Source organism: Amniculibacterium aquaticum (assembly GCF_003852705.1).
Classification (GTDB): domain Bacteria; phylum Bacteroidota; class Bacteroidia; order Flavobacteriales; family Weeksellaceae; genus Amniculibacterium; species Amniculibacterium aquaticum.
The window spans coordinates 1-57,671 of record NZ_REFA01000006.1; the positions used below are offsets into that span (position 1 = coordinate 1).

Sequence of the window (57,671 nt, forward strand, 5' to 3'; positions counted from 1 at the left end):
ATGTATTTAGGTTGTCCTTCGGTTCTGTTTTCATCCACTGGAACAAATTTTAGGGTATTGTCTTTGCGGCTCATGCGGCCGGGATTGAAGAGATAATAGGATTTTTTCATCTTGTGATCTGTGATTTGGTGATCTGTGATCTGGTGATCTGTGATCTGGTGACTTAGTGATTTAGTGATTGGCGGGTTTTAGTTTGCTTCTGTAGGAAGACATGACTTTGAGGATTTCTTCTGATTCATTTCTCAATTCAAATAATTTTTCTTCTGCTGTAAAGCCACCATCAATAAGCATTTCTATCCAAAATAAAGTTTCGTCTGCTTCTTCTACAACAATACAGAGTTTTGCATATTTTTCTTTTTCTGATCTTGCCCTACAAACTGCTCTATAATTAGCCGCAACAGAGGTAACCGACCGGATTAATTGTTTTCTAATAATGCTCAAAGCATCACTGTAATTAATTTCGGAGACAATTGTAATAATATCTAAGGCAAGTTTTTTAGTTCTCGCTCGAAATAACTCATTAAATTCTTCTTGTTTCATAAGATATCTATTTGATTTTTATATTACATTCCACCCAATCACCCAATCACCCAATCACCCGATCACTCCATCACTCAATCACCCATCACCCATCACCCATCACCAGATCACCCATCATTCATTCACATAACAAAATTCGTAATAGCTACAGCTTTTGCAAATCTTGGCATTGATGACCGGTGGACAGGTTTCGTCTTCTTTTAATTTTTTTATTTCGAGAACGGTATTTTCCAAATATAGAATATCATCTTCAGTAAGTATCACTTCTTCTTTTTGTCGTAAAATAGGATATTCGATGACGCCTTTTTCAGCTTCAATTCCTTTCAGTTTCATCAGCCATAGATAAAATTTCACCTGCCAGATATGGGCTTGCTCTACTTTGTTGCTTCGTTTGGTTTCGTGGATAATTTTATTTTTCACATCAAAGAAATCAATTTTTCCTACGAGATTCAATCCTTCAAAATCGACACTCAATTCGATTTGCTCATAGCGTTCCGGTCTTTGTAGATAAGTTTCATCTTCAATTAATTTTCCATCAGCTACCAAGTCGGAGGTTTGCTCCATATTGATACCGTTGGCAAAGAGCCAAAGTTTTCGCTTACAAATGCGGTAGTAGTTGATATGGGTGCCGGTAATGTTCATGGTTTGTGGAATTTGTCTTCTTTCCAATTTTTAGGATTATTGATGATATAATTTTCTATCCTGATATATTCATCATGATTTCGGATGATATGATCATGAAATTTAGATTGCCAACCGAAATCCAATTCCGGATAATCGATATGAATTTGTTTGGTGCATGCCGATTTGTAGGAACGAATAATGGTAGAAACCGAACCTGGTTTTGGTGAAATATCAGACATGAATTGGTTAGGATTGGTAGATTCTGTGGGGTTGTTGCATTGGTTTGTGGAATCGTTGCATTGGTTTGTGGAATCGTTGTATTGCCCTGTGGAATCGTTGCATTGCAACGATTTTACAGAATCCACCAATAATATAATTCCATGCACATGATTGGGCATTACTACAAATTCACCCAAACGGACATGTGCAAAATGTTCGGGAATATCTGCCCAAAAATTATGAGCGATTATCCCATTTTCATTTAATTGCATTTCACCGTCCACAATTTCACCAAAATAATGTTCTCTATTTTTGGTACAAATGGTGATGAAATAGGCACCCGGATTTCTGTAATCCCAATTTTTCAATCGGAAGGATTCAATGCGGTATTTATTTTTGAATAGGGTCATGATTAGGAGGCATGTTTATTATTGTGGAATCGTTGCATGCATTTATTATTGTGGAATCGTTGCATGCAACGATTGTACTCATATTGCAACGATTCCTCAATTGAATAGGTTATAAAAATTGATTACAATTGTTTTTCAAAATCAAATGCCATAATTCTATCATACAATTCCTTTTCTGCCTTTTCTATGGCATCGGCAGTTTCTCCTTTGGTTTGGATGTAGCCACCTGCCTGTAAGGAAATATAGGTTTTAATGCCATTTAGATTTTCATCAATAATGGGTTGTGCTTTTCCAGAATCTTCCTCCGATAATTTTGCTCGAATGCTCCCAGCAATCAGATTGGCATTATCCCCGATAGCGATGGCTAAGGTATCCATCAAGCTAAAAGTTCTGGATTGGTTAGAAGTAATTTTCCAATTGATAATGGCTTTAGCTAAAGCATCTGCCCATTTCTCTCTTAATTCTTTTGGAGCAACCAAACAAGGACCGAAAACATTCTTAGATTCAATCCAACCATTAGCTTTTAATTTTTCTATGATTTCATCCGACATTTCAGGCTCAAATGAATTGAGGCTAACGCAAAATAATCTTCTTAAATCAATGGCAATGTCGGATACAAATAACCCGGATGCACGACTTTGATTCGGAATCCATTTTCTGCTCAAGCTTCTATCTTTACCTTCCAAAAAAGCAGTGATTTCTTCTTCGGATAATTGATTCCCTTTCTCGTCACGAACAATAACCACATTATTTGGACGATCGCTTCGGTCAAAAGAAGCATTATCATTGTCCAGTCCGGCAAGTAGTGGGTGTAAGCCTCTCATTGCAGAAATAGACAACGGACTTCTTCTTTTTAAAGTTCTGTCTTTCCCTTCTTTTGTAGCTTTCATCCAGCCTCCAAATAGTTGGTCGGGATAAGTTGGGTCACAGGTTCCATAAACTTCTCCTTCTTTCAATTCCTTTTGTTTTGTTACATCAAAAAGAAAAGTAGTTGGACTTGGAGCCTCGCCTAAATGTTCTGAAATGCTATCCACAATAGAGCGTTTCACTTGTTGTCCACTTGAAAAAGGAATTCTTCTATTGAATTGTGCGTCATAATAATATTTCTGTCCATCGGATACGCAGAAAACGGTATGCTCTGCTCTTTTTAATGTTCTGATATAAATTGTATTGGTCATTTTGAATAATTTTTAAAGTTGATAATTAAGATTGTTTTTCTGTAAAGGCATAATCGAATTTCAGTAAGGTGTTGAAATAACCAAATTCTTCATTGGTCATCAAGTGCACTTCATCCCGAAGTTTTTTCAATGCTTCCAAGTCGGATGGTTCCACGCCTGAAACCATTTCGGTAAGGGAATCAATAAATCCTTTTTTGGATTTACTTCCTAAAAGGTCGTTACTAATGAGGTTCCTTCTATCTGTCTTTGTAGAGCCTCCTCTATACCGGTGAAGTAGCTGAGCCAGTTCGCTGGTATAGTCTGTGATTTCTTCTTTGTTTTTTGTTATCATAGCGATTAACCAAGTTTTATATGATTGATAAATTAAATTGTCTTCTTCTTTTTTGAAGGATAAATTCTTATCCTCTGTCATGTATTTTTTTAAATTCTCCGGGCGAAGTGCTTGTAGCCCAATACTTCCCAACTCGCAAGCTCTTTTGATATGCATACCAAATAAGGCTTGAAAATCTTTGTTGTTAAATTCCTGTTCTGAATGAAATAGTTGTTTGAACACATCTTTTAATCTTTTACCTGCTTTAAGGTAAATAGGAATGAAACCAATGGTTTTGTTGGTTTGACCGAAGGAATAGATGTAAGTATTCAAGGTTTTATCCGGATAGAAATTTGAAAGACTGAAAAATAAATTTGACCAATTTACCGTATTCACTTCTGCCGCGGTTGTTTCTACTTTGAAAATCTTCTCCATTTCTAAAGTAGAAAAATCAAAGTTTGGATTATAGTCCTTCCCTAATTTATAGGTCAGCCATTGTCCGTTCCACGAGTTAATTTGGTTTCCCCTCAGTTTCTGCAAGGTGGGGTCATTTAAATACTTTCGGTAATATTTCCAACCCTCAAAAGTTTCTAATGTGATTTGGGCATCATTTATGAGCAAGCTGTAACCACCTGCTACACCAATTCCCAAACCCGAACCTATCCATGAATAATAAATATCTTCTTTTTCGGTTTCAATTTCTATATCTGATACTAGGCCTGAAGTACTGGCATATTCTTTACTCTCAGAAGCCGGATACCCTAAAGCAAAACTGGCATCAGCACTATCATTTTCCACTTTCTCAAAAAGATTTTCGAGTTTTTCTTTTCTTTCTAAAACCGAAATCGTTTCAACCTTTTGTCCTGTTTTCATTTGCACAAAAGGCGAATTCGTTACCCATTGCATATACTTTGGATGATTAAAAAATAATTCAAAATACACCTCCTCAAAGAATTCTTTTGCTGAATAATCTTTGCTATATTTCTTGTTGTAGGCCTTTAAAAATGTTTTTCCTATTACTGTCGTTATCATAAGAACCGATTTAAAACATTAAAATTTTCTTCTTTAATTTTTGATTGATCCAATCCCGTTTCAAAATCACAAGCCGCATCCGGAATGATAAACGGCTTATTCCCTTTTTGAGATTGATTCATCTTTGCAACTACCCAATAAGCCACCGGAATTTCAAGGAGCAATCGTGTTTCGAAATTGCCATTTTCATATTCTTCCACATCCGATTCCAAGATGCAACTCACACTATCAATTTCCAGTAGTTCAAATAATATTGCTTTACTACGGTGCATGAGTTTACCCATTGTAAATTGTCCGTTAGGTTTAAAAACACTATGCTCTTCAATCTTTAAAAATTCGATTTCGGTAAATACCTGGTCAATTTTGTTTTGCAAATCTCTTTCGTGTAAAGGCTTATTGTCTTCCAGCACTTCAAATGATTTTTGAAGAATAGACAGATTGTAGGGTCTGGCTTCTTTTTCGGTTTCAGGAGGTGCAATCACATACACATCCTTTAATTTCCCAATGGTGTTTGTATTTCGCTTTCTGTTAATGCGTCCAAATCGTTGAATCATTGCATCCAAAGGAGCTGTGGCTGTTATCATGACATCGAAACTAATATCCAAACTCACTTCCACAATTTGTGTCGAAACCACGATACAGGCTTCATTACTCGTATTGTACTCATTAGTAGCAACACCATTTTCGTCTAAGCCTAATAATTGTCTTTCTTTTAAATTCCGGTCGCCTCGCCTAAACTTGCTATGTAACAGCATTGATGTGGTTTCAGGATAGGCCTCTTGAATAAACTGAAATACCTCTTGAGATTTTTTAACCGTATTCATCACAATCAATATTTTCTGATTGTTCTGAACGGCATTGTCTATGATTGCTGAAGCCTCTTCAAATGAAGATATTTTATGAACGATGTGCCGGTCGAATTGATTCAATTCTTCTTCATTTAATTTAATTTCTAACACATCATCCCCCAAAAGCTGAACTATCTTGTTGTACAAAATGGTTGGCATGGTTGCTGTTCCAATATGAATCCGACAATCGAGCGTTTTCAAAACTTCAATGAGCTTCAAAATCAAAGCTTGAGAAACTCCTGAATAAGTATGTACCTCGTCCAAAATCACATCACAGCCTTTGATATCCAAAATCATGGCTTCGAAACCTTTCATTCCTAAGGCAATATTCGCCAATTGGTGAGGAGTTAATATTTCGATTGCTGAACCTATCAATCCTTGCAATGCTGTTTCTTCCTCCTTTTTTCTCTTTACAATAATAGAAGTGGAGTGGAGCACGCGAATATCTATATCCGGATTGTCTTTTTCTAAATCGTTGCCTACCCGCTTAAACATTGCATTAATAGAAGCCTGAAAAGGTAAAGTGTAAAAGACTCTTCCTTTACATCTTCTAAAAAGGTAGTCTGTTTTCCCTGCTCCAGTGCTGGCAACTACGATGGTATGTTTCTTATCTGAAATTGCATTTTTTAGCGATAGAGGATAAAGTTCATTCTGCCGATTATAAAAGTTAAGATTAGGTGTTTTGAATATTCTTTGGATTTCCTTTTCGGTTTTGTCAATTAATGAGGAGGCAAAATGGTCGGCTCCCATTAATAAGCCCCGCCATTCGGAATAGTTATTTTCTTTAACTGCTCTTTCACTATAGTCAATACAATATTCCAAATTCCGGATTGCCTCTTCCTTTGAAATCGGCTTTACTCCAATTTCCAATTCTTTCAGAATATCTAACGCTTTTGGATACCAATCTTCCCAATTACCTAAATGAAAATCCTGATAGTCATAAGCTTCCTCCAAATCTAAAAGACCTTTCTCCCCAATATCGTTTTTTACAGATTTATGATGAGCGACCACCATTTCAATCAAATAATTCCAATGTTCTTTTGGAAAAACCGAAAGAAAAAATAGAGATGCTATTTCATGACGGAATATTTTTTTACTGTTTGATTTGCCCTTTAATCTTTCCTGAAAATAAGGGTGTGCTTTTCCAATATCATGAAGGATGGCTCCGTTCCGTGCAATCTTCTCATTCATGCCAAGATAGCTTGCAAAAGCTACAACGACCTCACCCACCTGTTTCAAGTGAGCAGGCAAAGTTGTCCATTCTGGTCCTGATTTTGCAAATAGCTTTTCCATTTTAATAAGTTTTTACCGGAGTTCCAACAATCTTAATCCAACCAAACATAGGCTCATTATTCAGACGGTTATATCCAACTAAAAATGACTGTTCATTCTTTTCAAAAACAAGCTCGTAACCGGAAAAAACTTCGTCTTTATTAAACTCTTCAATAGAAGCCTCTTTTATCTCCTCAGGATATAGGATATCTTCATTTCTGCACAAACAGATATGTTGTGTTGCTGCTCTATCGGCATCTTCTTTATTGGAAAAAGCAAAGTGCAAAACTGGTTCTAAAAGAATTCCTCTTGTAAGCACAGCTGTCGGTCGCTCAAATAGAAACTGTTTTCCTTTTTTCGTAGAATTCCACCCTCTGGTTTGAATTACTTCTTGTTGTTGGCTGACTTGGGTATAAGAAAGTCGATGGCCTACAATTTTTTTAATCCCATTTTCATTTAATAATTCAGGAAATAATTTTTTCTCAATTCCCTCAACTATGGATGGTGTAAGAAATTGTTGTGAGAATGTTTCGCTATCGCGTACGGCTGTCCACGGTTTAATAAACCCAAACTGTCCGGTATATTTTACGACAAATAAATTTTCCATTTTGATGTTATTTTAAAGCTCCAAAACCAATACCGGTTGAATTTCCTAAGCCATTGTCCCATGCAAAAGCAATCTGTTCTGGTGTGCCATTGATGATGATTGGTACAAATGAGGTTCTATTTTTGATACCTTTATAGGTTACCAATTTTGTTTCTTTGAAATTTGTATTAGGATTAATTTTTATAGACAAACCTTCTGAATTTAAATGAGATTTTTCAAGCTTATGTTTCAGATTGTCCGTTAAAATTGTTTCAAAGTTTTTATCTTCCAAAGTTATATGACGAATTTTGTTTTCTACTTTCATTTTTAATAGAACAGGACTCGCCATCAGAAATTTTTCTGAAATTGAAAAAGCTGGAGTGTCTTTTATTTGAACATCAAAAACACTGACTCCACTAAACATTTCCGGATCTTTTAAAATATTTTTGACAATTTGCTTTACTAATCCCTCATTTATACTACTGATGAAGAAGTAAGCATCTCTCTTCAACTCAATACCACTTTTGTTGGCTACTGTATTTTGAATCCAGGAAAATGAAAATTGACCAGTTTTTCCGTGAATTTCATTGTTCGCTCCAATCCATTTATGAATGACTCCTGTTAACAATTCCTGATAATTAAAAGGAATTGGTTTGTTGTTTTTTGTGAGTTTTAAATATATTCTCATCTCTTTCTCTTTTTAATTCCTTCAAAGTTAATATTCATTACTGACAAAATATGTCAAAAATTTAAAGATTTAAATTTTTCTTTAATAAATGTTTTGAAAGTCTCTGGGGAAATGATTTTTATTTCATCGGAAAGTCCCATTACAAAGCGGCCAATACCATGGAAATTGGCAATTGAGGTTTTTAAATGATAAAGATTTTCTCTTTCCGAAATATCTTTCACGGCTAATGGAAATTCTTCACGCAACAAATTATAGGCTTTTAGACTGAGTTGTAGTTCAACGATAGCAACTGGCTTTTTTGCAGACATTTTAAAGGCGTCAGTAAACGGAATTTTATGTTCGGATTGATGTTGCCAATTTTCATTTAGGATTTCTACCTTTTCAATCCTAGAAATTTTAAACTGTTTTACCTGTTGGCTCTTTATTTCGTAACACCAAATGCCTTCATAATCTCCCATAAATTCAAAAGGTTCTACTATTCTGTCTTCTATATTACTGCTGTTGGAAGAGCGGTAGCCGAGTAGGTTAACTTTTGTTTTCTTCTGAATAGCTTCGTTTAAATCTTGAATAATTTTTAGTTGTTGTGTATTTTCTAATTTAGAAATCACATTAAAGTCATATAGAAAATTGAGTTTTTTTAATAATTTCTCCTTTACTGAGGAGCTGCTTTTTTGTGCTTCCAGAATTTGATGAATAAGAAAAATCTCTTCTTCCGAAAAGTGGAATAACTTTTTTAAGGTTTTTGTTTCTGGGTGATTAGGTATTAATCGATATCTACCTTGTTTTTTTTCCAATGCAAAACCGGCATTTTTTATTTTATTAAAATGGCGATAAACGGTTCGTTCATCGATAGAAAATTTTATGGCTATTTCTGGTACGCTATAATTCCGCGTTCCATTGAGTAACATCAGTAGTTTTAAAGTTTTTTCCATGGTTTTTCCTGGTTGATGTTAAAATTTTGACTAAATTAATAACAATTTGAAATTAAAAACCTTGAATATTAATATTATTTCAAAAAAAAATCCTTCAAAGTTTTTAAAACCTTGAAGGATTGAATAAAAATTAACAATTAATCTTAGTGATTGTGTTTCGGAGTGAAACCGTCTTCGGACATTTCGAGATGCTCATAATCGGCTTTCATTTCTTTTTCGTAATCTATTTTTTCTTTGTTTTTATTGAATCTGTAGATCAATCCATCGAAGATGGAATACACCACCGGTACAATAATAAGGGTTAAGAACAAGGACGAAACCAATCCACCGATAACTACCCAGGCCAATCCGTTGTTCATTTCGGCACCGGCTCCCTTTGCTAGTGCGATAGGAATCATCCCGAAAACCATGGCAATGGTGGTCATCAAAATAGGACGAAGTCTGGCGTGGTTGGCTTGCAATAAGGCTTTGTAGGTGCTTTCTCCGGCAGCTTTTCTCTGGTTGGCAAAGTCCACCAACATAATGGCGTTTTTACAAACCAAACCGATCAACATGATCATCCCCAAAATGGTAAATACATTGAGTGAATTGTTGGTTAATGCCAAGATGACCAAGACCCCGATGAGTGAAAGTGGAACCGAGAACAAGACCACAAACGGATATACAAAAGAGTCGTAAAGGGCTACCATAACCAAATATACCAAGATAATCGCTGCCATAAGGGCAATTCCTAAAGTACCGAAACCTTCGGACTGGTTTTCTTGATCACCTGACCAAACATAGCTAACTCCGGCAGGTTTTTTCAGTTTTGAAAATTTAGCCTCCCATTCTTTTGCTACAGTTCCTGTTGGCACACCAACGGTTTGAGCGTTGATGGTAATGGATGGTGACTTGTCCCTTCTCTCCAAGAAAGAAGGTCCTGAAGTTTCTGTAATGGTTGCGAATTGTTCCAATTTAATTTGCTCGCCTTTATCGTTGTTGAAGATGATGCTCTTCACATCGTTCACGCTGGATCTTCCCATTTGGTTCAGGCGGATGTTGATGTCGTATTCGTAATCTCCGGCACGGTATTTACCATCGGTGTTTCCGGAGAAAGCCGTTTGCATGGTCATCCCAACGGTTTGAAGGTTCAGTCCCAAAGAAGCCATTTTATCTCTATCGATGGATACATTGATCTCTGGGTTTCCGCCTTCTGAGGACAGTCGAATTTCGTTGGCTCCTTTTACCGTTTTCAACTGTTCCATAGCTTGAGCAGCAAATTCGTTGATGCTTTTCAAGTCGGGTCCGGTAACGACCAAAGAAAGAGGTGCACTTTCGGCTCCCATCAAGCCTACAGGTACGGTTTTAATTTTTGCTCCAACCAAATGTTGAGAAAGTTCTTTTTTAATCTGCGAAGCATAGACATACGAGTTTTCTGCTCTCATGGATTTGTCCACCAAGATCACATCAATTTCAGATTTGTAAGCAGTCGCATTGGTAGCACCCATTCCGTCGGATTCCTGACCCACTGTGGTAATCATTTTTACAACTTCTGGTTTTTTTGCCAGATAGGCTTCGGCTTTTCTTGTCATTTGATTGGTTACTTCTACAGAAGCATCCTTAGGCATTTCTATCTGAACCAAGAACTCACCTTTATCAATTTTGGCGAAAAACTCACCTCCGATAAATTTGGTTAAACCAAATGAAAGGAAGAATAACACCGCAACACCAACTACGGTGGCTATTTTTGTCCATTTCGATTTCAAACACCATTCTAACATTCCAGAAATCCAATGGGTAAATTTGTCCAATTGTTTTTCGAAACCAAGGATGAATCGTTCACCGGCATTTTTCCCGGTAAGATGCGTCAGTTTACCAAATCGTGATGACAACCACGGAACAATGGTAAATGAAGCGAGCAACGAAAGTAAAGTTGCAATAACAACGGTAACACAGAACTGTGAGATGATGTTAGACACCAAACCTGTACTCATAGCGATGGGTAAGAATACCACCACAATAACCAAAGTAATGGCGGTTACGGTAAAGCCAATTTCTGCAGCACCGTCGTAGGAAGCACGGATACGGCTTTTGCCCATTTCCATGTGTCTGTAGATGTTTTCCAATACCACAATGGCATCATCTACCAAGATCCCTACCACTAGGGAAAGTCCTAGCAAACTCATCAAGTTGAGGGTGTATCCCATCAGCGACATTCCAATGAAAGTTGCAACAAGGGAAGCTGGGATGGAGACCATTACGATGAATGCATTTCGGATGGAATGCAAGAACAACAACATAACAGCAGCTACCAAGAATACAGCGATGAACAAATCGTGCGTCACATTGTCTGCAGCGTGAAGGGTAAAGGTAGAAGTGTCGTTAACTACCGTTAGTTTTACATTTTGTTTGGCATAGTCTTGCTCCAGTTGTTTCATGGTTTTCTGGATCAGCTCACTTACTTCCACGGCATTGGCATCGGATTGTTTGATGACTTGGAAAATGATGGCCGGTTTCATATCAATCCTTGCGACTTTATCCACATCTTTTTGTGCATCTTCCACAAAAGCCACATCACTCAGTCTTACCTGAACGCCGTTTTTGTTGCTGATAACAAGATTGTTAAGTTCGTCCAAAGTTTTGTATTTCCCGGACAGACGGATGATGGTAGAAGTTTCTCTATTTTTAACACTTCCGGTAGGGAAATCCAAGTTGGAGGAAAGAATGGTTTGTTGCACCTGGCCCACAGAAAGTCCGTAGCCTTCCAATTTATTTTTATCCAGATTTACTTTGATCTGTCTTTCTTGTCCACCAATAAGGTTAACTTGCGCTACGCCTTTCACACGAGAAAGTACGGGTTGTATTTTTTTATCCAACAAGTCATAAAACTCCACGGCATTCATGTTAGAAGTTGCTCCGGCGGTAATAATCGGCATATCGCTGAGGGAGAATTTCTGTAATGACGGGGTTTTTACATCGTCTGGAAAATCAGCCAAGATGGCGTTGATCTTCCTTTGTGCATCGTTGAGGGCATAGTCTGTATCGGCTCCTGCATTCAGGGTTACCATGACCACAGAGAGGGACTCGTAGGATTTGGATTCTACTTTTTTTACATTTTCAAGAGATGACACGGCATCTTCAATTTTCTTGGTAACCGAAGTTTCTACTTCCGAAGGCGATGCTCCTGGATATACGGTAGAAATGGTCACAACATTGATCTCAAATTTTGGGATCAACTCATACCCCATGGAGGAGTATCCCAAGATACCACCCAAGGTAAGTATCGTAAAGAGTACGATAATCAGGGTAGGTCGTTTTATGGATATTTCTGCTAATTTCATTTTTTAGTTCTTGGTTGTCGGTTGATGGTTGTTGGTAGTTGGTTGATGGTTGTCGGTATTAAAGAAACAATCATCACCTCATCACATCTTCACTTCATTACCTTTTTACTTCCATCAAGTGTCCGTAATTTTATTTGATTACTGTTACTTTTGTACCGTTGGATAGGTTTATCTGACCGCTGGTTACTACTTTGTCGCCTTTTGCAATTCCGCTGATGATTTCTATTTTGTCACCAAAGATTTTTCCACTCACTACGCTTACCAATTTTACGGTATTGTCCGGTTGAACGACAAAAACTTTGTTGTTGCTGACTCCATCTACAAAAGCATCTTTCGGAAGAACCATCATGGCGTGTTGCGTGCCCGATTCTTTGGCAGAAAAAATGGCCGAACCGTACATCCCGGCTCTAAGCTCGTTGTTTGGATTATTGGAAACGGTGATTTCTACAGGGAAATTTAATGTGGCATCGGCCAAAGGAGCGATGAAGCTTACTTTACCAGAAAATTCTTTGTCCGGATAAACGCTAACTTTAATTTTGATGTCGTCACCGATTCTTAGGTTGGCCACTTCGGCTTCGTTTACATTCACTTGAAGTTTAAGTTTTGAAGTATTGACGATTTCGAAAAGTGGAGTTCCTGGAGAGACCACGGCACCCGGTTCTACGGTTTTTTTGTTGATGTATCCGGAGACCAAAGTCCTTACATTGGAGTCTCCAACGCGGATGTTGCTTTGTTCTACTGCGTTTTTAGCATTTTTTAGTTGCAATCTGGATTGGTCCAACTGTTGCTTGGTAACACCGCCTGTTTTGTATGCATTTTCGAATCTTTGGTTATCGACAATTGCATTTTGATACGCCGCATTGGCTGTGGAACGATCTACTTCTAAGGCGTCTTTTTTCACGGTGGCTAAGGTCTGTCCGGCTCTTACAAAATCGCCTTCTTTTACCAAAACGCGAGTAACTTTCCCGGACATTTCAGATGCCAACTGCATTTGTTGCAATGGAGCAAAAGTACCGTTGGATGCGTAATCTGAAGAAACATGCTGAAAATCTGCGGTAACGATGTTTACCGGAACATCGGCATTGGAGCTGGCGATAATTGCGGTTTGTCTTTCGGTTTCTTTTTGGTTTTTGTTGATGATGTACGCTCCTCCGCCAACGACACCGGCAGCGATAAGGAGGTAAAGAAATGTTTTTGCTATTTTCATTGTTTAATTATTTAAAATTCATTGTCATTAGAAAATAATCTAATGTTTGGATGTTGTTGACTACGAGTGGTTATGGGTGCAGCCCGACTTGAGCGGAGCTCTTTTTATTTTTTTTCTGAGCGTAGCGAAGGAAAAAAATAAAAAAGCGGGAGCGGAAGGCGGAAAAGCTGCCCAAAAAAATATTATTTTCTAAGATTTTCTAATTCGCCTTTGGCTTTGTACAGCTGTATTTCGGCAATTTTGAAATCCAACACGGCGGTACTGTAGTTGTTTTTGGCTTGTACAAGAGCATTTTCGGCTTCCAGAAGGTCGGTTAGAGGAGCCAATCCGTATTGGTAGTTGTTCTGTGTGTTTTTCAGAACCGTTTCTGCCAGTTGTACATTGGCTTCTTGACTTTTAATGGCTTCCCAGTTGTTTTCCATTTGAGTTTTCGCATTTTGATACTGAAGGTCCAGTCCCAATTTGGTTTCTTTGATGTCTTGTTCTAAAGATTTTAGTTCTAATTTTGCCTGATCTACCTTAGATTTTATTTGGAAACCGTTGAAAATAGGGATGTTAAGCTGAAGGCCTACACTGGCGTAGTCGGTCCAATAGACTCCTTGGCTTTTGCCCGGACCAATGGGGAACTTGTCACCAATGCCCTGCCAAGTGTAGTTGCCCACCAAGTTGAGGGTTGGATAATAGGCGGCTTCTGTCGCTTTGATGTTGTAGCCCAACAAGGTTTTTTGCTTGTCCAAAACTTGCAGTTCTGTTCTGTTTTCGGTATTTACGGTTGCAGCAAGAAGGGGTGCATCTACTGTCATATCGGCATCTACCAAATTAATAGGAGTTTCTATAGGCATTCCCATGTAGAATTTCAAGGCATTTTCGGACAAGTTAACCGCGTTTTTCAGTTGTATTTTTCCGGTTTCCAAATTGGTAAGGTTAACATTGGTTCTGTCCAGATCCACTTTTTTTGCCAAACCGTTGTCGTACAAACTTTTTATGATGTTTCTTACCTTTTGCATACTTTCAAAACTGCTTTCTATGGTTTTGAGTTTTTCTTTTTGGGTAAAAACCTGATAGTACGCTGTGGAAACATTTTCGATAAGCGTTTCGTCGGTAAGTTGTTTGTTGGCTTGGTAAAATTCTTTGGTGGTTTTTGCTGCTTTTAGCCCAATAAAAACCTGTTGGTTAAAAAGTGCTTGTTGAAGTTGTACCCCAATCTGTGCGCCCCATTTTCTTCCAAAAGGCACCATGATAACTTCGCCGGGTTGACCGAACATATCGCCGGGCAAGGCCGATTTTTGTAATATAGGATTGTAGTTGATACCGCCTCCGGCATTAAGTTTGGGCAAAGCACCTGCTTTGGATTCAGCAATAAGATAATCGGCATTGGTGATTTGCAAATTGGCTTTTTGTGCTGCCGCTTTGTTTTCTAAAGCGTAGTCGATAGCCTGTTTTAGGCTGACGGATTGCTGTGCTTGTGCAGAAAAAGCACCTGCAAAAATTGCTACAGCAACGATTGATTTTAATAATTTCATATAGGCGTTATGAATTTGTTTTAATTTTTGGGTTTACGATCTGGGGTTGTTCTTCGGTTTTATATAAAAATAGTATCGAGAATAACTTGCTTTCTTTCTTGGATAATTTGGTTGAACTCTTGATTGGTTAGATTAAGAGAGTCCATTAGCAAAGGCCTCATGCAACTGGGGAACGAAACCAGCGATGCTACATTAATCATGAATTGAATGGTGGAAATGGGTTTGATCCTTCCTTCTTCAATTTCAATTTTCAGTTCTTTGTCCAAGGCTGGATGCACCAAGTCAATATCGTTTTTATTTCTACCTTTTTTGCATTTGTTGTAGAGTTGAGTAACGATGTACACCTCTAAAAAAGGATACTTGATTGCTGAAGCCAGCTCGTCTTCTAACCACATTTCCAGTTTTTTCCGAAAAGATAAATCCATGAGAAGGATGGCATTGTGTTTATCATTATGCTCTTTGGTCGCTTCTTCAAAGACGATTTCGAAAAGATTTTCTACCGATCTAAAGTAGTAGTTAATAGAAGTCCTGTTAACCCCTGCAGCATCGGCAATCTCTTGGGTGGTAGCCTTGAAGCGGCCTTCGCCAAAGAAAAGTTGTATTGCAGCTTTCTTTATAAGTCCTTCAGTATCAATTTTATGTTCTTCTTTTGACATTTTTGTCTAACTTTTTCGTCTGCAAATTTAGTTCAACTTTTTTGTTTGACAAAATTGTCGAATGTTTTTTTTTCTGAATTCATTAAAAAAAAATCCTCAAGCTAAAATGCGAGAGGATGGACTAACAAAATTTATTTTTGGTAATGCTTGTTGATGAAAGCTAAAGAAGCTGCGATCAAATCATTCACCTTATCTCTAGGAGTTGTGGTAAAACCGTGATTGCCTTTTTCTACAGTGATGAATTGGTTTTCGACTTTTTCAGCATCTAATTTATTCTTCAGATTTTTAGATTGACGGTAAGGTACAATGTGATCTTTGTTTCCTTGCTGAATAAGAATGGGTGTTTTGGTGTTCTTGTTGATGTAATTTATAGGCGAATATTTTGCTAAAACTTCTTTAACCTTTGACTTATTTGTTTCGATATTTGTTAGCGTCATATCAGAAATCAGTTTGTTTCTCAAGTGGTACAACTTGGGTTTGAAGGTTTTAAACGCAAATCTTATCAAGCCACCAGCGTCCGTTTTGAAAAGTTGGTTAAGGTCTGTTGGTCCGAAAAGGTCTATGACATAATTAAAGTGGATGTTTTTGTTCTGAATGGTAGAATAAGCCAGCATTAATGCCAAATGAGAGCCTGCAGATTCGCCCATAATTCCAATATTATTAAGGTCTAGGTTGTATTTTGAAGCATTCGCATTTAACCAATTCAATGCGGTGTATGCATCGTCCAATTGCTCATTTAGGCTGACTTTAGAATTCAGAAGTCTGTAGTTGATGCTGATCATGGCATAGCCGGATTTCTGCAAACTGTCTCTCAGGCTTCGCATGTAATATTGTTTTTCAAAATTTTTATCGCCTTCTACCCAAGCTCCACCGTGAATGTGGAAAACCAAAGGAGTTTTGTCAAACTTTTTAACTTTTGGCAGAAACAAATCCAATTGAATAGAATCTCTTTCTGGTGAAATTTGGAAGGTGATGTTGCGCAGATCTGAGGTCTGATTTTCTTGTGCTTGAAAAGAAAAAAAATAAAATTGAAGAAATAAAGTAAGTAAAAGTCGTATGCCTATTTTCATACATCATGAATTTAATTTTTGTCAATTCAAAATTAATAAAAATCACGAAAGAAATTTTGTAAACGAAATAAAATCAATAGTACTTAGAGCCTGTTTAAATTTTATATCTAGAATTTTTGTATCGATATTTAGATGGGTTTTGGATTTTAAAATTGAAGTTTTAGCGGGCTAAAACAAAAATTTAAAATGCAAAATACGCTAAATAGAATACAAAAAGGCAGATAAGAAAGATTGGAAATAGCCAAATTATTATTTCTGTAAAATTTTAAATAGGCTCTAAATGATAAAACAATATATTTGCATAATCTCAACGATACAAATGAATGAACACCTACGATTGGAAAAAAAATAGTTTTGATAAAATTTTCAGTTTTCTACTGATTGTTTTTTTATTTCCCATCATGTTGCTTTCTTTTATAGCGGCATCCATAGATACATCTTCCTTTGGAATTTTTTTCCAGAAAAGAATTGGACAAGGTGGCTTACCCTTTGTGATTTTTAAACTGAAAACCATGCATCCTCAGACAAAAAATATATCCAAAACGGGTGCATTTCTAAGGAAATCTAAACTGGATGAACTGCCACAACTGTACAATATTTTTTTAGGAGAAATGAGTTTCGTAGGGCCGAGACCCGATGTATCGGGTTATTACGATGTTTTGACGGGTGAGGATAGAAAGGTATTGGCTCTTAAACCTGGACTTACATCAGAAGCAAGCCTGAAATACAGTAATGAAGAGTATTTGCTATCCCAGCAAGAAAATCCTCTGCAATACAACGATGAGGTGATATTTCCAGATAAAATCAAGATGAACCTCAACTATTTAGACCATCAATCCTTTGCTTTGGATATGAAAATTATTTTAAAAACCATTTTCAAGGTTTTTTCTTAGAGTCAATATCCTTAATTTTTATATTTTTGTTGAACACATAAAAAAACTATAATTCATGAAAACTCAGAAAATAGGAATTACCTTTTCGGCATTCGATCTTTTGCATGCGGGACACATTAAAATGTTAGAGGAAGCAAAAACCGTTTGCGACTACCTTATCGTAGGACTTCAATTGGATCCAACATTGGACAGACCCAATAAAAATAAACCCACACAATCCATTGTCGAAAGATACATCCAACTAAAAGCATGTAGAAGTGTGGACGAAATTATCCCGTACAACACCGAGGCCGATCTTATGGACATTCTAAAATCTTTTGTAATCGATGTTAGAATCATTGGTGACGATTATCGTGATGTCAACTTTACCGGTAAAGAATATTGCGAAGAAAAGGGGATAGAAATCTATTTCAACAAAAGAGACCACCGTTTCTCCACTTCCGATTTAAAAAGAGCCGTATTCGAATCCGAATTGAAGAAATTAGAATCCAACAAATAGAAATAGACTAAAACCAATCGATGAAACTTGTACCAACCCCACTGAAAGACTGTTATATAATAGAACCTACCATTTTTGAAGATGAAAGAGGCTATTTTTATGAAAAATTCAACGAAAAAAAATTTGAAGAACTCAGTGGATTGACCGGGAATTTCGTGCAAGATAATGTTTCAAAATCCAGTTACGGTGTTCTTAGAGGCATACATTTGCAAAAAGGAGATCATGCACAAGCCAAATTGGTGTCTTGCTTGGAGGGCAAAGTTTGGGATGTTGCCGTAGATCTAAGACCCGACTCTCCAACCTACAAACAATGGTTCGGAATAGAATTAACCGGCGAAAATAAAAAGCAATTGTACATTCCCAGAGGTTTTGGGCACGGTTTTTCGGTTTTGTCAGAAACGGCCGTATTCGCTTATAAATGTGATAATTATTACAACAAGGATTCGGAAGGTGGCGTGCGTTGGGATGACCCAATTTTACAGATTGATTGGAAATTGTTTGAAGACCAAATTCAACTTTCGGACAAAGATCAAATACAGCCTTTTTTAGAAGAAGGAAATTATTAAAATCAAATTCAGGAACTGAGAAATTCTCAGTTCTTTTTTTATTTGTAAATTTGCACCCGTTTTACCAAACCTATTTGATCTATTATGAGAACGAAATCCACAGGAAAAAAGAAAATCAACCTTGTAACATTGGGATGCTCCAAAAATGTTGTTGACTCCGAAGTTATTATGGGGCAACTGAAAGCCAGTGGCAAAGATGTTGTACACGAAGGGAAGGGCGATATTGTAGTCATCAATACCTGTGGTTTTATCGACAATGCCAAAGAAGAAAGTGTGAACACCATTTTGGAATACGTAGATCTTAAAAAAGAAGGTAAAGTAGAAAAAGTTTTTGTAACCGGTTGTCTTTCTGCTCGATACAAGCCGGATTTGGAGCAGGAAATTCCCGATGTGGATCAGTATTTTATGGGGCCAAGAGAATTGCCCATTCTTCTAAAACAATTGGGTGCCGATTACAAACACGAATTGGTGGGCGAAAGACTGACCACAACACCAAAACATTATGCCTATCTAAAGGTTTCCGAAGGTTGCGACCGTCCATGTACTTTTTGTGCCATCCCATTGATGCGTGGTGGACATATTTCTACACCCATAGAAAATTTAGTAACCGAAGCCAAAAAATTAGCCGCCAATGGCGTGAAAGAACTCATCCTGATTGCACAAGACCTCACCTATTACGGTTTGGATATTTATAAAAAAAGAGCTTTGGGCGATTTGTTGAAGGAATTGGTAAAAGTAGAAGGTATAGAATGGATTCGTTTGCACTATGCCTTTCCAACAGGGTTTCCGGAAGATGTTTTGGAAATCATTAAGACCGAACCCAAAGTGTGCAATTATTTGGACATTCCGCTTCAACACATCAACGATGATATTTTGAAGAGAATGAAAAGAGGAACTTCCCACGGCAAAACCGACAGTTTGTTGAAACAATTCCGTGAAAAAGTTCCAAATATGGCCATCAGAACTACGCTGATTGTTGGTTTCCCGGGCGAAACTGAAGAACAATTTGAAGAACTAAAAAATTGGGTTCGCGAGCAAAGATTCGACCGTTTGGGATGTTTTACCTATTCGCACGAAGAAAATACCGGAGCTTTCCAATACGAAGACGATGTACCTGAAGAAGTGAAAGAAAGAAGGGTGGAAGAAATTATGGAAATTCAACAGCAGATTTCTTACGAAATCAACCAAGAAAAAGTGGGTAAAACCTTCAAATGTCTTTTTGACAGAAAAGAAGGTAATTATTTTGTTGGTAGAACCGAATTCGACTCTCCCGATGTGGACAATACCGTTTTGGTCCCTGCCGAAAACACTTACATCTCTATGGGAGACTTTGTGAATGTGAAGATTAACTCCGCCGAAGACTTCGATCTGTACGGAGAAATCGTTTAGAAAAACACGAATAATTGAACCATATTGGCAATTCTCTTTGTTGAGAATTGCTTTTTTTATGCTTTTTTAAGAAATATTAACAAAAACCAATGCGGTTTTATCGTGTTAAAATTCTTAATTTTGCCAGCTGAAAAATGAAACTGACTAACCTACATATCAACAATAATAAAGGACTGATCTTGCGATTGCTTCTTGTTTTTTTGATGATGTTGGCCTATCTCAGTTCTTCCACTTCTACCCAGAAATTGGACAGGATTGTTGCTACAGTCTCACATTCCGACTATGTTTCCATTGATCTTTCACCGATAGAAGAACAGAACGACAATGCTCTACTTTCTTCAGGTAGAACCCTAAAAGTGGTGAAGAAGATCGTGTTTTCGGATAAACTTTTCGTTATTCTTGCTTCTTTGGTAGAGATTTTTCCACAGATCTTTTTCGATGCTTTCAATGTCAGCATCCAAGCAGGGATTTTTTCTCACCTCTATCTCTTTCATTTGTTTTAGAGTATTTTTTTCGATAAAATTTAAACAGGCTCAAAACCTAGATTCCTTTTTTCTTGGGTCTGTCGTAGGTATTTTTGATGTTAGGCGAATGCTTTTCATCCACCTCTAATCATTTTTTTGTAACTCGATAAACCATTAAATAATGCGTCAAATTAATTGGATCGTAGCATCAAGTGCAATGCTATTATCAATCTATTCTTGTAATAAGAAATCTGCTGAAAAAACGGAAGACATCAAATCGGTACCGGTAATTACGGTGCAAAAGAAAGATACTTTGGTCAGCAGCGAATATGTAGCTGAAGTTCAAGCTAAAAAAAATATTGAAATACATGCCAGAATTGCCGGTTTGTTGCAAAATGTTGCCGTACATGAAGGTCAGTTCGTAGAACAAGGTCAGTTACTGTTCAAAATTAACGATTCCGAATTGCAAATCGATTTGTTGAAAGCCAATGCCGGAACTAAGCAAGCCGAAGCCGATGTGAGCATTGCAAAAGTAGAAGTAAACCAAGCCGAAAGCCTGTATGCAAAGAAATTTATTGCTAAAAACGAATTGGAAATGGCCAAGGCTAAATTGTCCGCTGCAAGAGCAAAACAAGCTTATGCCGATGCCGAAAGAAAAGCCGTACTTCAAAAAATTAGCTTTACCAATGTTAGAGCTCCTTTTTCCGGGGTGATGAATAATATTCCGCTAAAAGAAGGAAGTTTGGTAGAAAGCGGAACTCTTTTAACCACCTTGTCTCAGCTCAATGAAGTGTATGCCTATTTCTCGATTCCAGAAGATATGTATTTTGAAATGCTGAAAGATGGAGAGTTGGATCCAACAACCCAAATCGAATTGATCCTTCCAAACGGACAGAAATACGATTTCCATGGAGTTATGAACAATGCCGAAGGCGAAATCGACCGATCTACAGGATCCATTCGTTACAAAGTTGCTTTCCCAAACCCGGATCGCTACATCAAGCACGGGACTTCGGGTAAGTTAATCATTTCAGAACATCAACCCAATGCCATTGTTATCCCTCAAAAAGCAACCTTCTCCATTCAAGATAAAGTCTATGTTTTCGTAGTAAATAAAAATAATGTGGTGAAAATGACCCATGTAAATGTGGCTGAAACTCTTAAAAATTCGTATTTGATTGATGGTGGACTAAATCCTGGAGATCGAATTGTTTTGGAAGGTACACAGTCCTTGAGAGACGGACAAAAAGTTAATATTCAAAAATAAAATTCCCCAATTATAAATAATTTATCATGGTTGAAATGTTTATTCGGCGAAAAGTTCTTTCGCTAGTTATATCAATTATCATCGTGTTGTTGGGAGTTTTTGCTTTGCTAAAATTGCCCATCACACAATTCCCAGATATCGTACCACCCTCTGTTACGGTAACTGCAAAATATACCGGTGCAAATGCCGAAGTATCGGCCAATGCTGTAGCTCTACCTTTAGAAAGAGCCATCAATGGAGTGCCAGGAATGACTTATATGTCCACCGTAACTTCCAACGATGGACTTACCATGATCCAGGTTTTCTTTGAAGTGGGCATCGATCCGGATGTTGCCGCAGTAAATGTTCAGAACAGGGTAACCACCATTTTGGACGAATTGCCGGAAGAGGTAATCCGTGCCGGAGTAACTACAGAAAAAGAGGTGAACTCCATGTTGATGTACCTGAACATTACCAGTAAAGACGATAGCCAAGACGAGCAGTTTATCTACAACTTTACCGACATCAACATCTTGCAAGAACTGAAAAGAATTGATGGTGTAGGTCGTGCTGAAATTATGGGACAAAAAGAATACTCCATGAGGGTATGGTTGGATCCACAAAAAATGACCGCTTACAAAGTTTCTGCCGACGATGTCATCAAAGCTTTACAAAAACAAAACATTGCCGCTGCCCCAGGAAAAGTAGGGGAGGCTTCAGGAAAAACCAACAGCCACTTGCAGTATGTTATCAAATATACCGGGAAATTCTTCCAACCCGAACAATATGAGGAAATCCCAATAAAAGCCGATGCTGAAGGAACCATACTAAAGTTGAGAGATCTTGCAAAGGTAGAATTTGGTGCCATGAACTACGGAATGGTTTCTAAAACCGACGGAAGACCCTCTGCATCCATCATGATGAAACAAAGACCGGGATCCAACGCATCTGAAGTAATTAAAAATGTAAAAGCCAAAATGGCTGAGCTTAAGGAAACCTCCTTCCCACCGGGTATGGAGTACAACTTGGCTTATGATGTTTCCCGATTTTTGGATGCTTCCATGTCAGCGGTGATCAAAACATTAATAGAAGCTTTTATCCTTGTGGGGATTGTGGTATTCTTGTTCTTGCAAGATTGGCGATCGACACTAATTCCGGTGTTGGCAGTTCCTGTGGCTTTGGTAGGGACATTTGCCTTCATGCAAACTTTAGATTTCTCCATCAACTTGCTTACGCTTTTCGCCTTGGTATTGGCCATTGGTATTGTTGTCGATAATGCAATTGTAGTGGTAGAAGCTGTCCATGTAAAAATGGAAGAAGGTATGCAACCTTTAGAAGCAACCATTTGTGCCACCAAAGAAATTGCCGGTGCTGTAGTAGCCATTACCATTGTGATGTCGGCAGTATTTATACCGGTTGCGTTTTTGAGCGGTCCGGTTGGGGTTTTCTACCGTCAGTTTTCACTGACTTTGGCCATCAGTATTGTGATTTCCGGGGTCAATGCATTAACGCTTACTCCTGCTTTGTGTGCCATTATCCTGAAACCTCACAGTCACGATAAAAAGAAAGGTTTGATGGACCGGTTTTTTGCATCCTTCAACCGAGGTTTCGATAAAATGACTGATGGATACACCAATATGCTTTCCAAATTTGCTACTAAAACGACAGTAACATTTGGGGTACTCTTGCTTTTTGTAGCTTTGTTAATGGCGACTTCCAGATTTTTACCAACAGGATTTATCCCAATGGAAGACCAAGGTATGGCTTATGTGAGTGTTACCACACCTCAAGGGGCAACGGTAGAGAGAACGGAAAAAGTTTTGGATCAAGTAGAAGCCGTTGCCAAAAAAATTAATGGGGTCGAAAATGTAACCACTCTGGCAGGATACAGTATTGTTACCGAAATTGCAGGTGCCTCATACGGTATGGCGATGATCAACCTTAAAGACTGGAGTGAAAGATCCGTTTCTGTAGAAGATTTTATTGCCGAACTCAAAGAGAAAACCAAAAATATTGCCGATGCCGAGATTGAAGTCTTTGCACCACCAACCGTTCCCGGATTTGGAAATACCAGCGGATTCGAACTTCGTTTGTTGGACAAAACAGGAGGTTCTTTGGAGCATACAGATAAAGTCGTGAAGGATTTTGTGAAAAAACTAAACGACTCTCCAGAATTGCAGAACAGTTTTACCAGTTTTGATGCCACCTTCCCGCAATACATGATCTCAATAGATTATGATATGGCTGCTAAAAAAGGTGTTTCTGTGGACAATGCCATGTCTACCTTGCAAACCCTTTTAGGATCGTATTATGCCACCAACTTTATCCGATTCAGTCAGATGTATAAAGTGATGGTGCAAGCCAGCCCCGAACACAGAGATACTCCAGAAAGTATATTGAATCTTTATGTAAAAAGCGAATCGGGCGAGATGGTTCCATTTTCCACATTTATTAAAATTGAAAAAGTGTACGGACCAGAAGTTTTGACCCGTTACAATATGTATTCGTCAGCGATGATTAATGGTGAGCCGGCACAAGGATACAGTTCGGGTGATGCCATTGCTGCGGTAGAAAAAATTGCGGAAGAAGAATTACCAAGAGGATTTTCCGTGGAATGGTCCGGGATGACCCGTGAAGAAATCCTTTCAGGTAACCAAACCATCTACATCTTTGCCGTTTGTTTGCTTTTCGTTTATTTATTATTGGCGGCACAATACGAAAGTTTCTTGTTGCCTCTGCCGGTACTTCTTTCTTTGCCAATGGGGATTTTCGGATCCTATATTGCCTTATTGGCAGTCGGGTTGGACAATAACATCTATGCGCAGGTTGCACTGGTCATGTTGATTGGATTGTTGGCAAAAAATGCCATTCTCATTGTAGAATTTGCCATACAAAGAAACAAAGAAGGTTACGACATTATTCCTGCAGCCATCGAAGGTGCTAGACAAAGACTTAGACCAATTTTGATGACTTCTTTTGCATTCATCGCCGGGTTGATTCCTTTGGTTGTTGCATCTGGAGCCGGAGCAACCGGTAACCGATCCATCGGAACCGCTGCTGCTGGAGGAATGCTCATAGGGACTGTTTTCGGATTGGTCGTAATCCCAGGATTGTATATTTTCTTTGCAAAACTTGAACAAAAAAAAGTAAAAAAAGATGAACAAATTTCATAAATATAGCCTTGTCGGAGTTGCCTTTTTAGCCTTGGCTTCTTGTGCCGTTCCTAAGGTAAACGATATTAAAAAACCAATGGAAATTCCCGTTGAGAACGCCAATCAACCAACTCCACAAACGGAAAGTATTTCCTTGAAAGAGTTTTTTGCCGATCCTGAACTTCAAATTTTATTTGATGAAGTGGTGGCCGCAAACCCCGATTTCCAAATTGCACAACAACGATTGGAAATTGCCAACAGCTTTCTTCAACGATCCAAAATGGCCTTGTTGCCCAGTTTGGAAGTAGGTGCTGTTGCAAGCATGGATCATTATGGTAAATATACGACGGAAAGCATTGGAAATAGAGAAACCAACGCCACACCCGGTTTGGATAGATCGGAGCAAATTAATGAAAACCTGAACCCCAATTATTGGTTGGGAGCTCGATCTTCATGGGAAATTGATGCTTGGGGAAAATTGAAAAGTCAAAAATTGGCCGCTCAAAAAAGATATTTGGCCTCAGAGGAAGGAATTCGTTTGATTCAGGTAGAATTGTTTACCAATGTTGCTCAACTCTATTATCAGTTGATCATGTTGGATAAAAAATTAGAAATCTACCAGAAAAACTTAAAGCTTCAACAAAAAGCCTACGAAATTGTAAAAGCGCAAAGAGAAGTTGGGAAAGTTACCGAATTGGCAGTTCAGCAGTTTAAAGCCCAAAACAACAACATCTTGGCCGAGTTGGAGTATATAAAAGCCGAAATTGTTTCTAATGAAAAAGCCATTGCAACGCTTACAGGCAAATACGGAACTGTAGTCCAAAGATCTTCCACTCTTTTGCCAACGCAGATTTCTATTTTAAACCAAGACATGGACATCAATAAAATCATCCATTCCAGACCGGATGTCGCTGCAAATTACTTGGTTTTGGAAGCGAGTCATGCAGATGCCAAAGCGGCTAGAGCTGCTTTTTATCCAAAAATTGATCTAAATGCATCGTTGGGTTTGAATTCATTTAACGCAGGGAAATTATTCAGTCCAAGTTCTTTGGCGGGTCAATTGTTGGGCGGTTTTATGGTACCTATTTTTAATAAAGGTCAGTTAAAACACGATTTTAATGTTGCAAGTAAGGAGCAAGAGATTGCTTTTTTAACCTATCAAAAAAGCATTACAACGGCTTTCAATGAATTGCAATCCGTACTGAAACAAATGAGGATTTTTGAAAAAGTTCTTACACTGAAATCCGAAGAAGTTCAGTCGTTGGATAAGGGGATTGTCATTTCCAACGATTTGTACATCACCGGTTATGCCAATTATTTGGAACTGATCAACTCTCAGAAATCAAAACTTCAAGCGGAATTGGATATGCTTCAATTCCAACATCAAAATACACAGAATAATATTTTATTATTCAAAGCTTTGGGAGGTAAATTGTAATTGGTATGCAATTATTTTCATCGGGGATTCACCATTTTGTGAATCCCTTTTTTTTACTTGAGAATCTTTAATATTATTGATTTCAACACCCGTTTTTAGACTAAATATTTATATTTTTACCACTTAATTTTTAAAATTTTATGGCTTCAGGAATTTTTGCAATTTTAGATGATATTGCAGCTTTGATGGACGATGTCGCATCGGCAAGTAAGATAGCAACAGGAAAAACCGCAGGTATCTTGGGCGACGATCTTGCTGTAAATGCAGAAAAAGCAACAGGTTTTGTTTCCTCCAGAGAACTGCCTGTTTTGTGGGCCATCACCAAAGGTTCTTTTCTTAACAAAGTGATCATTGTTCCCATCGCTCTTTTACTCAATGCTTTTTTACCCAAAGCCATTGTCATCATCCTTATTTTGGGTGGTGTTTACTTGGCTTACGAAGGCGTAGAAAAAATTGTGGAATATTTTTTCCATAAAAAACACGACGATCATGACAACCTGAAGGAAGTTTTGAAAGACGACAATGCCGATGAAAATTCTGAAAAAATAAAAATAAAATCGGCCATTACAACGGACTTTATTCTGTCTATTGAAATTGTTATCATCGCTTTGGGGAGCGTCTTGGGACAAGCTCTACCCATACAGATTATGACGGTTTCTGTCGTTTCTGTATTGGCTACCGTTGGGGTTTACGGAATTGTTGCCCTTATCGTTCGTATGGACGATGCAGGTTATAGCCTGATGAGAAAATCCAATGAAAAAGGATTACTAAACCAAGTTGGGAAACTATTGGTCCATGCACTTCCGGTGGTTATCAAAATCCTAGGTGTGGTGGGTACTGTTGCCTTGTTGTTGGTCTCTGGCGGTATTTTTGTTCATAATATCGATGCCTTGCATCATCTTTTTCCGCAAGTTCCTTCGATTGTGACGGAGTTTGTTGCAGGAAGTATTGTTGGTTTAGTAGCCGTCATTTTGATGTCTGGATTAAAACGAATTAAAAAAGCATTTTAAGAGTATTTTAAATTGGATCTAAACACCTCCTTAGAGTTTGTAAAAGGAATTGGCACAGAAAGGGCCAAACTTATGGCATCGGTTCTGGAACTAAGAACCGTGGTGGATTTGTTGAATTTTTACCCGCTCCGATATTTGGACAAATCCAAAGTACACACCGTGAGATCCATCTCGCAATCGGATCAATTAGAAATCCAACTGAAAGGGAAAATCAAAGATCTGAAAGAATTCGGGAACGGAAGAGCCAAACGATTGGTAGCAAAATTCACCGACGGTACAGGAACCATGGATTTGGTCTGGTTTCAGTATTCAAGATGGATGCTCGATCAAATTCCACAAAATACAGAAGTCTATATCTACGGTCGAGTTCAGGAGTTTAACGGTTTTTTTTCCATGCCGCATCCGGAAATTGAAAAGGAAGATGACGCTAAGCAAGAACGCTACCTGAAACCCATCTATCCCAGTTCGGAAAAATTAACAAAAAGAGGACTCAACCAAAAATTTTTTCAAAATTTATTGAAATTTATTTGTTCAGAAATTCCTCAGTTGATTGCTGAAAATCTTAATCCAGAAATCATTTCGGGACTCAAGTTGATGTCCCGACAAGCGGCCTTGCTCAATATTCATTTTCCAAAAGACCTAACCCATTTTCAACAAGCTGAAAGAAGAATAAAATTTGAAGAAGCCTTTTATTTTCAGCTGAGTTTTGGATTGAAAAAACAAAATCACAAAAGCCAAGCGGTTGGCAATCCAATGCCTATTGTTGGGGATTATTTTAATACTTTTTATCAACACAATTTACCTTTCGAACTGACCAATGCTCAGAAAAAAGTGGTCAAAGAAATCCGAACCGACCTGAAAAAACCCATACAGATGAACCGGCTTCTGCAAGGCGATGTGGGTTCTGGTAAAACCATGGTTGCTCTTTTGTCCATGCTTTTGGCTTTGGACAACGGTTTCCAATCGTGCATGATGGCACCCACAGAAATTTTGGCAACTCAGCATTTTCAAGGCATTCAGGAATTGTTAGAAAATACCGGAATAAAAGTGCGATTGCTGACCGGTTCTACTAAAAAATCGGAAAGAAAAATCATTCATGAAGAATTGCTTTCTGGCGAATTGCCCATTTTGGTAGGCACACATGCCGTTTTGGAAAAAGTGGTGGAATTTCGAAATTTAGGATTGGCGATTATTGATGAACAACATCGTTTTGGGGTTGCACAAAGAGCCAAATTGTGGGCGAAAAATAAAATTCCGCCACATGTTTTGGTAATGACAGCAACGCCCATACCCAGGACTTTGGCAATGAGTTTCTACAGCGATTTGGATGTCTCTGTAATCGACGAAATGCCGGTGGGTAGAAAGCCTATCATTACAGCACATCGAAGAGAAAAAGACAGGGCATCGGTGTATCAATTTGCTAAAGAAGAAATAGCAAAAGGAAGGCAGGTTTATTTTGTATATCCCTTAATCGAAGAATCCGAATCGTTGGATTATAAAAATTTAATGGAAGGATTTGAGCAAATTGCTCATGATTTTCAAGGGTTGAACATCACCATTCTTCATGGAAAACTAAAGCCCGAAGAAAAGGAAAATAACATGCAGTATTTTGCTTCTGGAAAAGCTCAAATAATGGTGGCCACCACCGTGATAGAGGTCGGAGTTAATGTTCCTAATGCTTCTGTCATGGTTATTGAAAGTTCGGAGAGATTTGGACTTTCGCAACTTCACCAACTTCGTGGAAGGGTAGGCCGAGGTGCCGAACAAAGCTACTGCATCCTGATGACCGGAGATAAAATGAGTAAAGAAGGGAGGTTGAGGATAAAAACCATGTGCCAAACCAATGACGGATTCAAAATTTCTGAAGTCGATATGCAACTTCGTGGTCCCGGTGATATTTTGGGTACGCAACAAAGCGGTGTAATTGATTTTAAAAAATTGGATTTGGTGAAGGATGGAAACATCATCAAAACTTCAAAAGATATGGTGGAAGATATTTTGACAAAAGATCCTTTATTGCTGTTTCCCAATCATCAGATCTTAAAAAATTATTATCTGCAACAGTATAGAAACAGACATCAGTGGAGTAAGATTTCCTAAAGTTTTTTTCGAACTAAAAGAAAAAGCCGTCCCCAAAAGAGACGGCTTTATAATTTACAAATTGATTCTTCAAATAGACTATTTGAAAGTATATCCCAAACCTAGTTGGAAAACATTGTTTCTAACAGCATCACCAGAATTGTTTTTTGCAATATCGGTAATACCTGCCGTATATCTTGCATTCATGTACAAGTTAGGAGTAAAGTTGTAAGCGGCCCCTAATCCAATTCCGAAATCGAAAGTATTGACAATGTCTTTCATGTCTTGAGATGCAGAAATACCGTTATATTTTGCTTTTGCTTTTGCAGAAGTCAAGAAACCAAATTGTGGACCGGCCTCAACTTTAAAATCTTCTGCCAATTCATACTGAAACATAATTGGAACATTGATGTATCCTAAGTTAAAGTGAACTTCAGCAGAGCTTGGCAAACCAAAACTTCCATTTTTTAATTCAGCACCTTGTGCGCTATAGATAACTTCTGGTTGAATGCTTAATTTTGCTGTCAATGGAGCGTTCAAAGTTAACCCAGCGTAATATCCAAATTGACTTTTAGTATCGTCTTCGGTTAAAGAAGATAAGTTACCTCCTGCTTTTACTCCGATTTTTTGTGCCATAGCCATAGTTCCGAAAACCATTGCTAATCCTAAAATTACTTTTTTCATGTTGTATTAAATGTTTAATTTCTTTATAGTTTTAGATATTTGTCAAAAGGTATGCCAAAATAATATTTTCATGTATTTTTTTATCGAGTACCGTTGTGGTATTCCATTAAGTAATCGTCCATAACATAACCTTCGCCGATGTCAAAAATGCCCTCGGAATAAACGGAAAAGCCTAATTTTTGGTAAAATTCTTTTGCGCGGTTGTACTTGTTCACATTTAAAATAATTCTGTGATTTCCATAATCCATAGATTTCTTTTTTAAAAAATCGATGCATTGTTTTCCGTAACCTTTTCCTTGGGTTTCTGGTAATAAATAAAGTCTGTGAAGTTTTGTGCAACCTTGTTCGTAATCAAATTCAAACCCGATGAATCCTAAGTTTTCATGATTTTCTTGGATCAAATAATAAAAATAATGGGGTTGATCTTGGATGTGAGAAAGAAGCTCACCCTCAGAATACATGGTCGATAGCATGTATTCGATTTGTGAGGTCGAAAGAATGTTGTTGTACGCCGATTTCCAAGATTTGTCGGCTAAATCCTGAAGGGTTTTAATGTCTTTTTTATCGGCTAAAATAAATTGTATCATCGTGCGAAAATATAAAAAAAACATCCACCAATTTTTGATGGATGCTGATTTGTATTATTTTTTGAAATTAAGATCCCGTATAAAATTTAAACAAACCCTAAATTCCGGACATTTCGGATTTAATTTTGTCTTTCAACTCCGGACTTGCCGCCACCAAAGGCAATCTCAAATAATTTTTAATGATGCCCATTTCTGCCAATACGGTTTTGATGCCGCAAGGGTTTCCTTCAGCAAAAATCAGTCGGGTAATTTCAACCAATTTATTGTGGATGGCATACGCCTCGTCCACTTTTCTGTCAAATGCCAACTGCACCATGGTCGAAAATTCTTTAGGATACGCTTGTGCAATTACAGAAATTACGCCGGCACCACCTGCCAAAGTTACAGGTAGGGTATATTCGTCATCACCAGAAACCAATTGGAAATTTTCAGGTTTGTTTCTTAGGATGTCGAAATATTGTAAAATATTGGGTGCCGCTTCTTTGATCATGAACAAGTTTGGAAATTCATGAGCCAATCTCAAAGTGGTTTTAGCATCGATATTCTGACCGGTTCTGGACGGAACATTGTAGATGATGATCTGCTTCCCGGTACTTGCCAAAACTTTGTAATGTTGATAAAGACCTTCTTGGTTGGGCTTGTTATAATAAGGAGAAACCGAAAGAATGGCTTGGAAATCACTAAGATCTGTAGATTCTATCTGTTTTTTTACTTCCATGGTGTTGTTACCACCGATGCCCAATACCAATGGCAACCTGCCGGCATTGGCTTTTACGATATGGTCGATGACTTGCTTTTTCTCTTCAGTAGAAAGTGTTGCCGCCTCTGCTGTGGTTCCTAAAACGACCAAAAACTGAGTCCCGTTTTCGATGTTGAAGTTAACCAGTTTGGTTAATGATTCGAAATCGATGCTTAAATCTTCATTGAAAGGGGTTACCAAAGCAACTCCAACGCCTTTTAATATACTCATGGATGATTTTTTTTTGAATTTCAAAGATATGAATTTATCATAAAAATAAATACCAAATAAAAGTGATTGGCATAAAAATATTCAAAATAAAGTTGTTTTTCAATTGAAAAAACAGTCTTGGGATTAAGAGCAATAAACCATAAAAAAGAGATAAAATAAACATAGACTTCATGATTAAAATTTATATTTGCATTATAATAGATTTTTTTATGCGAAAAAATACAGCCATACTTTTGTTCGCCTCTTTGGCAATGGTTTCTTGTCGGACTTCTGCGCCTTTGAAAGTATCAGAAGTAAAATACGAGAAAAATGCTCCGGTAACTTCAAAAATTAATGAAGATAAAGCCATAAATGCTGTTATTGCTCCGTACAAATCCAAACTAGAAGGAGTGATGAATACCAAAATTTCTCACACAGCAAAGGAACTTAACAAAACAGGAGACAATTCGCCCTTGGGGAATTTATTGGCAGATTATACCCTAGAAGGTGCTGAATCTTGGGGTTTGAAAAATGGAATCTCAAAGATAGATGCTGCTGTGGTCAATATCGGTGGCATCCGAAATATCATTCCGGCAGGAGATATCATCACCAAACAAATTTATGAAGTGATGCCTTTTGAGAATGAATTGGTTATTGTAAAACTGAAAGGGAGCGACCTACAAGGTTTGTACGACTATTATGCAAAAACCGAAAAAAACAATCCGGTTTCTAAGATTCAGATAGAAACGCTCAACCATCAATTGGTGAAGCAACTTATCGATGGCAAAGCAATAGATCCTCATAAAATATACACCATAGCCACTTCGGATTATTTGGCTTTAGGTGGGGACAACATGTCGTTTTTCTCAAAAGGTGAAATGATTTCTACGGGGCTGAAACTGAGGGAAGTTTATTTGGGAAAATTTAAAAACAATCCTGAGATTGTAGCACCCACCGACATCCGATTGGTATTCAAAAAATAAAAGCCATAAACATGAATAGAAAAGACTTTTTAAAAATAGTAGGCGGAAGTACATTGGCAGCAACTTTGGTACCTCAAGGTTTAATGGCAGAATCCTTTGTTGGAAACCGATTGTTAGCCCCAAAGAAATTAACCATTCTGCATACCAACGATCAACACAGCAGGATAGAACCTTTTGACGAGTCCTATACCCGAAATCCCAACCAAGGTGGTTTTGCAAGAAGGGCAACGCTGATCCAACAAATTCGAGAGCAAGAAAACAATGTTTTGCTTTTGGATTGCGGAGATATTTTCCAAGGAACACCGTACTTTAATTTTTTCGGTGGTGAGTTGGAGTTCAAACTGATGTCGATGATGAAGTACGATGCCGCAACCATGGGGAACCACGATTTCGACAACGGTTTAGAAGGTTTTGATAAAGCACTTCCCAATGCCAAATTTCCTTTTATCTGCTCCAATTACGACTTCAAAAACACCCTTTTGGATGGCAAAACCGAGCCGTATAAGATTTTTAATAAAAACGGAATAAAAGTAGGAGTTTTTGGCGTAGGCATTGAACTGGAAGGCTTGGTAGGAAAGAAAAGCTATGGCGAAACGGTGTACCATCACCCTGTAGATGTCGCACAGCACTATGCCGATATGTTAAGAAACGATAAAAAGTGCGATGTGGTTATCTGTTTGTCCCACATCGGTTACGACTATCGTGATAATCCGCAAAAAATATCGGATAAAATCTTGGCTCAAAAAACGGACAACATCGATCTGATCTTAGGAGGACATACCCATACTTTCCTGAAGGAACCCCAATCCATGATCAATAAAAATGGGAAAACGGTACTGGTTAATCAGGTCGGATGGGCAGGATTGATGCTCGGAAGATTGGATTTTTACTTTGATACACAAAAAAATATTCAGAAAATTTCTTGGAATAATTTAGAAATTAACGACCAAATTTTAGCATAATTCATCATGAGAAAGTCGTATTTACTTCTTGCGTTGGCCTTAGGAATTCAGCAGTTTTCGGCACAAACCATATCTTCAAAAAAATGGAACGATTTGTTTTCATACAACAATATTTTGTCCATCAAAGAAGACAAAGGAACCCTGATTGCCGCAACAGAAAATGGAATTTTTTATTACAATACTTCATCTGGAGAAATTCGTAAATTGTCAAAAGCCAACGGTTTGCACGAAGTGAAAATTACGGCATTCGATTATAACCCGACCACACAAATCGGGTTGGTAGGGTATGCCAACGGCTCTATGGATGTTATTGGTCCTGATGGAATTTCTTACATTGTCGATATCCCAATTGCAACGGGTTTTACGGGTAATAAGAGAATTAACCACATCAATATTTCTGGAAATCTTGCAGTGATTTCGGTTAATTATGGTGTGTCCATTTTCAAATTGGATAAAAAAGAATTTGCACAGTCTGCTTTTTTTGTAAACAACGGCATTTTTGAAGCCGCTAGAGAAGCCTCCATAAAAGACGACAAAGTCTATGTGGCAACAGCAACAGGACTGAAGTACCACGATATTAATGTTACTTTTCCGGTGTACAATACCTGGACAACTTTGTTAAATGGAGATTTTACACAAGCCGATTCCGAAAATTATGCTGTGGTATCTACTCCCAACACGGTTTATTTTGAATCTGGAGGCGTGTTCTCGCCCATCGCGCAAAATTTTGTGGAAATAAAAGATGTGGTAGCAACCGATCAAAATATTGTGGTAACCGACAAGCAACGCGTCTATGTATTCAGCAATACCGGACAGTACCAAAGCACTCCTGATTTTGGTGAAGATTGCAATACGGCTTCTTTTGTTGGTAATAAAATCTTTGGCGGAACGCCCAACTCTGGAGTAAAAGACGAGTCGAAAATGCAGTACAAACCAGACGGTCCATATAAAAATACATCGTATAAAATGTCCTTGTTGGGCAATCAGATTTGGGTTGCATCTGGTGGTTTGTCTTCCTACGCTGGTGCTATTGAAAGAAATTTAGGCTATTATCATTTTGATGGAAACCAATGGAATTATCCACAATATTTTGTCAATAATCCAAAGAAATTCAATGTTTTGGATGTCGTTGCCAATCCTCAAAATCCAACAGAAGTATATTTCACCAACTACATTTTTGCAGCCGGTGACAAAGGAATTTATAAGATGGAAGGCAATGTATTTAAGAAGCAATACAAAGGCGACGACTCCAATCAATATTACAATCGACCGGTAGGTATTGCCTTTGACGAAGACAATAAAATGTTTGTATCGGTAACCACCATAGAAAATTCTCCTGCAACAACCGGATATTATTATTACAACGCTGCAGCAGATGATTTTACTTTGGTTCCGTTAATAAAATCGGGCGGTGTGCTGAAACCTTTGGTCAAAGACGGTTACCTTTTTATGCCTTGCCCTTATTTTGGCGACGGCGGTTTGATTATTAACAAATATGGAAATAATCCGAGCATGGCAGGTCCCAATACCATCATTAAAACTGAAAATAATCTACCGGTAAACGGTACGGTTTCTGCCGCTTTGGACAACGATGAAGATTTGTGGATCGGAACTCGTGAAGGGTTAAGGATACTTTCTAACCCAACTTCGGCCATTTCGGATACCGGAATACAAACTCAACCGGTGGTCATCATGCAAAACGGAATTCCTGAAGAATCGTTCAGGAACAATACCATACTTCAAATTGCTGTAGATTCAGGAAATCACAAGTGGGTTTCTGTGGATGGAGGTGGTGTGTATTACCTGAGTGCCAATGGGGAGCAAACCTTGAAGCATTTTACCAAAGAAAATTCGCCGCTACCAACCAATTCGGTTACCGATATTCAAATCGATCATAAGACCGGCAAAGTCTATTTTGTTAGTTTGGACGGAATTGTGGTTTACCAAAGTGATGCGATCGATGTCAATTCCAATTTTGGAAATGTTTTGGTCTATCCAAATCCAGTGGTTTATGCCCAATATAAAGGAAATGTGACCTTCAGAGGATTGGCGATGAAAACCAACATCCGGATTGCGGATGTTGCAGGAAATCTGGTGCATCAAGGGATTGCTAGAGGCGGTTTTTATGAGTGGAATCTCAGTAACCAAAGAGGGAATAGGGTAGCTTCAGGAGTCTATTTTGTACTCATGACCAACGAAGACGGCACCGACAAAGCAACCGCTAAGATTGCGGTAGTTAACTAGAACGATGACCACACAAACGGGTTTTTTATTGTCGTATGTAAAATACGGCGACTACGATGCGGTGTTGAACTGTTTTACAAAAGAAAAAGGCTATCAAAGTTTTTTTATTAAAGGAATTTTCTCATCAAAAAACAAAAAGAGATCGTATCTAAGACCTCTCAACGAGTTGTGTTTTACCTTTGCTAAGCTCAACAAATCCGGGAAAATGGATTTGGTAAGTCAAATGGATTTGGTAGAAAATCCAGACTTTTATCAAAATGTAAAATGCAATACCATCGTTTTTTTTATTGCTGAATTTCTCAATAGAAACCTGAAAAACGAAGCCGCTTCTGAGGTTTTGTATCAGGAAATTCTATGTTTTTTAAATGCTTTAGAACACGAAAATTATTGCAGCCACCATCTTTTTATGTTTCAGTTTCTTCGATTCTTAGGATTTGTTCCACTTTTGGATGAAGGACTGTTTCTAGATCCCGAAAAAGGAAGTTTTGTATCGCAATCCACTCATCATCTTTTTGATGAAGGAGTTTCTGCCGTTTGGAAAGAATTAATTTCCACAGAAGATCCCTATGGCTTTGTCATTCCATCACGGTTTAGAAGAGCTTTTTTAGAGAGCTTGTTGGTGTATTTCCAAATTCATGTCAGCGAATTTCGTGAGCCACAGTCGCTAGAAATTGTTCAGCAACTTTTTGAATAAGGTGTGCGAAATTAAATTTTCACTCGATAGATATCCGTTGCGTTTCTTTTGATGTTCGGGACAAAAAATCCGCCTTCTTCCGGAATAACCTCTTTGAGGTCGAAACGGCTACAATCCTTTGGTAACCCTGTAAATACCAGGGTGAACCAATAGTCTTTCATGGGATGAACTTCTGTCCAATTTGGGAAAATAGAAATGTTTTCTGCATGTACCAATTGACATTCGTGGCCGCTTTCTTTATCGATAAGCACAGTTGTAGGCCAAATTCTAATCATATTTCCCCAAAATGGACTTGCCGGAAACATACAGTGGACAATCACTTGTCTTTCCTCAATCACTTTAGGATCTATAGATCCCTGTATTTCTTTTGCAATAGACGGTTGGTCAATGTTTTCCATAATAATATCCAAATTCTTTTTGGATGTAAATTGATCTTGCAAACTTATAAAATTTTAACCTAAATTCTTTGATTATTTGAGACTTAGTGGTACGAGATCAGAAGTGGAGAGGAATAAATTTGCGACATATTTTAAAATCCCCTAACTTTGCCCAAACCAAAATCTAATGAGTAAAAAGAACACGAAATACATCTTTGTAACAGGAGGTGTAACTTCATCTTTAGGAAAAGGAATCGTTTCGGCATCGCTGGGATTGCTCCTAAAATCCAGAGGCTTCAATGTCACCATTCAAAAATTAGATCCCTATATCAATATCGACCCGGGAACCTTAAATCCTTATGAACATGGCGAATGCTATGTGACAGAAGATGGTGCAGAAACCGACTTGGACTTGGGACATTATGAAAGATTTTTGGACTCACCCACTTCTCAAAACAACAATGTAACCACCGGTAGAATATACCAAACGGTTATTGAAAAAGAAAGAAAAGGTGACTTCTTAGGCAAAACCGTTCAGGTTATCCCACATATTACCAATGAAATTAAAAGAAGAATTAAACTTCTTTCTAAGCAAAACTACGACATCATCATTACAGAAATCGGTGGTACCGTTGGCGACATCGAGTCCTTGCCGTATATTGAGAGTGTTAGACAGCTAAAATGGGAACTGGGAGAGAATAACTCCATGGTGATCCATCTTACACTTTTGCCTTATTTGGCAGCAAGTGGAGAACTGAAAACCAAACCTTCTCAACATTCGGTTAGACAGTTGATGGAAAGCGGAATTCAAGCCGATGTTTTGGTTTGTCGTACCGAGCATAAAATTACCAAAGACATCAAGGGAAAATTGGCTCAGTTCTGCAATGTTCCTGTTGAAAATGTTATTGAAAGTATTGATTTGGATACCATTTATGAAGTGCCAACCTATTTGCAAAAGCAAAATTTTGATGAAGTGGTACTGAAAGAATTGGGTCTAAAATCGGATCAAACTTCTGATCTTAAAGATTGGAAAAACTTCTTGAAAAGACATAAAAACCCTAAAAAATCTGTAGAAATAGCATTGGTAGGGAAGTATGTAAGCCTTCAGGATTCGTATAAATCCATTGCAGAAGCATTCATCCATGCAGGTGCCGAGTTGGAAACCGAAGTCAAAGTACGATGGGTGTACAGCGGTGAAATTACCGATGAAAATGTAGCTGAAACTTTTGCAGGAATCGACGGTATGCTCATTGCACCTGGTTTTGGAGATCGAGGTATTGAGGGTAAAATTCTTTCTGCAAAATTCGCAAGGGAAAACAAAATCCCTATGTTAGGAATTTGTCTGGGAATGCAAATCATCACCATAGAATTTGCAAGAAATGTTCTAAATTTAGCCAAAGCCAATTCTGTAGAGTTTGATACCACCACTCCAGATCCTGTAATCTCTTTGATGGAAGATCAGAAAAATATCGAAGAAAAAGGAGGTACCATGAGATTGGGCGCTTGGAAATGTTCCCTAAAACCAAATACCAAACTTCATGAGATCTACGGAACGAAAAACATCTCTGAAAGACACCGACACCGATACGAGTTCAACTCCGAATATCAGTCGGATTTTGAGAAAAACGGAATGGTCGCTTCTGGCTTCAATCCGGATACCCAATTGGTGGAAACGGTAGAATTGAAAGACCATCCTTTCTATGTCGGAGTACAATACCACCCGGAATATAAAAGTACGGTAGAAACTCCACATCCATTGTTTGTGGCCTTTGTAAAAGCGTGCACCAAGTAGTATAAGCTTGAAAAATTATAGAATCCATCTCATTTTTTTTGAGGTGGATTTTTTTTATTCAAAACAATAAAAAATCCAAGGAGATTTTTCCTTGGATGCTATTTTGATGACGGTTGTTGTATTATTTTACATCATAAAAATTAGGATGTTGAGGCTTGATGTCCTCTATGGTTCCTAAAACTTTATCCGTAAGCGATTGTTGGTATTGAGCCAGTTTTTCTGAAACCGATGCATCGGCAACACCTAAGATTTTTGCAGACAAAATCCCTGCATTGGTAGCGCCGTTCAGTGCAACTGTAGCAACCGGAATTCCCGAAGGCATTTGCAAAATGGACAAAACAGAATCCCATCCATCAATAGAATTGGAGGATAAAATGGGAACACCAATCACAGGCAAAGTGGTACAACTTGCGACCATTCCAGGTAAATGAGCGGCACCTCCTGCTCCGGCAATAATAACTTCTATCCCTCTTTCCTTAGCGGTTTTGGCATAGTCTATCATGCGCTCCGGAGTTCTGTGGGCAGAGACTACCGTAAGTTCGTACGGAATTTCTAAATTTTTTAGGAAATCAGTAGCTTGTTGCATGATGGGCAAATCGCTCTGGCTTCCCATGATTATTCCTACTCGTGGTTTCATATTTTATTCGATTTTATTCTTTAAATTTTTATTCGGCAATTACTTTTACCATTCTTTTAATTTTCACCAATTCGTCCATCAACTCCTCCCTAGTATTGGCCAAAACATTGATGTGGCCCATTTTTCTGCCGGGTTTGGTGTCCAGTTTTCCATAAAGATGCACAAAGGCTTTTGGCATTTTCAGCACTTCGTCTAGACCTTGATAGACAACTTTTCCACTGTGTCCCTCTTCGCCTACCAAATTCAACATTCCAGAAAAAGAATGGATGTCGGTAGATGCCAAAGGTAGATTTTTTAGTGTTCTGTAAAATTGTTCGAATTGCGAATTGAGATTTCCTTCTTGCGTTTGGTGTCCAGAATTGTGCAATCTTGGAGCGGTTTCGTTTACCCAAACTTTACCTTCTTTGTCCAACAACAATTCTATGGCAAAAATTCCTGGAGATTTTGCAGCATCTATAAATTGCTGAGCAATGGTCTGAATTTGATCGTGTACCGAATCGGAAATTTGAGCCGGACAAATGTTGAAATCCAATAAATTAAGGACGGGATCGGCAACCATTTCAGTAACCGGAAATACTTTTACCTCTCCATTTTCATTTTGTGAAACGATGATGGACAACTCCTTTTCAATATCTACCAAAGCTTCCAATACCGATGGTACATCCCACATTTTGGCCAAATCTTCTTCGGTACGAATAATCTGAACGCCTTTTCCATCGTATCCTCCCGTGTTCATTTTTTGTACGAAAGGCAATGGGAAATTGACTTCGGATTTGTTGTGGATGATTTGGAAATCAGGACTTGGTATGCCTTTGTTTTGATAAAATTGTTTTTGTAAAATTTTCTGCTGAATGATGCTGATGATTTTAGGATTCGGAATTACTTTTACCCCTTCGGATTCCAAATCAAACAATGCATCGGTATTGATGTGTTCAATCTCAATAGAAACCACCTCTTTGTCTTTTCCGAATTGGTACACGGCATCATAATCGTTGAAATCTCCCTGTGTAAATCGAGAAATATGTGCGCAAGAACAATCTTTGGAAGGATCTAAGACATAAATTTCGTCATCGTATTTCAATGCACTTTGTATAAACATTCTGCCCAATTGGCCACCTCCTAAAATTCCGATTTTCATTTTTTACTTGTATTAAAAGTCTATTTTTATTGATAAATTTTCTGAATTAATCTCAGATTTTTTTGCGTTGCAAAATTACATGAAAAATATAAGACTTCCATGTTTTGAACTTATTTAAATGGATACAAACAGGTTTTTAAAACACTTTTCTATATTTTTGTGGATTACAATTCTTAAATCAAAAATTAATAAATAGATGAAATGTAACTGTGAAATTTTTATGTTTTCAAAGTTAAAAATAGGTTTCGCAACAACAATCATCATGTTGATGAACAGCTGTGTCGCGTTGCAAAAAACGGCAAAGCAAGAGTTGTCGGATGGGTATTATTATAAAAAATCTGAAAATGGGAGAAAGTTTGTTTATGTTGATGTTAATCAAGAAGATATCAATATTTATGAAGATCCAAACCTAAAGTTAGATACACTTCATGTTCCTAAAGTGTACAATTCATTAACCAATCGTGCCAACACTTCTTCTTTTTCTTTGGTTCAAAACAGTTTTGATGTAGATTTTTTGACCTTTCCGCTTAAATATCGCTTCTCAAATAAAAATGTACCGGCTCAGCTCAATGCCAATTTGAATGGGGCATTGTATCTGGGGTATCGAACAGATGTGTATAGGATTTCTTATCCCAAAAGTCCATTGCAGTTTTCAGAAAGAACCTCCAATCATTTTGGATATTCCGTTGGATTTTTTTCTGGATTAGGAAATACTTTTGTTTCGCCAACAACAACCAAAGAACAATTGTCGCAAGAATACGATGGTATTGTTTGGTCTAAAGGAATTGCAGGGATTGTTGCCGTAAATAATTTTTCAATTGGTTTGGCTTTGGGTTTTGATGAATTGATGGATCGTAACAAAAACATTTGGATCTACAACAACAAGCCTTGGCTTGGTTTGGTTTTTGGACTGAACTTAAACTGATTGTTGCACCATCAAATTGGTCACATCAATAAAAAAAAACTTCTGCTAAATTTTAACAGAAGTTTTTTGTTTTTATTTTACTTTCGCATTCGGATCCGGTACGAAAACCCTTTGTGCCAACTCTTGGTCGAATAGATACAATGCCGAAGGATTGTCTTGTACCATTTTTATTTTACTAACCATTTGAGATGCGTTGGCTTCTTCTTCAACTTGTTCGTTTACAAACCATTGTAGGAAAGATACCGTAGCGTAATCGCTCTCTTCATTGGCCAATTTCATAATATTGAAGATGCTTTTGGTTACCAACTTTTCGTGCTCCAAAGCTCTTTCAAAAATTTCTATAGCATTTTTGAACTCGTGAGGCGGTTGTTCTACAGATTGTAGAATGATGTCGCCACCAACATCGTTCAGATAATCAAACATTTTATCGGCATGCATCATTTCTTCTTTGTGTTGTACACGGAAGTAATTGGCAATACCGTCCAAGTCGTTTTTGTAAAACCATGCCGACATGGACAGGTAATAATATGCTGCAAAATGTTCTTTTGCTATTTGCTCGTTAATCGCTTGTGCTATTCTTTCGCTAATCATTTCTAAATCTTTTTTCAAAATTACAAATTATCTCTTGGTTTCCCAAACGGAATGCTTTTGAAAGTCATGATTTTTTTATATTTGAATAAAATTTAAGGATGTCTTTTTTAGAAAATTCAACCCATATTCTTCAAAAAAAAAATATTGGAATTACCGCCGTCAGGATTTTGGTTTTACAAGAGTTTTTGAAAACCAAACAATCCCTTTCGTTATCCGATTTGGAGGACAAACTGGATCCTTCTGATAGAAGTACTTTGTACAGAACTCTCAAAACTTTCGAGAGAAAAGGCATCATCCACGGCGTACAAGAAAACAACACCACTCAATATTTATTGTGTCAGGATGATTGTTCGGAAAATCGCCACCACGACACACATTTGCATTTTTATTGTTTGGTTTGTAAGAAAACCACATGCCTCAACGAGATTTCTTTTCCGAACATTCATTTACCAAAAGACTATTTACTGAAAGAATTGAAGCTGGTGGCACAAGGCATTTGTCCAGACTGTCAAACTTTGCCATAGGGTTGCACGAAAAGACTTGTTAATTTTGTCTAAAATATTTACAATGTCCAAATCCTGTTGTACCCCTGATAGCCACCAACATACGCATTCTGAAAATCACGATCAGCACAACCACAGCCATGGAAATCATGAAGGTGGAAATTTTAACTTGTTTTTTCCGGCTCTTATTTCTGCATCAATCTTAGGGTTGGCTCTCGTTATGGATCACTTCATCAAGCCGGATTGGTTGGTTGGAGGGTATCGCTTTGTGATTTATTTTATCGCCTATCTTCCTGTGGGTTTTCCTGTTTTGAAGGAAGCATTTATTTCTATCCAAAAGGGCGATGTTTTTTCTGAATTTTTCCTGATGTCCCTGGCTACTATAGGTGCTTTTTCAATTGGCGAATTTCCGGAAGGGGTCGCCGTGATGCTGTTTTACTCCGTTGGAGAAGCTTTTCAGGATATGGCGGTTACCAAAGCCCAGTCCAATATAAAATCGTTGTTGGACCAAAGACCGGATGTGGTAACGATAAAAGAAGGGCACCAAACTAAAACTATTCCGGCTGCGGAAGCTGTTTTGGGTCACATCATTCAGCTAAAACCTGGAGAAAAATTGGCGTTGGACGGAGAACTTCTTTCAGAAAAAGGGACTTTTAATACGGCAGCTCTAACCGGCGAAAGTAAACCCGACACCAAACTGAAAGGCGAAACGGTCTTGGCAGGGATGATCAATATGAATTCCGTTACCGAAGTGGTGGTCACTACAAAATTTCAGGATTCTAAACTGTCAAAAATTTTGGACTTGGTACAAAATGCCAGTTCACAAAAAGCTCCAACGGAACTGTTCATCAGGAAATTTGCAAAAATTTATACCCCAATTGTTGTGGCTTTGGCTTTGGCAATTGTCGTTGTACCGTATTTTTTTGTTGATGAGTATCTGTTTAAAGATTGGCTCTACCGAGCTCTGATTTTCTTGGTTATTTCTTGTCCGTGTGCCCTGGTTATTTCCATACCGCTTGGGTATTTTGGTGGTATAGGAGCGGGAAGCAGGCACGGTATTTTGTTCAAGGGAAGTAATTATTTGGACAGCATTGCAGAAATAAACCATGTGGTGATGGACAAAACAGGAACCATGACCGAAGGTGTTTTTAAAGTGAAGGATGTTGTTATTGATGAAAAATTTGATAGGGAAAAAATCCTGAACGATCTCAATTTTATCGAAAGTAAATCCACACACCCCATCGCAACAGCCATTCATGAATTTGTTGGTGAAGTTGTACCCAACCCTAATTTTAACGCAATTGAGGAGATTTCCGGTCATGGATTGGTGGGGACAATAGATGCCAAGATTTTTATGGCCGGTAATTTTAAATTGTTGGATAGATACCACATTCAGTATCCTGAAAATTTAACACAAATTGCAGAAACCACCATTGTTATGGCTTTGGATGGTGACTTTGTTGGCTACATCACCATTGCCGATAAAATAAAATCCGAAGCGGCGCAAACCATTGGACAGCTCAATCATCTTGGGGTGAAAACGACCATGCTCAGCGGAGATAAAGAAGAAGTGGTGAAATCTGTTGCTGAAAATTTAACGATTCTTAATTATTTTGGAAATCTACTCCCAGAAGATAAAGTCGAAAAAGTGAAATCTATTTTGGCGAAAAAAGAAAGCGTTGCTTTTGTAGGTGATGGGGTCAACGATGCACCGGTAATCGCCATTTCCGATGTTGGAATTGCAATGGGCGGCTTGGGAAGTGATGCAGCTATAGAAACGGCCGATGTGGTGATACAAGACGACAATCCTATAAAAATTCCATTGGCAATAAGAATAGGTAAAGAAACCAAAAAAATTGTAAAACAGAACATCGCTCTTGCCTTTGGGGTAAAAGCCGTAGTGCTTGTCTTAGGAGCAGGAGGGATTGCTACCATGTGGGAAGCCGTTTTTGCCGATGTTGGCGTGGCTTTATTGGCCATTCTGAATGCCGTAAGGATACAAAGGATGAGGTTTAACAATTAAAAATCAACCGATATTTTGAAATATAAAATATTGAGTATTTTGAGTTTAAATTAATTTTATTGCGTTTGACTTGAAAATTTAAAATTCCAAAATCGTTCTAAATTAAATTATGTATTTTTAGCCCAAATTTAAAATTCATGGTAAAAAATACGATTCTAATAGCTGCGTTGTTCCTGGGGACGGCTTTTTCCTATGCCCAACAATACGGCGGAATGTGGATTCCAACGGAAATCAATGAAAAGGAAATGAAAGATTTGGGAATGAAAATTTCTGCAAAACAAATCTTCGACACTCAAAAACCGAGTATTAAAGATGCTGTGGTGCAATTCAACGGTGGTTGTACTGCCGAAATTATTTCACCAAAAGGTCTTCTTTTAACCAATCACCACTGCGGTTATGGACAGATTCAAGCGCATTCTACCGTTGAAAAAGATTATCTGAGCCAAGGTTTCTGGGCGAAAAACATGGGCGAAGAACTCCCAAATCCTGGAGTTACCGTAGATTTTATTGTGGATATCAAAGAAGTTACCGCACAAGTTTTGGCAGGGACTCAAGGTTTATCAGATGCCGAAGCCAAAGACCTTATCAAAAAGAATTTGGAAGCCACTCAAAAAGCGATTGCAACAGAGTCGTATCAAAAAGTCATCATCAAACCGATGTATTATGGCAATAAATATTATGCCTATGTCATCGAAACTTTCAAGGACATCCGTTTGGTTGGTGCACCGCCTCAAAGCATTGGTAAATTTGGTTCGGATACCGACAACTGGGTTTGGCCGAGACATACCGGAGATTTCTCTATGTTTAGAATTTATGCCGATAAAAATAACAAACCCGCAGAGTACAGCAAAGACAATATTCCGTTCACACCAAAATATTATTTGCCGGTTTCCATCAAGGATAAAAAAGAAAACGATTTCACTTTTGTCTATGGATTTCCAGGTCGTACCACGGAATATTTACCGTCCATCGCGATTGATAAAATCATGACCGAGACCGACCCTGCAAGGATTGCCGTAAGAGAAGTTGCCCTAAAAACTTTGGACGAAAAAATGCGTACCGATGCAGCTACTCGTATCAAATATGCTTCAAAATACGCTTCTGTAGCCAACTATTGGAAAAAATGGATTGGCGAAGTCGAAGGTTTGAAAAAATCCAACGCTGTGGAAAAGAAAAGAGCCTACGAAAGCCAATTGTCTTTGAAGAACCCAGAAATCAAAAAGACACTTTCGGAAATGTACCGTTTGTACAACGAGCAAGCTCCGTATGCACTGAACAATGCGTACTACGGCGAATTGGTTAGGAATGCCGAAACGCTAAGCCTTGCCAACCGTTTTCTAAATTATATGAACGCTGCCGAACAAGGCAAGTTGGATGACAAATCCATCAATGCTTTCAAAGCGCAACTTTCTAACTTCTACAAAGATTATAGCGGTGAGTTGGATGCCCAAGTTACAGCAAAATTATTGGCGTTGTACGCACAGAAAACGCCTAAAAACTTTTTGCCAGAAGGCTATAAAGAAGGTTTTGGAGATGAAACTAAAAACTTGAAAGTGATTGAAGAATGGTCCAAGAATTCTTTCATTACCGGAAGAGCAGGCTTGAATAATGCGAATGTAACGACCAACATCAACAAAGTTTTTGAAAATAAAAATTTACTGATGGAAACTTTGGCAAAAGATCCTTTTATGTTGTTGATGGCCGAACTGAGAAAGGCCTATGTGAGCAATGCCGACACCAAATTCAATGCTTTGCAACAAGAGATCGATGTGCTTCAGAAAAAATACATGGCACAATTGATGGAAACCGACAAGGACAGAAAGTTCTTCCCGGATGCCAACTCCACACTTAGGGTAACTTACGGTCAGGTAAAAGGCTCAGAACCTCGCGACGCCGTTCGTTATAACTACCAAACCCATGTAGCAGGAATTATGGAAAAATACATTCCTGGAGATTATGAGTTTGATGTTCCTAAAAAGTTGATCGACCTTTACAATGCCAAAGATTATGGCATTTATAAAGATAAAACGGGCGATGTTCCGGTAGGTTTTACCGCAACCAACCATACAACGGGTGGCAATTCCGGAAGTCCGGCTTTGGATGCTTACGGAAATTTAATTGGTCTTAACTTCGACAGACAATGGGAAGGCACCATGAGCGACATCAACTACGACCCGAAATTGTGCAGAAACATCATGGTCGATACCAAATACATTTTGTTCATCATTGATAAATTTGCCAACTCCAAATGGTTGATCGATGAAATGAAAATCGTGAAATAATAATTTGACTTAATCGAAAAGCCGTCCGAAATGGATGGCTTTTTTTGTTGGATGAAGATTAAAAATCGTCAATGCACTTAAAAATATTGTGATATTTGACATTAAATAGTATTTTTGGCCAATTGCATAAAAAATCGAATGAAATTTTATCGATTGCTAACGAATTTTAAAATAATAAATTAAAACATATGAAATCTAAACATCCTAAAGGCTTGCCTTATCTTTTTCTTACAGAAATGTGGGAACGATTCGGGTATTATCTAATGTTGGGGATATTTGTCCTTTACATGATCGACCCAAAAGATACAGGAGGCTTGGCCATTCCGGACAAAAGTGCCGATGATATTTTCGGAACTTTCATTGCGCTAACCTACCTCACCCCGTTTTTGGGAGGTTTTTTGGCCGATAGAATTTTGGGTTATGTAAAAGCCATCTACATCGGTGGAGCATTAATGGGAGCCGGATACATCGGCCTTGGCGTGTTTCAAGAACAAACCATGTTTTTTGTTTCCATGGCACTCATCATCATCGGAAATGGATTTTTCAAACCGAGTATTTCCACACTTTTAGGGAATTTGTATTCGGAAGAACCGTACAAAGACAACAAGGATTCCGGATACAATATTTTCTATATGGGAATTAATATTGGTGCTTTTGTGTGCAATATTATTGCTGCCTTTATGCGTAACAAATTTGGCTGGGGCGAAGCCTTTATCACAGCAGGTGTTGGGATGTATGTGGGACTCATTGTCTTTTCTTTCGGGTTGAAGCATGTACAACAAGCCAATGTCCTTAAGCCAAAACAAGAGGGCGATGTCGGTATTGCGGGCATCCTATCCAAAGTATTTTTACCGGCAATATTGGTCGGTGCTTTGGGATGGATTATTCCGGGAAATATTTTCGGAAGCGACTCCACCGATGCCTTTATTTTTGCCTGTCTTCCGGTTGTGGTTTTTTATGTTTCTCTTTATGTTAAAGCCAATCAGGAAGATAAAAAACCTATTGGCGCTTTATTGGCCATTTTTGCTGTGGGCATCATGTTCTGGGCGGTTTTCAAACAAAACGGAACGGCATTGACACGATGGGCCAATTATTACACCGACCGATCTGCACCAAAAGCTTTGGAGAAACCTTTGGAAAGCATTTTTTTGGTTGAAACCAAAGAATATAAGGACGATAAGGTTACGGTTTATGATGATCAATTCCGAGCTCAGAAAAATGATCAAGGTGAAAGTGAAAAAACGATGGGCAAAGATGTTTATTTTAAAAACATTGGTTCTGAGCAGAAAGCCGAATTGGAAGGTCAACCCGATCCTAAAGTTTATCTGTACAATACAGAACTCTTCCAATCCATCAATCCATTTTGGGTAATTGCTCTTACCCCGGTTGTTGTAGGATTTTTCATGATGATGAGACGGAAAGGGAAGGAGCCTTCTACTGCAAGTAAAATTATTTTGGGAATTCTGATTTCCGCATTTTCCTGCCTAGTTATGGTCGCTGCTGTATATGCGGGTGACAATGGCGCTACAAAAGTGTCGGCATGGTGGTTGGTGGGTACCTATGGTGTGATTACCATTGGCGAACTTTGCCTCTCTCCGATGGGATTGTCTTTGGTCTCCAAGCTTTCGCCACCAAGGATTACTGCACTGATGATGGGAGGGAATTTCTTAGCCATTTCCATCGGGAACAAATTGTCCGGCATCCTGGCCAGTATGTGGTACGATTATGAAGACAAAGCCAATTTCTTTTGGGTCAATTTTGGTTTACTCCTGTTGGCCTTTGTCATCGGATTGTCTATTCTTAAAAATCTGAATAAAATAATGAAAGAAAAAGGAGTGAGTTAATCACTTCTTTTTTTTTATGATAATTATTAGGTCGTTTCGGAAAATAAACTATATTTGCGAGTCTTAACAAAAATTTAACAATCAAATTCAATATGGATACAGTACAACAAAAAGGACATCCAAAAGGACTATACCTTTTGTTCTTCACCGAAATGTGGGAGCGTTTTTCTTATTACGGAATGAGAGCCATCCTGATCCTCTACCTTACAAAAAAATTAATGGAAGGTGGACTGGGAATGGACGAAAGTAAAGCAATGTTGCTTTATGGATATTTTACCGGCTTGGTATATTTTACTCCGCTAATCGGTGGTTGGCTTGCTGATAAATTTTTGGGAAAAAGACTTTCCATTACCATCGGTGGTATTACCATGATGATCGGACAGTTCGTTTTGTTTGGGATGAATAACATGACTGGACTTTATATAGGATTGTTGCTGCTCATTATTGGTAACGGTTTCTTCAAACCCAATATTTCTACCCTTGTTGGTGGACTTTACAAAGACGGTGATAGCAGGAGAGACTCTGCATTTTCCATTTTCTACATGGGGATCAACTTAGGTGCTCTAATCGCTCCTTTCGTAATTGGGTATTTTACCGATAATTTATTTAAAACCACCAATGCCGATGGGACTGTGGCTTTCGGATACCGTTATGGTTTCTTGGCTGCAGGTGTAGGGATGTTGTTGGGGCAAATTATCTTCAACACTTTTGCACAAAAATATTTAGGTGATTTGGGTAAAAAACCTGTAGGCATCGCACATGATGAAGAAGCTGAAGCCAACAAATCTGTAAACCCGGATACCGGTGAGGTCTTAACTCAAGCTCAAGAAAAACAAAGAATTTCAGTAATTTTCATTTTATTCTTGTTCGCGGTATTCTTCTGGGCCGGGTTCGAACAGGCTGGATCTTCATTGTCACTTTACACGGACAAATTCATCAACAGAAATGTTTTTGGATTCGAGATTCCAACTTCATGGTTCCAATCGGTGAACCCAATTTTTATTGTGACTTTAGCTCCTTTGTTCGCCATGTTCTGGAGTTCTAAATTGGGTAGCAAACTTTCAACTCCAGTAAAAATGGGTGTTGGAATGGTTATTTTGGGTATAGGTTTCTGGTTTATGCTAGGAGCAGTTGCCGAAAGAAATGCAAACGGAAATATTGATGATATTGCCAACAAAGCCGGAATTATGTGGTTGATAATGACTTACCTGTTGCATACCATCGGGGAACTTTGTCTTTCACCTGTTGGTCTTTCGGTAGTAACCAAACTTTCTCCACCGAAATTGGCTTCAATCCTAATGGCCGTTTGGATGCTTTCTTCTTCTGTGGCCAACTTCATCGGAGGTTTTGTAGCTTCAGTTGTAGAAACCATGGGAGCAGGACAAGTATTTACTTACATTTCAGGATTTGTAATTGTGTGCGGTTTACTTCTAATCTTGCTTAATAAATTTATTTCTAAAATGATGCATGGAGTTCGATAATTCCAAATCAAAATAATAAATGAAAACCTCTGCATTGTCGGAGGTTTTTTTTATTTTCGTATGCTGTTTGGTAAATAAAGCAGTGAATTAATTAAACAAAATAAGAGTATGGCAACAACCTTGGACGAAATTCAAAATTTTAAAGGGAAATATCCAAAGCAAATTTGGTCGCTTTTCTTTTCAGAAATGTGGGAAAGATTCTGTTTCTACGGGATGCGTGGGATGTTGGTTTTCTTTATGATTTCTCAGCTTAACTTTCACGAAAAAGAGGCCAATTTACAGTACGGAGCGACCCAAGCGTTTGTGTACGCCTTTACCTTCATCGGTGGGCTATTTGCCGATAAAATTTTAGGCTTTAGAAAATCTCTTTTTTGGGGTGGCTTGTTGATGATTGTGGGTTCTTTGATTTTGGCTACGGATCCGCACCGGTTTTTTTTCTTGGGAATTGCTTTTACGGTTGTGGGTACAGGATTTTTCAAGCCCAATATTTCTTCCATGGTGGGACAGTTGTACAAACCCAACGATTCCCGTGCTGATGCCGGTTTTTCATTGTTTTACGCAGGAATCAATTTGGGGGCTTTGCTCGGCGGTTATATCTGTATCGCCATTGGAAAAGGGCAATTGTTCAGCGATTTAATTTCTGAATCGTCCCGTTGGAATGTTGCATTCGGTTTAGCCGCAATCGTAATGGTAATCTCGTTGATTAATTTTGTTTTCACCCAAAAATCCCTCGGAACGATAGGGCTTCAACCCGGACATCCTCTTTCGGAAGACCAGTCCAAAACCATTTCAAAATGGAAAGAATACGGAGTTTATGCCCTTTCTTTAATCTTTGTACCCATCATACAAATTATGGTGGCAAAGACCGAGTTTACAGATTATTTTATGTACACGATTGGTCCATTAACCTTAATTTATCTATTTTATGAGATGACCAAAGTAAGTTCTGCCGAAAGGAAAAAACTTTTTGCTGCGCTTATTTTCATTTTGTTTTCCATTTTATTTTGGGGAATTTACGAGCAAAGTGGAGGTTCTCTCAGTATTTTTGCCGCAAAAAACCTCAACAACGACCTTTTAGGATTGGATCCCAACGGAGTTAACAATTCCGGAGGTGCTTTTTTCATTATTTTCCTTGCTCCTCTTATCGGTTTGCTGTGGATTTGGCTCAACAAAAGAAAATTCGAACCCAATACCATCATCAAGTTTGGGCTAGGATTTATCTTTTTAGGATTGGGGTATTACACTTTGTTTGCAACAAAATTCTTTGCCAATGCAGCGGGCATTACATCACTCAATTTTTTTACTTTGGCTTTGTTGATCATTACTTTGGGCGAACTTTGCCTTTCACCCATCGGGTTGTCCATCATGACCAAACTTTCCACAAAAAATCTTCAAGGCATGATGATGGGAATGTGGTTTTTGGCATCGGCTTACGGACAGTATGTAGCGGGAATCATCGGTGCCAATATGGCTACCGCCAAGGAAGGAGCTTCCAATTTGGATGTCCTTATCACTTATGCCGAAGGCTACAAGCAGCTGGCAATATATGCCGTTGTTGCTGGGGTTGTGTTAATTGTCATCTCTCCGATGATAAAAAAATTAATGCAAGAAGTAAAGTAGTGTTGTGTAGCAAGTAAAAAGTAGAAAGTATTTTTGGATCAAGATTAATAGAATATTTAGAATTTGAATTAAAATTAAAATAAAAAATATGTCAGAAAATAATAAATCATTTTTACAAACCGTTAAAACCCTGAACAAAACATTCTGGACAGCCAGTTTTATGGAACTTATGGAACGCTGGGCATGGTACGGGATTTATACATTGTTCGGTTTGTATCTCGTAGGTTCTACCGATACCGGTGGTTTGGGCTTCAACCATATTCAAAAGGGAAGCATCATGGGGAATATTGTCGCCATTTTGTATCTATTGCCTTTGTTTTTTGGTGAAATTGCCGATCGTATCGGTTATAAAAAATCTCTGATTGTAGCCTATGTCATCATGATATTGGGATATTATTTTTTGGGAGAAGCCAAGACTTTTTCTAGTGTTTATGTTTTATTTTTATTGGTAGCTGTAGGTGCTGCACTCTTCAAGCCTGTGGCATCGGCAATTGTAGCTAGATCTACGGACGAAACCACCGGTACCATTGGTTTTGGCGTTTTTTATATGATGGTGAACATTGGTGGGTTTATAGGTCCGTCCATGTCATCGGTGCTGAGAACAACTTACGGATGGAAAATTATTTTTATACAAGCAGCTGCAGTCATTACCATTAATCTTTTGGTGGTTTTATTCTTTTTCAAAGAGCCTAAAGTAGAAAAACCCAAAGAGTCTTTGGGCGTTGCTCTAAAAAAATCCATTGTTAATATTTTTGAAGCATTAAAAGATACCCGATTGAGTATTTTGTTGTTGCTGATGATTGGTTTTTGGACCATGTTCAATCAATTGTTCAACACGCTGCCAAATTTTATTGAAGATTGGGTAGATTCTAGAACCATCAGTACTTGGCTCAATGAAAATCTTCCTTTTTTAGGGAGTGGACTTACCCAAGATGGTTTGGTAAAGCCGGAATGGTTTACCAACATTGACTCGTTGATGATTATTTTCTTTCAAATTTTCATTTCCTTTTATGTGACTAAAATGCGACATATTTCTGCCGTAATTCGTGGTGCTGTTATTGCAACCATCGGTGTTGGACTTACTTTTTATACCCACTCCGTTTGGTTCACCATCATAGGAACCATGATTTTTGCAATTGGTGAAATGATGTCCAGCCCTACGGTTTCGTCCTTCATCGCCCTGATTACTCCAAAAGGAAAAGAAGGCCTCTACCAAGGGACTTATTTCTTACCGGTTGCTGCCAGTTATGCCGTTACCAGTTTTATTTCTGGAGACCTCTACCAATCGTGGTCGGATAAATTGAGCCTTTTGCAAAGAGAAATGGGCAAAAGAAATCTGGAAATGCCGGCAGTGGTAAGCCGAGAACAATTTATCGAAAACGGTTCTAAAGCTCTTGATATGCCCATTACCGATTTTGAAAATAAATTCAACCTGAAATCAGAAACCGTAGATTGGAATGGAGTAGGGAAGTCTTTCAACCAATTGGCCCAACAAAAAAATGTGGATGTTAGCCAAATTCATCTCCCTTTTTCTAAAAATGAATATTATGCTTTGGCCGAACAAAAATTGGGGATGAACCATTGGGAAATGACCAATATGTTGTGGGAAAACTATCAGCCCAATAAAATTTGGATGGTTATTGTCGGGATAGGAATGTTTTCCATCATCAGCCTTTCTTTGTACGACAGACTCATCATTCGACCGAGAGAAAGACGATTGCAACAAGATAATTAGAATTTCTTGGTACTGATTTTGATAAGCACAGGGGAGTACTTCAACTTATAATTTTTTATTGTATGAAAAAAATACTTTTTCTACCGATTTTTTTATTCTCTTTTTTGGCTTTTTCGCAAGTTAAATGGATGAATATGAACGAAGCTTTGAAACTTCAAAAAGAAAATAACAAGAAAATACTGATCGATTTTTATGCTACTTGGTGCGGTCCCTGCAAGATTATGGATAAAAAAACATACAACCACCCTGTGATCTCCAAGTACATCAACGAAAATTATTTACCGGTAAAATTTGATACCGAAGGCAAAGAAAATATCGAGTATCTGGGACAGTCCTTTGGAAATCCCAATGCCCAATTGCAAAATTCGAGAAACAAAGTGCACGAATTTGCAGAATATATGAATGTAGTTTCGGTTCCGGCTTTGGTTTTTTTAGATGAAAAAGCCCAACCCATAACGATTCTGAATGGATTGCTCACCGCAAAAGATTTGGAACCCTATTTGGAAATGTTTAATAAAGACGATTATAAAAAAATAAAATCCAAAGAACAGTGGGAGAATTATCAGAAAAAATTCAAATCGAAACTGAAGGACTAAATTAAATTTTTTAAGATTATATTTGGAGTTGTAAAGTGCAACTCCATTTTTTTATGTTACTAAATCGTCTGGATTATAAAACCTTTTTAAGAATCAACTTTCTTATTTTGGTTTTGAAAATTGTTTTCACATTGTTTTTTCAGAATAATTTTTCTGGATATGAAGATTGGAGCATCGCAAGAAACTTGGTGAACTTTGGTGAGTATTCAGAGATTAGAACCGTGGGACCTTCTGCAATGAAATTGCCCATTTATCCGTTGTTTTTGAGTTTTTTTCAGTATTTATTTGGTAGTTATGCTGCTAAATTAGCGGTTGTTGTACAACACATGCTGTTTTTTTTAGTCCCCATTGGGATTGTGAAGATTTTAGAAATTTACAAACTTTCAAAGATCGGACTTATAGCTGGTTTTTTATTTCTATTTTCACCTGCCTATTTGTATTATTCAACCGTTTTAGAGGCTACAACCCTCTTTATATTTCTATGTGTTTTTTGGTTTTGGACTTGGAGCGGGTTTTATATTAATCATTTCTCAAAAACTGGACATTTTGTTTTTTTTGGTTCGCTAACGGCCTTACTTTTTCTAACTCAAGTTGTTGTGGTACCCATTGCATTGGTTCTCATTCTCTATTTAATTTTTAAAAGTAAATTTAATTTTAAGCAAGCTTTTGTCTTCGGAATTACACTTTTTTTCTGTTATTCGCCTTGGATTATAAGAAATTATGTTACTATGCATCAGTTTATACCGAGTAAAAATCCGTATTATCAGAATATTTTTGTTGGTTTTACAGAATCGAATGCAGTTATTTCTGAGCTGAAAATTTTTTCTTTAAAGAAAGAAGAGCAATTGTTTAAATATCGAGCTCAGGTCAGCGAAAAAAGAATGGAAGAAATTTACAAACAAGAGTTGGAGAAAAATGTTCCTACAGAATTATACCTGAAAAAAGCCTTTCAAAACACTGCCCTTTTGTGGTATGTTCCGCCGAGATATTTTTATGATAAGGATGTTAAAATAATAGTATTCAGAAAGATGTATGTTTTATTTCTCAATGCAATCTCATTGTTGTCAATGTTGATTATTTTTAAAAATAACAAAAAACTATTTGCATTTTTTACTCTTATTTTTATAGGTTTTACCATTCCTTATACGATTGGACATGCCAGTAACATTAGGTTTAAGCTGGATTTCGAATGGATACAATTAATTTTAATAGCTTTTTTCATAAACCATTTAATGTCCATTTATCACAAAAGGAAACCGAATAAGTTTTAACAAATTCGTGATTTCCTTTTTAAATTGTATTTTAGCCAAGTAAATTTGAAATATGAAAAAAATAATCTTAACTGCCGGGCTTTTGTCTATGGGACTTTTTGCTCAAGCTCAACAAAAAAACAATGTCGACTCTACCTTTCTAAAAAATTGGATGCACAGCGATCTGGAAGAAACCGGAGTGTACGGCGTGAATACCCTAAAAGCTAAAAAATTCTTAGAAGAAAAGAAAAGAAAAGCCAATCCTTTGGTGGTAGGTGTTTTGGATAGTGGTGTAGAATACTTTCACGAGGATCTGAAAAACAACATGTGGATCAATCCAAAAGAGAAAAAAGGGAACAATAAGGACGACGACAAAAACGGTTTTGTTGATGACCTGCACGGATGGAATTTCCTAACCGATAAAAATGGTAAAAACTACGCTCCGGACAGTTATGAACTGACCAGACAATACAAAAAATTGAATGATTTCTTTTCTGCAAACACCTCAGCTTCTGACCCTGCAAAGTACAAGGAATATCTGAAATTGAAGAAAGATTACTATACAACCATCTATAAATATGAGTTGAATACAGAACTTTCCAAAACCAGAATCAATTATATGACTCCAAGATTAGAGGCCTTGGATAAAGCTTTTGGAAATCAAACTTTAACAAAATCTTTGGTTGATAATTTTACTTCGGACAATGCAATGGCTTTGGAAGGTTTATTTATTTTTAAAGAAATGAAACCTGCCGATTGGGAAAATAAAAAAATAACCGATGTTACCGAAGCATACAAAAAGAAAATGAATGCCGCTTTGGATAATGCCCAAACCAGCTTGAAGTATGCGTATAACCTGAATTATAACCCTCAAGATGGTATCGGTAAAATCTACGGAAACAACGATGTGAAAGGTCTTTCTGACGATCACGGAACCCATGTCGCTGGGATTATTGCTGCTGAATGGGGCAACAACAAAGGCATGATGGGAACCGGAGGCGGAAACAACATCAAAATTATGGGAGTAAGAGTGGTTCCGGATGGTGACGAAAGAGATACCGATATTGCCAACGGAATTCGTTATGCCGTGGACAATGGTGCTAAAATCCTAAACATGTCTTTCGGAAAATCGTACGATGACAATCATAAAATTGTTGTTGATGCCTTCAAATATGCCGAATCTAAAAATGTTTTGATTGTAAAAGCAGCTGGAAACGATAATATGGATGTCGATGTCAATGTCAAGTATCCTTTAACTTTAATCAACGACAAACAGTACAGCCCTACCACGATTACTGTGGGTGCTAACACTCGTTTTAGCGATAATCTGAGAGCAAGATTTTCCAATTGGGGTAAAAAATCGGTAGATGTTTTTGGTCCTGGAACCGAAATTTATGCAACTTTCCCAGACGGAAAATATAAATTTTTGCAAGGAACTTCCATGGCTTCTCCAGCAGTTGCAGGTGTTGCAGCACTGGTTTGGTCTCACTATCCAAAGCTGAAAGCATCCGACATAAAAACCATCTTGATGGAATCGGTGAACAAGAACGAACAACTGAAAGACATTTCTGTTTCTGGCGGTGTGGTCGATGCCTACAAAGCCGTACAAAAAGCTGAAGATCTTTACAAACAAAGAAAATTAAAGTAATCAATTTTAATATATGTAAATAAAAAATCCGCCTTTCTGAAGAAGATAGGCGGATTTTGTTTTATAATTGAAAGCTGAATTAGCTTCTAGGTCTGCGATCTTGTAAATAAAGAACATCACCGGATTTAGGCTCTTCGCCAATACTCATTCTGTTTTTAGAATACAGTTTGTCCAATCGAATGCCGAATTTTTGTGCTATGGTATGCATGTTTTCGCCATTTTCCACAGTATAAGTAGCAATTCGGGCTTCTGTATTTTTAGGTTCTAGGAAAACGATAGAATTTTTAGCCACTTCTTGAAGGGTCGTTTCATTCCATTTCATGATTTTCCCTTCAGGGATGCCGTACTTGCTGGCAATAAATCGGATGGTGGTATTTTCGGGCACAATAACATACTTCAATCCTCCGTTGGGATGGTTCTTGATGAGCATATCGTTCAGTGCTTCTACCTTAGATTTTATTTCTACAAATTGCGGTTTTTCATTAACTGCTGCCAAAGAGCTTGGAATATTTCTAGAGGTTTTTTCCTTTTTGTTGTCCAGCTGTGCCATAAAAGACGAGTCGTCTTTTAATCCAGGATATAACCTAAGAACGGTGTACAATACCTCTTTGGAAGTGGTGTTGTCAAATTCGTAAAGTTTGTATTTTTCAATTTTATTTAATAGAATGTATGCGTATTTTGGGTTGGTTGCATAACCCGCTTTTTTCAGTCCAAAAGCCCAAGCTCTATAATCTTTAGGATCCAATTGGAAAAGTGGGGCATAGTGTTTTCTTTCGACCAAAAACTTCGAATGATCTTCATACGACTCTCTGGGATTGTCATACACTCGGAAGCATTCGTTAGGGGCATCGTCGGTGTGTTTCATGGATTTCCCTGTCCAGGTTTCCTTGCATTTGATGCCGAAATGGTTATTGCCTTCTTGCGCCAATCTGCTTTGTCCGCCACCGGTTTCCAATAGACCTTGAGCCAAGGTGA

General features: G+C 37.9%; 48 protein-coding genes (1 of these 48 running past the window's edge). 26 read left to right on the forward strand and 22 right to left on the reverse strand.

Annotated features, from left to right (window positions below):
- Nucleotides 1–171: 171 nt before the first annotated feature.
- The 14 genes from EIY84_RS03750 to EIY84_RS03815 all read right to left on the reverse strand — a co-directional run bounded on the left by EIY84_RS03750 (nucleotide 172) and on the right by EIY84_RS03815 (nucleotide 16,415).
- Complete coding sequence (locus EIY84_RS03750; RefSeq protein ID WP_124640579.1) at nucleotides 172–540, reverse strand: four helix bundle protein; 369 nt, start codon at nucleotides 538–540, stop codon at nucleotides 172–174.
- 114 nt (nucleotides 541–654) lie between these two features.
- Nucleotides 655–1,182, reverse strand: coding sequence for a CRISPR-associated protein Cas4 (gene cas4, locus EIY84_RS03755; protein ID WP_124640674.1), 528 nt, complete (start codon nucleotides 1,180–1,182; stop codon nucleotides 655–657).
- Nucleotides 1,179–1,793, reverse strand: coding sequence for a transposase (locus tag EIY84_RS03760; RefSeq protein WP_124640580.1), 615 nt, complete (start codon nucleotides 1,791–1,793; stop codon nucleotides 1,179–1,181). Before EIY84_RS03760 ends, cas4 begins: the two co-directional genes overlap by 4 nt.
- Nucleotides 1,794–1,915: 122 nt before the next feature.
- Nucleotides 1,916–2,971 (reverse strand): CRISPR-associated protein Cas7, encoded by a 1,056-nt coding sequence (locus EIY84_RS03765; RefSeq protein ID WP_124640581.1) that lies wholly within the window; start codon nucleotides 2,969–2,971, stop codon nucleotides 1,916–1,918.
- A gap of 25 nt (nucleotides 2,972–2,996) precedes the next feature.
- Nucleotides 2,997–4,313, reverse strand: coding sequence for a hypothetical protein (locus EIY84_RS03770; protein ID WP_124640582.1), 1,317 nt, complete (start codon nucleotides 4,311–4,313; stop codon nucleotides 2,997–2,999).
- A complete protein-coding gene (gene cas3 / locus EIY84_RS03775; RefSeq protein WP_124640583.1) occupies nucleotides 4,310–6,454 on the reverse strand; it encodes a CRISPR-associated helicase Cas3' in 2,145 nt (714 codons plus the stop codon). Before cas3 ends, EIY84_RS03770 begins: the two co-directional genes overlap by 4 nt.
- Before the next feature lies 1 nt (nucleotide 6,455).
- Nucleotides 6,456–7,040: a hypothetical protein gene (locus EIY84_RS03780; RefSeq protein WP_124640584.1), complete on the reverse strand. Its 585-nt coding sequence runs from the start codon at nucleotides 7,038–7,040 to the stop codon at nucleotides 6,456–6,458.
- Between the two features lie 7 nt (nucleotides 7,041–7,047).
- The gene (gene cas6, locus EIY84_RS03785; protein WP_124640585.1) at nucleotides 7,048–7,707 is read right to left on the reverse strand and encodes a CRISPR-associated endoribonuclease Cas6; all 660 of its coding nucleotides are present in this window, start codon (nucleotides 7,705–7,707) and stop codon (nucleotides 7,048–7,050) included.
- A 53-nt stretch (nucleotides 7,708–7,760) separates the two neighbouring features.
- Nucleotides 7,761–8,639 (reverse strand): helix-turn-helix transcriptional regulator, encoded by an 879-nt coding sequence (locus tag EIY84_RS03790; RefSeq protein ID WP_124640586.1) that lies wholly within the window; start codon nucleotides 8,637–8,639, stop codon nucleotides 7,761–7,763.
- Nucleotides 8,640–8,782: 143 nt separating this feature from the next.
- A complete protein-coding gene (locus EIY84_RS03795) occupies nucleotides 8,783–11,959 on the reverse strand; it encodes an efflux RND transporter permease subunit (RefSeq protein ID WP_124640587.1) in 3,177 nt (1,058 codons plus the stop codon).
- A 130-nt stretch (nucleotides 11,960–12,089) separates the two neighbouring features.
- Entirely contained in the window at nucleotides 12,090–13,166 is a 1,077-nt protein-coding gene (locus tag EIY84_RS03800) for an efflux RND transporter periplasmic adaptor subunit (RefSeq protein WP_124640588.1), read from the reverse strand.
- 182 nt (nucleotides 13,167–13,348) lie between these two features.
- Complete coding sequence (locus tag EIY84_RS03805) at nucleotides 13,349–14,689, reverse strand: TolC family protein (protein WP_124640589.1); 1,341 nt, start codon at nucleotides 14,687–14,689, stop codon at nucleotides 13,349–13,351.
- Between the two features lie 59 nt (nucleotides 14,690–14,748).
- Nucleotides 14,749–15,345 (reverse strand): TetR/AcrR family transcriptional regulator, encoded by a 597-nt coding sequence (locus EIY84_RS03810; protein ID WP_124640590.1) that lies wholly within the window; start codon nucleotides 15,343–15,345, stop codon nucleotides 14,749–14,751.
- A gap of 131 nt (nucleotides 15,346–15,476) precedes the next feature.
- A complete protein-coding gene (locus tag EIY84_RS03815) occupies nucleotides 15,477–16,415 on the reverse strand; it encodes an alpha/beta hydrolase (RefSeq protein WP_124640591.1) in 939 nt (312 codons plus the stop codon).
- Between the two features lie 323 nt (nucleotides 16,416–16,738).
- Between EIY84_RS03815 and EIY84_RS03820 the strand changes: the two genes are divergently transcribed.
- From EIY84_RS03820 to recG, 10 genes are all read left to right on the forward strand, one after another.
- Nucleotides 16,739–17,308, forward strand: coding sequence for a sugar transferase (locus EIY84_RS03820; protein ID WP_124640592.1), 570 nt, complete (start codon nucleotides 16,739–16,741; stop codon nucleotides 17,306–17,308).
- Between the two features lie 55 nt (nucleotides 17,309–17,363).
- On the forward strand, nucleotides 17,364–17,807 hold the full coding sequence (locus EIY84_RS03825; protein ID WP_124640593.1) for an adenylyltransferase/cytidyltransferase family protein: 444 nt from the start codon (nucleotides 17,364–17,366) through the stop codon (nucleotides 17,805–17,807).
- Between the two features lie 20 nt (nucleotides 17,808–17,827).
- On the forward strand, nucleotides 17,828–18,373 hold the full coding sequence (rfbC, locus tag EIY84_RS03830) for a dTDP-4-dehydrorhamnose 3,5-epimerase (protein WP_124640594.1): 546 nt from the start codon (nucleotides 17,828–17,830) through the stop codon (nucleotides 18,371–18,373).
- An 84-nt stretch (nucleotides 18,374–18,457) separates the two neighbouring features.
- On the forward strand, nucleotides 18,458–19,762 hold the full coding sequence (gene rimO / locus EIY84_RS03835) for a 30S ribosomal protein S12 methylthiotransferase RimO (protein WP_124640595.1): 1,305 nt from the start codon (nucleotides 18,458–18,460) through the stop codon (nucleotides 19,760–19,762).
- Nucleotides 19,763–19,896: 134 nt separating this feature from the next.
- The gene (locus EIY84_RS03840) at nucleotides 19,897–20,265 is read left to right on the forward strand and encodes a hypothetical protein (protein ID WP_124640596.1); all 369 of its coding nucleotides are present in this window, start codon (nucleotides 19,897–19,899) and stop codon (nucleotides 20,263–20,265) included.
- Nucleotides 20,266–20,407: 142 nt separating this feature from the next.
- Nucleotides 20,408–21,493: an efflux RND transporter periplasmic adaptor subunit gene (locus EIY84_RS03845; RefSeq protein WP_241154725.1), complete on the forward strand. Its 1,086-nt coding sequence runs from the start codon at nucleotides 20,408–20,410 to the stop codon at nucleotides 21,491–21,493.
- Nucleotides 21,494–21,519: 26 nt separating this feature from the next.
- Nucleotides 21,520–24,645, forward strand: coding sequence for an efflux RND transporter permease subunit (locus EIY84_RS03850; RefSeq protein ID WP_124640598.1), 3,126 nt, complete (start codon nucleotides 21,520–21,522; stop codon nucleotides 24,643–24,645).
- A complete protein-coding gene (locus tag EIY84_RS03855) occupies nucleotides 24,629–26,062 on the forward strand; it encodes an efflux transporter outer membrane subunit (RefSeq protein ID WP_124640599.1) in 1,434 nt (477 codons plus the stop codon). Before EIY84_RS03850 ends, EIY84_RS03855 begins: the two co-directional genes overlap by 17 nt.
- A 140-nt stretch (nucleotides 26,063–26,202) precedes the next feature.
- On the forward strand, nucleotides 26,203–27,072 hold the full coding sequence (locus EIY84_RS03860) for a DUF808 domain-containing protein (protein ID WP_124640600.1): 870 nt from the start codon (nucleotides 26,203–26,205) through the stop codon (nucleotides 27,070–27,072).
- Nucleotides 27,073–27,084: 12 nt separating this feature from the next.
- Nucleotides 27,085–29,172 carry an ATP-dependent DNA helicase RecG gene (gene recG, locus EIY84_RS03865; RefSeq protein WP_124640601.1) on the forward strand — a complete coding sequence of 696 codons (2,088 nt, stop codon included), beginning with the start codon at nucleotides 27,085–27,087 and terminating at the stop codon, nucleotides 29,170–29,172.
- Nucleotides 29,173–29,250: 78 nt separating this feature from the next.
- Here recG and EIY84_RS03870 read toward each other — a convergent pair whose 3' ends face one another.
- The 3 genes from EIY84_RS03870 to dapA form a co-directional block, all read right to left on the reverse strand.
- Nucleotides 29,251–29,835 (reverse strand): porin family protein, encoded by a 585-nt coding sequence (locus tag EIY84_RS03870; RefSeq protein ID WP_124640602.1) that lies wholly within the window; start codon nucleotides 29,833–29,835, stop codon nucleotides 29,251–29,253.
- An 80-nt stretch (nucleotides 29,836–29,915) separates the two neighbouring features.
- Nucleotides 29,916–30,422 (reverse strand): GNAT family N-acetyltransferase, encoded by a 507-nt coding sequence (locus tag EIY84_RS03875; RefSeq protein ID WP_206428188.1) that lies wholly within the window; start codon nucleotides 30,420–30,422, stop codon nucleotides 29,916–29,918.
- Between the two features lie 97 nt (nucleotides 30,423–30,519).
- Complete coding sequence (dapA, locus tag EIY84_RS03880; RefSeq protein WP_124640603.1) at nucleotides 30,520–31,392, reverse strand: 4-hydroxy-tetrahydrodipicolinate synthase; 873 nt, start codon at nucleotides 31,390–31,392, stop codon at nucleotides 30,520–30,522.
- A 209-nt stretch (nucleotides 31,393–31,601) separates the two neighbouring features.
- Here dapA and EIY84_RS03885 point away from each other — a divergent pair, with 209 nt between their 5' ends.
- From EIY84_RS03885 to recO, 4 genes are read left to right on the forward strand one after another with little or no spacing between them, the layout of a single operon-like run.
- Complete coding sequence (locus EIY84_RS03885; protein WP_124640604.1) at nucleotides 31,602–32,354, forward strand: 5'-nucleotidase C-terminal domain-containing protein; 753 nt, start codon at nucleotides 31,602–31,604, stop codon at nucleotides 32,352–32,354.
- Nucleotides 32,355–32,365: 11 nt separating this feature from the next.
- On the forward strand, nucleotides 32,366–33,316 hold the full coding sequence (locus tag EIY84_RS03890; RefSeq protein WP_124640605.1) for a bifunctional metallophosphatase/5'-nucleotidase: 951 nt from the start codon (nucleotides 32,366–32,368) through the stop codon (nucleotides 33,314–33,316).
- Between the two features lie 6 nt (nucleotides 33,317–33,322).
- Complete coding sequence (porZ, locus tag EIY84_RS03895; protein ID WP_164472008.1) at nucleotides 33,323–35,560, forward strand: type IX secretion system anionic LPS delivery protein PorZ; 2,238 nt, start codon at nucleotides 33,323–33,325, stop codon at nucleotides 35,558–35,560.
- A gap of 4 nt (nucleotides 35,561–35,564) precedes the next feature.
- On the forward strand, nucleotides 35,565–36,254 hold the full coding sequence (recO, locus tag EIY84_RS03900; protein WP_124640606.1) for a DNA repair protein RecO: 690 nt from the start codon (nucleotides 35,565–35,567) through the stop codon (nucleotides 36,252–36,254).
- A gap of 11 nt (nucleotides 36,255–36,265) precedes the next feature.
- On the opposite strand, the gene EIY84_RS03905 is transcribed toward recO, so the two are convergent.
- Nucleotides 36,266–36,652, reverse strand: a complete 387-nt coding sequence (locus EIY84_RS03905) for a hypothetical protein (RefSeq protein WP_241154726.1) — start codon at nucleotides 36,650–36,652, stop codon at nucleotides 36,266–36,268.
- Nucleotides 36,653–36,818: 166 nt separating this feature from the next.
- Between EIY84_RS03905 and EIY84_RS03910 the strand changes: the two genes are divergently transcribed.
- Nucleotides 36,819–38,423, forward strand: a complete 1,605-nt coding sequence (locus EIY84_RS03910; RefSeq protein ID WP_124640607.1) for a CTP synthase — start codon at nucleotides 36,819–36,821, stop codon at nucleotides 38,421–38,423.
- Nucleotides 38,424–38,544: 121 nt separating this feature from the next.
- Here the strand turns inward: EIY84_RS03910 and purE are convergent, their stop codons facing one another.
- Nucleotides 38,545–39,060 (reverse strand): 5-(carboxyamino)imidazole ribonucleotide mutase, encoded by a 516-nt coding sequence (gene purE / locus EIY84_RS03915; RefSeq protein ID WP_124640608.1) that lies wholly within the window; start codon nucleotides 39,058–39,060, stop codon nucleotides 38,545–38,547.
- Between the two features lie 28 nt (nucleotides 39,061–39,088).
- Complete coding sequence (locus tag EIY84_RS03920) at nucleotides 39,089–40,198, reverse strand: 5-(carboxyamino)imidazole ribonucleotide synthase (RefSeq protein WP_124640609.1); 1,110 nt, start codon at nucleotides 40,196–40,198, stop codon at nucleotides 39,089–39,091.
- A gap of 196 nt (nucleotides 40,199–40,394) precedes the next feature.
- Here EIY84_RS03920 and EIY84_RS03925 point away from each other — a divergent pair, with 196 nt between their 5' ends.
- Nucleotides 40,395–41,123, forward strand: coding sequence for a hypothetical protein (locus tag EIY84_RS03925; protein ID WP_164472009.1), 729 nt, complete (start codon nucleotides 40,395–40,397; stop codon nucleotides 41,121–41,123).
- Between the two features lie 72 nt (nucleotides 41,124–41,195).
- Here the strand turns inward: EIY84_RS03925 and EIY84_RS03930 are convergent, their stop codons facing one another.
- Nucleotides 41,196–41,714 carry a ferritin gene (locus EIY84_RS03930; protein WP_124640611.1) on the reverse strand — a complete coding sequence of 173 codons (519 nt, stop codon included), beginning with the start codon at nucleotides 41,712–41,714 and terminating at the stop codon, nucleotides 41,196–41,198.
- 98 nt (nucleotides 41,715–41,812) lie between these two features.
- Here EIY84_RS03930 and EIY84_RS03935 point away from each other — a divergent pair, with 98 nt between their 5' ends.
- The 10 genes from EIY84_RS03935 (at nucleotide 41,813) to EIY84_RS03980 (ending at nucleotide 56,696) form a co-directional block, all read left to right on the forward strand.
- The gene (locus tag EIY84_RS03935) at nucleotides 41,813–42,238 is read left to right on the forward strand and encodes a Fur family transcriptional regulator (protein ID WP_124640612.1); all 426 of its coding nucleotides are present in this window, start codon (nucleotides 41,813–41,815) and stop codon (nucleotides 42,236–42,238) included.
- A 43-nt stretch (nucleotides 42,239–42,281) separates the two neighbouring features.
- Nucleotides 42,282–44,240 (forward strand): heavy metal translocating P-type ATPase, encoded by a 1,959-nt coding sequence (locus EIY84_RS03940; RefSeq protein ID WP_124640613.1) that lies wholly within the window; start codon nucleotides 42,282–42,284, stop codon nucleotides 44,238–44,240.
- A gap of 137 nt (nucleotides 44,241–44,377) precedes the next feature.
- Nucleotides 44,378–46,522, forward strand: a complete 2,145-nt coding sequence (locus EIY84_RS03945; protein ID WP_124640614.1) for a S46 family peptidase — start codon at nucleotides 44,378–44,380, stop codon at nucleotides 46,520–46,522.
- Nucleotides 46,523–46,710: 188 nt separating this feature from the next.
- Complete coding sequence (locus EIY84_RS03950) at nucleotides 46,711–48,366, forward strand: peptide MFS transporter (RefSeq protein ID WP_124640615.1); 1,656 nt, start codon at nucleotides 46,711–46,713, stop codon at nucleotides 48,364–48,366.
- A 92-nt stretch (nucleotides 48,367–48,458) separates the two neighbouring features.
- A complete protein-coding gene (locus tag EIY84_RS03955; protein WP_124640616.1) occupies nucleotides 48,459–49,847 on the forward strand; it encodes a peptide MFS transporter in 1,389 nt (462 codons plus the stop codon).
- A gap of 108 nt (nucleotides 49,848–49,955) precedes the next feature.
- Entirely contained in the window at nucleotides 49,956–51,467 is a 1,512-nt protein-coding gene (locus tag EIY84_RS03960; RefSeq protein WP_124640617.1) for a peptide MFS transporter, read from the forward strand.
- 88 nt (nucleotides 51,468–51,555) lie between these two features.
- Nucleotides 51,556–53,202 carry an MFS transporter gene (locus tag EIY84_RS03965; protein ID WP_124640618.1) on the forward strand — a complete coding sequence of 549 codons (1,647 nt, stop codon included), beginning with the start codon at nucleotides 51,556–51,558 and terminating at the stop codon, nucleotides 53,200–53,202.
- 62 nt (nucleotides 53,203–53,264) lie between these two features.
- Nucleotides 53,265–53,798, forward strand: coding sequence for a thioredoxin family protein (locus tag EIY84_RS03970; RefSeq protein ID WP_124640619.1), 534 nt, complete (start codon nucleotides 53,265–53,267; stop codon nucleotides 53,796–53,798).
- A 53-nt stretch (nucleotides 53,799–53,851) separates the two neighbouring features.
- Nucleotides 53,852–55,069 (forward strand): glycosyltransferase family protein, encoded by a 1,218-nt coding sequence (locus EIY84_RS03975; protein WP_124640620.1) that lies wholly within the window; start codon nucleotides 53,852–53,854, stop codon nucleotides 55,067–55,069.
- A gap of 52 nt (nucleotides 55,070–55,121) precedes the next feature.
- On the forward strand, nucleotides 55,122–56,696 hold the full coding sequence (locus EIY84_RS03980) for a S8 family serine peptidase (protein ID WP_124640621.1): 1,575 nt from the start codon (nucleotides 55,122–55,124) through the stop codon (nucleotides 56,694–56,696).
- A 79-nt stretch (nucleotides 56,697–56,775) separates the two neighbouring features.
- Here EIY84_RS03980 and EIY84_RS03985 read toward each other — a convergent pair whose 3' ends face one another.
- Nucleotides 56,776–57,671: the 3' portion of a glucosaminidase domain-containing protein gene (locus EIY84_RS03985; RefSeq protein WP_124640622.1), read on the reverse strand. Its footprint extends 142 nt past the window's final position; only the last 896 of its 1,038 coding nucleotides appear in the window; its start codon lies beyond the right edge, outside the window; its stop codon occupies nucleotides 56,776–56,778.

Excerpts from the sequence above, each read along its gene's own strand:
- EIY84_RS03750 (WP_124640579.1), bottom strand. The coding sequence starts at position 540 with ATGAAACAAGAAGAATTTAATGAGTTATTTCGAGCGAGAACTAAAAAA.
- cas4 (WP_124640674.1), bottom strand. The coding sequence starts at position 1,182 with ATGAACATTACCGGCACCCATATCAACTACTACCGCATTTGTAAGCGA.
- EIY84_RS03760 (WP_124640580.1), bottom strand. The coding sequence starts at position 1,793 with ATGACCCTATTCAAAAATAAATACCGCATTGAATCCTTCCGATTGAAA.
- EIY84_RS03765 (WP_124640581.1), bottom strand. The coding sequence starts at position 2,971 with ATGACCAATACAATTTATATCAGAACATTAAAAAGAGCAGAGCATACC.
- EIY84_RS03770 (WP_124640582.1), bottom strand. The coding sequence starts at position 4,313 with ATGATAACGACAGTAATAGGAAAAACATTTTTAAAGGCCTACAACAAG.
- cas3 (WP_124640583.1), bottom strand. The coding sequence starts at position 6,454 with ATGGAAAAGCTATTTGCAAAATCAGGACCAGAATGGACAACTTTGCCT.
- EIY84_RS03780 (WP_124640584.1), bottom strand. The coding sequence starts at position 7,040 with ATGGAAAATTTATTTGTCGTAAAATATACCGGACAGTTTGGGTTTATT.
- cas6 (WP_124640585.1), bottom strand. The coding sequence starts at position 7,707 with ATGAGAATATATTTAAAACTCACAAAAAACAACAAACCAATTCCTTTT.
- EIY84_RS03790 (WP_124640586.1), bottom strand. The coding sequence starts at position 8,639 with ATGGAAAAAACTTTAAAACTACTGATGTTACTCAATGGAACGCGGAAT.
- EIY84_RS03795 (WP_124640587.1), bottom strand. The coding sequence starts at position 11,959 with ATGAAATTAGCAGAAATATCCATAAAACGACCTACCCTGATTATCGTA.
- EIY84_RS03800 (WP_124640588.1), bottom strand. The coding sequence starts at position 13,166 with ATGAAAATAGCAAAAACATTTCTTTACCTCCTTATCGCTGCCGGTGTC.
- EIY84_RS03805 (WP_124640589.1), bottom strand. The coding sequence starts at position 14,689 with ATGAAATTATTAAAATCAATCGTTGCTGTAGCAATTTTTGCAGGTGCT.
- EIY84_RS03810 (WP_124640590.1), bottom strand. The coding sequence starts at position 15,345 with ATGTCAAAAGAAGAACATAAAATTGATACTGAAGGACTTATAAAGAAA.
- EIY84_RS03815 (WP_124640591.1), bottom strand. The coding sequence starts at position 16,415 with ATGAAAATAGGCATACGACTTTTACTTACTTTATTTCTTCAATTTTAT.
- EIY84_RS03820 (WP_124640592.1), top strand. The coding sequence starts at position 16,739 with ATGAACACCTACGATTGGAAAAAAAATAGTTTTGATAAAATTTTCAGT.
- EIY84_RS03825 (WP_124640593.1), top strand. The coding sequence starts at position 17,364 with ATGAAAACTCAGAAAATAGGAATTACCTTTTCGGCATTCGATCTTTTG.
- rfbC (WP_124640594.1), top strand. The coding sequence starts at position 17,828 with ATGAAACTTGTACCAACCCCACTGAAAGACTGTTATATAATAGAACCT.
- rimO (WP_124640595.1), top strand. The coding sequence starts at position 18,458 with ATGAGAACGAAATCCACAGGAAAAAAGAAAATCAACCTTGTAACATTG.
- EIY84_RS03840 (WP_124640596.1), top strand. The coding sequence starts at position 19,897 with ATGAAACTGACTAACCTACATATCAACAATAATAAAGGACTGATCTTG.
- EIY84_RS03845 (WP_241154725.1), top strand. The coding sequence starts at position 20,408 with ATGCGTCAAATTAATTGGATCGTAGCATCAAGTGCAATGCTATTATCA.
- EIY84_RS03850 (WP_124640598.1), top strand. The coding sequence starts at position 21,520 with ATGGTTGAAATGTTTATTCGGCGAAAAGTTCTTTCGCTAGTTATATCA.
- EIY84_RS03855 (WP_124640599.1), top strand. The coding sequence starts at position 24,629 with ATGAACAAATTTCATAAATATAGCCTTGTCGGAGTTGCCTTTTTAGCC.
- EIY84_RS03860 (WP_124640600.1), top strand. The coding sequence starts at position 26,203 with ATGGCTTCAGGAATTTTTGCAATTTTAGATGATATTGCAGCTTTGATG.
- EIY84_RS03870 (WP_124640602.1), bottom strand. The coding sequence starts at position 29,835 with ATGAAAAAAGTAATTTTAGGATTAGCAATGGTTTTCGGAACTATGGCT.
- EIY84_RS03875 (WP_206428188.1), bottom strand. The coding sequence starts at position 30,422 with ATGATACAATTTATTTTAGCCGATAAAAAAGACATTAAAACCCTTCAG.
- dapA (WP_124640603.1), bottom strand. The coding sequence starts at position 31,392 with ATGAGTATATTAAAAGGCGTTGGAGTTGCTTTGGTAACCCCTTTCAAT.
- EIY84_RS03885 (WP_124640604.1), top strand. The coding sequence starts at position 31,602 with ATGCGAAAAAATACAGCCATACTTTTGTTCGCCTCTTTGGCAATGGTT.
- EIY84_RS03890 (WP_124640605.1), top strand. The coding sequence starts at position 32,366 with ATGAATAGAAAAGACTTTTTAAAAATAGTAGGCGGAAGTACATTGGCA.
- porZ (WP_164472008.1), top strand. The coding sequence starts at position 33,323 with ATGAGAAAGTCGTATTTACTTCTTGCGTTGGCCTTAGGAATTCAGCAG.
- recO (WP_124640606.1), top strand. The coding sequence starts at position 35,565 with ATGACCACACAAACGGGTTTTTTATTGTCGTATGTAAAATACGGCGAC.
- EIY84_RS03905 (WP_241154726.1), bottom strand. The coding sequence starts at position 36,652 with ATGGAAAACATTGACCAACCGTCTATTGCAAAAGAAATACAGGGATCT.
- EIY84_RS03910 (WP_124640607.1), top strand. The coding sequence starts at position 36,819 with ATGAGTAAAAAGAACACGAAATACATCTTTGTAACAGGAGGTGTAACT.
- purE (WP_124640608.1), bottom strand. The coding sequence starts at position 39,060 with ATGAAACCACGAGTAGGAATAATCATGGGAAGCCAGAGCGATTTGCCC.
- EIY84_RS03920 (WP_124640609.1), bottom strand. The coding sequence starts at position 40,198 with ATGAAAATCGGAATTTTAGGAGGTGGCCAATTGGGCAGAATGTTTATA.
- EIY84_RS03925 (WP_164472009.1), top strand. The coding sequence starts at position 40,395 with ATGAAATGTAACTGTGAAATTTTTATGTTTTCAAAGTTAAAAATAGGT.
- EIY84_RS03930 (WP_124640611.1), bottom strand. The coding sequence starts at position 41,714 with ATGATTAGCGAAAGAATAGCACAAGCGATTAACGAGCAAATAGCAAAA.
- EIY84_RS03935 (WP_124640612.1), top strand. The coding sequence starts at position 41,813 with ATGTCTTTTTTAGAAAATTCAACCCATATTCTTCAAAAAAAAAATATT.
- EIY84_RS03940 (WP_124640613.1), top strand. The coding sequence starts at position 42,282 with ATGTCCAAATCCTGTTGTACCCCTGATAGCCACCAACATACGCATTCT.
- EIY84_RS03945 (WP_124640614.1), top strand. The coding sequence starts at position 44,378 with ATGGTAAAAAATACGATTCTAATAGCTGCGTTGTTCCTGGGGACGGCT.
- EIY84_RS03950 (WP_124640615.1), top strand. The coding sequence starts at position 46,711 with ATGAAATCTAAACATCCTAAAGGCTTGCCTTATCTTTTTCTTACAGAA.
- EIY84_RS03955 (WP_124640616.1), top strand. The coding sequence starts at position 48,459 with ATGGATACAGTACAACAAAAAGGACATCCAAAAGGACTATACCTTTTG.
- EIY84_RS03960 (WP_124640617.1), top strand. The coding sequence starts at position 49,956 with ATGGCAACAACCTTGGACGAAATTCAAAATTTTAAAGGGAAATATCCA.
- EIY84_RS03965 (WP_124640618.1), top strand. The coding sequence starts at position 51,556 with ATGTCAGAAAATAATAAATCATTTTTACAAACCGTTAAAACCCTGAAC.
- EIY84_RS03970 (WP_124640619.1), top strand. The coding sequence starts at position 53,265 with ATGAAAAAAATACTTTTTCTACCGATTTTTTTATTCTCTTTTTTGGCT.
- EIY84_RS03975 (WP_124640620.1), top strand. The coding sequence starts at position 53,852 with ATGTTACTAAATCGTCTGGATTATAAAACCTTTTTAAGAATCAACTTT.
- EIY84_RS03980 (WP_124640621.1), top strand. The coding sequence starts at position 55,122 with ATGAAAAAAATAATCTTAACTGCCGGGCTTTTGTCTATGGGACTTTTT.